We start from the raw sequence: 56,019 nt of genomic DNA, 5'->3' as shown, positions 1-56,019 counted from the left end.
CTCTCGGCGATCTCGCCGATTTCGATCTCGATGCGCCGCCCGCGCCGCCGGAAGGCGTCGATCAGCTTGAAGCGCGCTATCGCATAGACCCAAGGCAAGACCGGCGCATCCTGGCGCCAGGTATGCCGTTTCACATGAATGGCCAGCAAGGTTTCCTGCACGACATCCTCGGGGTCGACCCCGCCTTGCACGATCTTGCGCCTGACAAAGCCGCGAACGAGAGCAGCCGTCCGGTGCAGAAAGTCGGCATAGGCCTTTTCATCTCCTCCGATCGCAGCCCGCAGCAGCCGGGCGAGTTCGGCCTCGTCCATGCCGGTCACAAGAGTTCACTCCCCGATATTCGCGCCTCGGCGCTGATTTGTTACGTGGCCGGCGAAATAATGTCCAAGCCAAAGTAGGGGAGCATCACGGAGTTTGCGGCCGGCTCCATGTTCGACAGCCAATGGATCAGACTTTCTCACCAAGCACGGCATTCCTGACAAATCTCAGGCCCTTCTTAACAATGAGCTTCCTGCGCCTTTTCCCATATTCTCGCCGCAGACCCGCCAAAATCTCGGAATGCGTCTCATCGATCCTGGCAGGGCACGAAGAGTCACGTGCATGCGGCAGGGCCAAAAGGGCATCGGCGTGCATGCTGGCATAAGGCGTTGAATCATATTCATCGAAAGGGGTCGGCGGATAGCTCAGCACAGTCGGATTTGTATTGATTTCGAAGACTTGGATACGGTCATCCAGGACCGTATAGTCAATTCGGCCGTATGTTATCGATGCTTTGTCGAAAATCGGCATCAGGCTCAATCTGTGCGGATTCTCACGGACATAGGCGCGATGATCATCGAGATGCTGCTTCGGAATGCCCCGTCCCGGATCCTTTATGAACCATTCCTGCTTGGCAAAACAATGTTGGGCATAGCTGCGCCCGCCGATCCGGTAAGCGGAGTATTTTCGATAGTAACCATCGGATCCGGGCTTCGACCCGAACTCGGCGATCATCGGCCGGACAAATCTCATGCCAGGCAAGCCTGCGAGGGCATTGTCCAGTTCTCTATAATTCTGCAGCAGGCGCGGCGTCTCATAGGCTGCACCCGTCTCATCGCGTAGGAAGACGGGAAAGCGTATGTCGTCCGGCAAGGTCTCCGGCCTATAGACCCGGAAATCGTTGATGCCGTCCGCAAACAGTTTGCGCAGCAGGTCGAAACGTTGGAGGCTTTCCCGGGGATGATTGAGTTGAGCGACGTTCGGCTGCTCCTGCCTCATCTTGCGGCTGAGATCAGCGGCCATTTCGATGTCGGCGACAGTCAGCCGATCCATATCGGTCCAGATCACTGTTCCCTTGGAAAGTGTGCCTAAAAGAGCTTTGTCTTCGTAGGGAACCAGTCGAAAAACTGCTTGGAGATCTTTGCGAAAATAGAGAAGCATAGTTGCCTGGGTATAGGCGTGCCGGCTATGGCAGACATAAAAAATCATGAGGATTAGCTGCCACCCGGTGCGAAAAAGCACGACTAGCAAATAAAGGCGGCTTGTTCCATACGGGACTGCGGGGCGGAGACTTGTGATGACGAAGAATATCCGGCTGCATCTGGTTTCCGAAGATGCGGTGCCCCTGATGGCTGAACTGGAAACCGCTGCCTGGGGCCCACTCGGAGCCGGCCCGGACATCATCCGTAACCGCCTGTCGCTTGGGCACACGATGATCGCTGGCTCTGTAGGCTCCCTCATCGCCGGTGCTATTTGTTTCGTCGAAACGAGCCAGGACCCTCACGATACTACAAATTTTCCAAAGACCTTTGCAGCCTACTCCTCCATGGCAAAAAGCCAGCCGCCGCTTTCACTCTATGTCTACAATCTCGGCGTGCGCCCGGAATTCCGCGGGACCGATCTGGTGCGTCGGCTGCTTTCGGAGATGATCGCGCATGGTCGCCGGGCAGGAGCCCGTTGGGCCGTGGGTGATGGCCGATGCCCGTCCTATGCGGGCGCGCAGGATGATACTCCAGACAAGGTCGTTATGGATCAAGGGTTCCGCGAAACCATTGATGAATGGCACCGGACCGGCGTGATACCGCCAGTAAATTCCATAACCAGGGATCCGTTGTTGCGGTTCTACCACAGGACCCTGAATTGCGAATTTCTGCATCTGGCCCCCGATTTCCTGCCGGAGGACGCAAGCTCTGGAGGCTACCGGGTCATATTCGCGGTGGATGTCACCCGATGATCGGCGACGTCGATCTTTTCGATCCTTTCGTTCTTGGCGACGATCCGTTTCCGGAGTTCGCTCGCCGCCGGACGATTGGCGCAGCCGCCTGGGGCAAACCGCCCTATCCCGAGGCGGGCCAGGCGTACTATGTTTTCAGCCATGGGCTGGTTTCGAAGGCGCTGAAACATCCGTCGCTTTTGCAGGCGCCGCCCGGCGCTTATGAACTGGTTCGGCAAAAGATCACCCTTGATTTCGCGCTCGACCTCTTGACGAAATCCATGCTGCTTTCCGACCCGCCGCAGCATATGCGGCTGCGCCGTCCACTCGGCGGATTGCTGACGTCATCCTCCATTGCCGGCCTGTTTGACAGGCTCCTGGCAACTGCATTGGAGTTGACGCGGAAAGCCGCAGGCGAGCCGGAATTCGACGCTATTGGCGATCTGGCTGTCCCTCTGTCGTTCTCCGGGCTGGAGCAGATCCTCGGGCTGAACATCGAGGATCCATGGTTGATCGGCGGCGATGCGCAACGCATGGCCAGTGCATTGGAGATGAGACTTGGTGGCATCGACCCGCAGGCCAACGATGCCTGCCGGCGGCTGCAGGATTGGGTGTCGTTGGCGATAGACAATAATGGGGCAGTGCTGCCGAATGGCATGACGGCGCAAATGCTGGCGGAAGTCGACGCCGGCCGCTGGCGGCGTGAAGACGCCGTCGCCAATGTCGTGTTTCTCCTTTTTGCCGGACAGGCGACGGTCGTCGACACGTTCGGCAATGCACTGATGGCGCTGGAACGCTTTCCCGACCAGCGCAGACTGCTTGAAGACGGACGCGTGAGCTGGTTGTCCGCGGCGGAGGAACTGCTGCGCTATTGCGCCCCGGTTCACTATGCCGGGGCGCGCATCGCTGCGGAGGACTTGGAGTTCGAGGGCATCGCCATTCAGGCCGGACAGGCCATCGTCCCGGTGCTTGCCAGCGCCAATCGCGACGCTTCGGTTTTCGCCGCCGGCGACCGGCTCGATTTGCAGTCCAGCGTTCCTTCCACTCTTACCTTCGGCACCGGCTTGCATGTCTGCCTCGGCCAGCATCTCGCCCGGCTGGAACTTGCCGCCCTGCTGGAGGCCTTGTTTACCCATGCCGAGGGCTGGCGCCTTGATCTTCCAAGGGTCGCAAGACGGCAATCGGTGCTGCTTTATGGCCTGCAAACGGCTCCCTTGATATTGCCTGCCGCCGCATAGGCGCCCTGGCCGTCGGCGCAACCGTAGCCGCCCATCCCCTTCACGCAGAATTGTCAATCGGGCGCGGGGCCTTGCAGCCGGCGACCGATTGAAGCAGCCTCTCAATGTTGACTATGATATTCATGTATTGCTAGGTGCAGCCATGCCAAAACCAAGACCAGTGAGAGCGAGGACGACGCCCATGAAATCTGCCCTTTCGACCCTTGCCGGCGCCGCGCTGGCGATCGGCCTGTTCGTTGCGCCGGCGATGGCGCAGGAGGATGGCATCATCGTCTACAACGCCCAGCATGAGAGCATGGCCAAGGAATGGGCCGAAGGCTTCACCAAGGAAACCGGCATCAAGGTCACGTTGCGCAACGGCGGCGACAGCGATTTCTCCAACCAGATCGTCGCCGAAGGCGCTGCCTCGCCGGCCGATGTCTTCCTGACCGAAAATTCGCCGGCCATGGCCCTGGTCGAGGCATCAGGCCTGTTCGCGCCGGTCGATGCCGACACGCTGGCGCAGATTCCGCGGGAATACCAGCCGACCACCGGCAAATGGGTCGGCGTTGCCGCGCGCAGCACCGTCTTTGCCTACAACAAGACCAAGCTTAACGCCGACCAGTTGCCGAAATCGCTGCTCGATCTCGCCGATCCGAGCTGGAAGGGCCGCTGGGCAGCCTCGCCCTCCGGCGCCGACTTCCAGGCGATCGTCAGCGCCCTGTTGCAGCTCAAGGGCGAGCCCGCCACGGCTGACTGGCTGAAGGCGATAAAGGAGAATTTCACCGCCTACAAGGGTAACGGCACGGTGATGAAGGCGGTCAATGCCGGCGAGATCGAAGGCGGCGTGATCTATCACTATTACTATTTCGGCGATCAGGCCAAGACCGGCGAAAACAGCGGGAACGTCGAGCTGCACTATTTCAAGAACCAGGATCCGGGCGCTTTCGTCTCGATTTCCGGTGGCGGCGTGCTGGCCTCCAGCAAGCACCCGAAGGAAGCCCAGGCGTTCCTGAAATGGGTGACCGGCAAGGGCGGCCAGGACGTGCTGACGACCGGCACATCCTATGAGTACGCCGTCGGCAAGGGCGCGGAGTCCAACCCTAAGCTGGTGCCGCTGGCCGATCTGCAGGCGCCGAAGGTCGATCCGGCGACGCTGAATTCCAAGAAGGTGACCGATCTGATGACGGCAGCCGGCTTGCTTTAGCCGGCATTCGTCCTAAAAGGGCAACCGACTGCGCTCCTGCGGGAATTCGCTTTCCGCGGGGGCGCTCTGTTTTTCGAGATGGCATTCGTCCCCATGACGACCAGCATGACGACAGACTGCATTTCCGGCCGCGTTTGCGGTTCCTTCGACCGCTGCCGCCGGCAGGCGACGGCACGGCGTCCGGTCTGATGCAGTCTGCGGCCGATCTTGCCCGCCCAGGCCGGCCGGCCCGGCTTCGATCCTCATCCTGGATCTTGCTCGCCGCCGTCCTCGTCTCGCTGTTTGCGCTGCTGCCGCTTGCCTTCATCATCTGGGTCGCGGTGCAGACCGGATGGGAAACCGCATCGGCGCTGGTCTTCCGGCCGCGCGTCGGCGAGCTTCTGGTCAACACCGTGCTTTTGGTGGTGCTGGCCGTTCCGATCTCGATCGTGCTCTCGGTGGCGCTGGCCTGGCTAACCGAACGCTCGGACCTGCCTGGAGCCCGCCTCTGGGCCTGGCTCTCGGTGGCGCCGCTCGCCATTCCCGCCTTCGTGCACTCCTATGCCTGGATCACCCTGGTGCCGGGATTGCACGGCCTGTGGGCCGGCGTTCTTGTCTCGGTCATCGCCTATTTCCCGTTCCTCTATCTGCCGGTGGCGGCGGCGCTGCGCCGGCTCGACCCCGCCCTCGAAGACACCGCCGCGGCCCTCGGTCTCGGCCCGTGGCGCGTGTTCGCACGCGTTGTGCTGCCGCAGCTCAGGCTCGCCATCTGCGGCGGCTCGCTGCTGGTCGGCCTGCATTTGCTTGCCGAATACGGCCTCTACGTGTTCATCCGCTTCGACACCTTCACCACGGCGATCGTCGATCAGTTCCAGTCGACTTTCAACGGTCCCGCCGCCAATATGCTGGCCGCCGTGCTGGTGACGTGCTGTTTCGTCCTGCTTGGGCTGGAAGTGCTGGTGCGCGGCGAGGAGCGCTATGCCCGTGTCGGCTCGGGCGCCGCGCGCCAGCAGCAGCGCACACGGCTCGGCCGCGCCACGGTCCCTTGCCTGCTGCTGCCTGCCGTCACCACGCTGCTGGCGCTTGGCGTGCCGTTCATCACCATAGGCCGCTGGCTGATCGCCGGCGGCGCCGATGTCTGGCGCCTCGACGAGATCGGCCTGGCGCTCGGTCAGACCCTGTTCCTGGCGCTCGCCGGCGCCTTGCTTGCCACTGTCGCCGCGATGCCGATGGCCTGGATCTCGATCCGCGCGCCGGGACCGATGCAGCGGCTTCTCGAGGGCTGCAACTACATCGTCGGTTCGCTGCCCGGCGTCGTCGTGGCGCTGGCGCTGGTCACCATCACCGTGCGCATCGCCCTGCCGCTCTACCAGACCCTGTTCACCATCCTTGTCGCCTATGCGCTGATGTTTCTGCCGCGCGCCCTGATCAGCCTCAGGGCATCGATCGCGCAAGCGCCGGTCGAGCTTGAACGCGCTGCCGCCAGCCTCGGCCGGCCGCCGCTCAAGGCGCTGTGGTCGACGACGATCCGCCTGTCGGCGCCAGGTGCGGCGGCGGGCATGGCGCTGGTGGCGCTCGGCATCATGAATGAACTGACCGCCACGCAGATGCTGGCGCCGAACGGCACCCGCACGCTGGCGATGGCGTTCTGGTCATACAGCGGCGAGATCGACTATGCGTCGGCCGCACCTTACGCCTTCATCATGGTGGCGATATCGCTGCCGCTGACCTGGCTGCTCTATATCCAGTCGAAGCGGATGGCCGGACGATGAGCTTTCTCGAACTCACCGGTGTGCACAAGCACTACGGCCCGGTTGCCGCCCTTGCCGGCGTCGACCTCAACGTGGTGAGCGGCAGCCGCACGGCGATCGTCGGACCGTCCGGCTGCGGCAAGACGACCTTGCTCAGGCTGATCGCCGGCTTCGAGGCGCCCGATCGGGGCCGCATCGTGCTCGACGGCGAGGTGCTGGCCAATGGCGGCGCTGCCGTGCCGGCGCATCGCCGCGGCATCGGCGTGGTGGCGCAGGACGGCGCCCTGTTCCCGCATCTGACCATCGCCGACAATATCGGCTTCGGCATGGCACGCGGCGAGGACAAGCGCACCGAGCGCATCGTCGAGCTGGCCTATATCGTCGGGCTGGACAAGGCGATCCTGAAACGCCGGCCGCATGAGCTCTCCGGCGGCCAGCAGCAGCGTGTGGCGCTGGCCCGCGCCATGGCCATGAAACCAAGGCTGATGCTGCTCGACGAGCCGTTCTCCGCGCTCGACACCGGTCTTCGCGCCTCGATGCGCAAGGCGGTCGCCGAGCTTCTGGAAGCGGCCGGCATCACGACGATCCTGGTCACGCACGACCAGGCCGAGGCGTTGTCCTTTGCCAGCCAGGTGGCGGTGATGCGCGACGGCATATTTTCGCAGGTCGGCACACCACGCGAGCTCTATCTCCAGCCGAAAGACCGGATGATTGCCGAATTCCTCGGCGACGCCATCATCCTGCCGGCAAAGATATCAGGCGGCTTCGCCAGTTCGCCGCTTGGCCGCATCGCCGTCGACAGCACCGAGCGGCGCGATGTCGCCCGCATCATGCTGCGACCCGAACAGGTGCTGCTGAAACGCACGTCGCGCGAAGGCATGCCGGGAACGCCGGAGATGCTGTTCGGCGAGGTGACGGAATCCGAGTTCGCCGGCTCAATGTGCACCATCGCGGTGCGGCTCCTGAACAGTCCCGACCTGCCGGACGCCGCCGCGATCGGCAACACGCCGCTCATCCTGCGCAAACCGGGCATGGATGCGCCGGCCGTCGGCGAGATCGTGCGGCTGACGGTTTCCGGCAAGGCGCATGTGTTTGCCTGAGGCGTTCCCGGCTCAGTCAAGTCGCCGTGCTCACGCGACGCGAGTATCCAGCGTGACGATCTTGCCCGTCGCCGGCGAATAGAGCGGCCATCGCTCGAGGAAGTCGCAATTGTGCACGACGACCCGGCGCTCGGCAGCATCGATGAGGACGATCGCGTATGTGGGCGGCGCCTGCTCGACCACTTCTTCCCCGGCCAGATCGAGCATGAAGCGGGCATGCAAGCCGCGTTGCGCGGTGAACGGGATGCCGGCAACCGTGCCGGCGATGTCGCGATGGACATGGCCGAAGAAGACGTGGCCGACATTGCCGTGGCGCTCGAGCAGATCGATGAATCGCCGGGGCTGTTCGAGCCCGAGCGGGTCGAGGATGGGCAGGCCGAGTTCGACCGGCGGATGATGCAGGAAGATGTAGGCCTGCCGTCCTGCCGCTTCGGCGAGCCGTGCGTCGAGCCAGGCAAGCCGCTTGTCGCATAGCTCGCCGGTGACACGGCCTTCGGCCAGGCTGTCGAGGAACAGCAGCGATGCCTCGGGCGTCTCGAAGACCGATTGCACGAAGCCATTATCGTCGACCGCGCCTTCGGGAAAGGCCGCAACCAAACTGGCCCGCCTGTCATGATTTCCCGGCAGCAACCGGTAGGGCACTAAAAGCTTGCCCAGGGCCGATCTGAGATCGGTGTAGCTCTCGGCCGCGCCGGCCTCGGTCAGGTCGCCGGTGAAGACGCAAAGCGCGGCATCGGCGTGACGTTCATTGATGTCGTCGATGCAGCGGTCGAGCCGCCCATGCAGGTCGGCACCGTAGCGGATTTCGCCCCGCCGTCCGAGATGGACGTCCGTGACCTGGATGATTTTCATTGCACGACCTTTGTTCGACCTGACAGGAAATTTGCTTTACCGGCCGCCCGAGGCAGACGCCAGCGCGTTAGCGGATGGTGCTGCCATCAATGTGCGGGAACCGGCACGGAGGCTTTGAAGACATCGAGGCGCGCGCCCGTCTCCGACGAGAAGAAATGCATGTCATCGGGCGAGATCTTCAAACCGACCGTCGCGCCGGGCGCCGGATGGACGGTCTCGGACGTCACCACGGAAAACGCCGCGCCGTCGAGATCGACATAGATGACCCTGCCCGCGCCCAGCTCCTCGACGAGATCGACGGTGGCATTGAGCGCGCCCTGCGAGCCGGGCGCCACCAGGCGGACGGCTTCAGGCCGGATGCCCATCGCGACCTTGGCGCCGACCGGCAGGCCGACCCGCGGAATGGGCAGCCGCCGGCTGCCGCCAAGCAGCGAGAGGCCGTCGAGCTCGACGATGCCCTCGAGGATGTTCATCGCCGGCGCGCCGACGAAGGTCGCGACGAACCGGCTGGCCGGGCGCTTGTAGATTTCGCCCGGCGTGCCGACCTGCTCCACGCGGCCGCCATTCATCACCACCAGCCGGTCGGCGAGCGTCATCGCCTCGACCTGGTCGTGCGTGACGAACACCGATGTCGCGTTCAGCCGGCGGTGCAGCTTGCGGATTTCCGAGCGCATCTGCACGCGCAGCTTGGCGTCGAGGTTGGAGAGCGGTTCGTCGAACAGAAACACCTTCGGTTCGCGGATCATGGCGCGCCCCATGGCGACGCGCTGGCGCTGGCCGCCCGACAGCGCTGCAGGCTTGCGGTCGAGCATCGGCTCGAGCTCGAGGATGCGGGCCACGGCCTGGATGCGCTGCGTGCGCTCGGCCTTGGGAACACCCGCGACTTTCAGCGAATAGCCAATGTTCTGGGCGACGCTCATATGCGGGTAGAGCGCGTAGTTCTGGAACACCATGGCACAGCCGCGCTCGCGCGGTTCCAGCCGGTTGACCACGGTGCCGTCGATGGCGATCTCGCCACCGGAAATCTCTTCCAGCCCGGCGATCATCCTGAGCAGCGTGGACTTGCCGCACCCGGAAGGCCCGAGAATGACGACAAATTCGCCCGAAACGATGTCGAGGTCGACGCCGTGCACGACCGGCGACTTGCCATAGCTCTTCTTGACGTCGCGAATGGTGATGGAGGCCATCATCTGTCTCCTTGTCGGGTCACTTTTCGGTGGCGATCAGGCCGCGCACGAACCAGCGCTGCATCGCCACGACGACGATCAGCGGCGGCAGCATGACGATCAGCGTGCCGGCCATGGCGATGTTCCATTCGGGAATGCCGCCGATGTTTGGAATGAGCTGCTTGAGCTCGGTGACTGCCGTTGCGTGGGATTGATCGGTGGTGATGAGCAGCGGCCACAGATACTGGTTCCATGCCCACAGGAACATGATGGTTCCGAGCGCCGCCATGTTGGTGCGCGACAGCGGCAGCAGTATATCGATGAAGAAGCGCAACGCGCCGGCGCCGTCCATGCGCGCCGCCTCGGTCAGTTCATCCGGCACGGTGAGAAAAAACTGCCGATAGAGGAAGGTGCCAGTGGCGGTGGCGATCAACGGCAGGATGAGCCCGGTGTAGGAGTTGAGCAGCCCGAAGCTCAACGCAATCCGGACACCCGATATTTTCTCGATCAGCCAGCTCAAGCCGGTCACGTCGAGGATCGTCTGATACGGTGACAGCACGTTGGCGACGACCGCGTAGGTCGGTACGATGCGCACTTCGAGCGGCAGCATCAGCGTGATGAAGATCAGCCAGAAGATGAAGGTACGGCCGGGATAGCGGAAATAGACGATCGAGAAGGCGGTGAGCGCCGAGATGATCACTTTGCCGGCGGCGACACCGGTAGCCATGATGAAGCTGTTCAAAAGCTTGGGCCCGAGGTCAGCCGTCGTCCATGCCGTCTTGATATTGAGCCAGAAGTCGCTGCCCGGCAGCAGCGACATCGGCACGTCGTTGACGTCCTTCAAATTGTGCGACGCGGCGATCGCGACGATCGCGAAAGGCGCGACCGCCAGCACGAAGCCGATGAACAGCACGAGATGCGTGACGAAATTCAGGATCGGGGTGCGCTCCACCATGACCGCCTCACCGGTAATGCACGCGCCGCTCGATGAAGCGGAACTGGAAGATGGTGAGCACGATGATGAGCAGCATCAGGATGATGCTCTGCGCGGCGGCACCCGAATAATCGAGGCCTTTGAAGCCGTCGGAATAGATCTTGTAGACCATCAGATTGGTCGCGTTCGCCGGCCCGCCGCTGGTCATGATATCGACGATGCCGAAGGAATCCTGAAAGCTCTCGGTGATGTTGATGACGAGCAGGAAAAAGATCGTCGGCGTGATCAGCGGGAACTGGATATCCCAAAACCGTCTGATGACACCGGCGCCGTCCATGGCCGAGGCCTCGATCAACGAGCGCGGGATGGCCTGGAACGCGGCAAGGAAGAAGATGAAATTGTAGCCGATATATTTCCAGGAAAAGGCGGCGATGATGGAGGCCATGGCGTCGACGCCGTCGAGACCCGGATCCCAGAATCCCGGCCATGCCTGGTTGACGACGGCCATGAAGCCGGCTTCCGGCGCCAGGATGAAGCGGAAGGCGAGCGCCAGCGCCGGCGCCGCAATGCCATAGGGCCAGATGAGCACCACACGGTAGAAGCGCGAGCCGGTAAGCTGCCGGTCGGTCAGGGCGGCGAGCACGAGCGCGACGAACATCACGATGCCGGTGCTGATCGCGGCAAAGACAAGGCTGACGGTGATCGAGTTCCAGTAATCAGCGCTGGACAGGATCGACCGGAAATTGTCGAGCCCGACCCAGATGTTGCCGCCGCCCCAGGGCTGTTGCAGCGTCAGCGACCAATAAACCGCCTGGCCGGCCGGCCAGTAGAAGAATGTGAAGATCAGCAGGAGCTGCGGCACCGCGAACAGGATGCCGACCGTCCATTTGCTGAAGGTAACGCGTTTTTCCATCGACCCGGCTATTTTCTGGATATGAAACGGCCACCCGCCGATTGTCGGCGGGCGGCCTTATGTTAAGCCTGCTGGTCAGGGCAGCGTCTTGTTCGGATAGGTCTGCTGGAAGCGATCGAGGATGGCGTCGCCGTTCTTGACCAGCGTGTCGATGCCTTCCTGGACACTGACCTTGTTGGCGAAGATCGCCTGCATCTGCGTGCCGAACTCGGCACGGATCTGGGTGAAATTGCCGAGGCGGACACCGCGGGTGATGTCGGTCGGCTCGGAAGCAGTCAGGCTGGCAATCGCGGTTTCGCGGCCCTTGAAAGGCGCCTTGTCGTAGAAGCCGTTGGCCTTCATGTAGTCGAAGCCCGACTTCGTCACCGGAATGTAGCCGGTGTTGGTCGACCAGAACAGCGCGGTCTTGGGGTCGTGGATGAAGTTGAGGAACGCGGCTGCGCCCTTGTATTCCTCAGGCGACTTGCCGGAAAGAACCCAGAGCGAGGCGCCGCCGACGAGCGAGTTCTTGCGCTCGGTGCCGGCATAGGTTGGCAACTCGGCGACGTCCCAGTTCAAGCCTTCCTTCTTGGTCTTGCCGACCGTGCCGTGGTCGCCGACCGAGGACAGGATGACCTCGCAGGTGCCGGAAGCGAAGGACTGGACCATATCCTGGCCGAGATCCTTGGACTTGATCTTGATGAGACCTTCGTCATACCACTTCTTGAGGTCGCCGACATATTGGACGAACTTGGTCTTGTTGACTTCGAGGCGAGCGTCGAGGCCGTCATAGCCGTTGTTCTTCGTCGCGATGGGCTGGTTGTGGATGGCGGAGAACTGCTCCATCAACTGCCAGCTTTCGTTGCCGGAGATGTTGATCGCCATCGGGCAATCGTAGCCGGCATCCTTGAGCGCCTTGAGGTCGGCGCCGACGTCTTCCCAGGTCTTGGGGGCCTCGGTCTTGCCGATCTTGGCGAAGGCGTCCTTGTTCCAGTACATCAGCGCGGTCGAGGAGTTAAACGGGAACGACAGCATCTCGCCCTTCGAGGTCGCGTAGTAGCGCGCAATGCCAGGGAAATAGTCGCTGTAGTCGATCTTGTAGCCGTTCTCTTCCATCAGCTTGTCGGCAGGCTTGTATGCGCCCGAGAGCATCATGGTGGCGGTGCCGACATCATAGACCTGGACGACGGTGGGCTGCTTGCCGGCACGGAATGCCGCGATCGTATTCTGCAGCGTGGCGTCGTAGTTGCCCTGGCTGGTGCAGACGACTTCATAGTCCTTCTGCGATTCGTTGAAGTTCTTGCACAAGGTCTGGACGACGCGCTCGAGGTCGCCCGAAAGACCGAACCAGAAATCGAACTTGGTCGGCGCGGCGACCGCGGGCAGCGCCAATGAAACGCTGATTGTGCCGGCGACAAGAGCCGCCAGGCCGTGTTTGATCATCGACATGAACTCATTCCCTGTTGAGTGGCTTGGTGCAGGATCGTTGCGCAGGTCCCTGACCGTCTCATAGAGAAAGTATGTGACAGTTCGTTGTGCCTTTTTCGCACCTGTGGACAGGCAATTTCTCCGCCCGCGACGCCCCCGCGACATGAAATGAAACCGTCATGCGCGCCGTCTAAGTGAGGAGAGCGATGCCCACCAACCCTGCCGACGTTGATCGATTGAACGACCCGAATCTCCCTCCGGCCGCCTTACACCGGGAAAGCTCGCTGCAGTTGCAATTTTACTTAACCGATTGTTGAAGCGTTAAACGCTAATCAATCACACTGCCTTGTTTATCTCCAATCGATCCGGTGAAACAAGATGCTGACGGTCTACAATTGCATCGTGAACCAGCACGATCCAAGACTGGTCGCACTCGCCGCCCTCATCTGTGGAATTTCCTCCTTTTCCGCCGCGAACCTCCTCCATCATGTCGCCCGCTCGACGGATCGAAACCGGCTGACATGGCTGATGATTGCAGCCACTTCGACTGGATTCGGCATCTGGGCGACGCATTTCATTGCGATGCTTGCATTTACGCCGGGAATTCCGAACGCATACGACCCGGGGCTCTCCGTGCTTTCGCTCGCCGCCGCCGTTGTCTTGACGGCCGTCGGCATGTCGGTCGCCACCTTGCGCGGCGGCATTGACCACTATCTCGTCGGCGGCGCCATTCTCGGCGGCGGTATCGCGACCATGCATTTCGTCGGCATGCAGGCATTCGAGGTGCAAGGCCGGATCGTCTGGAATCCGCTCCTCGTCGCCATTTCGCTGCTGGCCGGAATGACGCTTGCGGCGCTGGCGATGCTCGTCGTCCTGCGCCGCCCGTCCCTGGCCGCCACGCTTGGCGGCGCGGCACTTTTGACACTGGCCATCTGCACCTTGCATTTCATCGCCATGGCCGCGGTATCGATCTTCCCGGACTCCTCGATAGAAATCTCCCAATACACGGTCCAACCCACCTCACAGGCTTTCGCAGCGGCGGCCGCCAGCCTGGTGATCCTCGTGCTTTCGGGCGCGGCGCTGTGGATCGATCTGCGCTTCCACCGCCACAAGCTCGAGGCCGACCGCATGCATGGCCTTGCCAACGCCGCAGTGGAAGGGCTGATCGTTTGCGACGGTACCCGCGTCATCAGCGCCAATGACAGCATCGCGAGGCTGACCGGCATGGCGGCCGGCGGGCTGGACGGGATGGAGCTTGGCGATCTTTTCGGTGAACGCGCCGCATCCGACATGTCCGGCTTCGGCGGACAACCTCGGGAAGCTGAATTGAGAAACCGCGATGGCACGACAATTCCGGTCGAGCTGATCGCCAGAAGCATCGACTATTGCGGCAAGCCCCACAACGTCGTCGCCGTTCGCGACATCCGCGAGCGCAAGAAGGCGGAAGAGGAGATCCTTCGCCTTGCCCATTTCGATCCGCTGACCGGGCTTGCCAATCGGCGCAGCTTTTCCAGCCGGCTCGAAGCGGAAATCGTTTCGATGAACAGGGCTGGCAAAGGCGGTTACCTGGCGCTTCTGCTGCTCGACCTTGACCGGTTCAAGGAGGTCAACGACCTTTACGGGCACGGTGCCGGCGACGCCATGCTTCAAAAGGTTGCGCACTGCGCTGCCGGCGTCCTGCGCCACGGACAGATGATTGCGCGCCTGGGTGGCGATGAATTCGCCATCATCGCGCCGAACCTGCCCGACCCGTTGGCGGCGGGCGGTATCGCCGACGCCGTGCTGGCCGCGATGCGCGAGGAAAACCGACTTTCGGCCGGTGGCGGCCTCGTGTCGGCCAGCATCGGCATCGCGCTTTTTCCGTTGGATGCCGAAGACCAGACCAGCCTGATCGGCCACGCCGATACCGCGCTCTACCGCGCCAAGACCGAGGGCAGGGACACCTACCGCTATTTCGAGGCGTCGATGGGCGCCGAGGCCCGCGACAAGCGCGTGATGGAGCACGAATTGCGCCAGGCTATCGCACGCAAGGAATTCCACCTTGTCTACCAGCCGCAGAAGGAAATCAGCAGCGGCAGGATGATCGGCTTCGAGGCCCTGGTCCGTTGGCGGCACCCCGAACGGGGCGATGTTTCCCCGTCGATATTCATCCCCGTGGCCGAAGACAGCGGGGCCATCGCCCACATCGGCGAATGGGTGCTGACGGCTGCCTGCGAAGAAGCCGCCCGCTGGGAAAATCCGCTGACAGTGGCCGTCAACGTCTCGGCGGTGCAGCTTCACAATCCGAATTTCAGCCGCAAGGTCCACGAAACCCTGCTGAAATCCGGCCTCGCACCCGGCAGGCTCGAACTCGAGATCACCGAAACGGCGCTGGTGAAGGACATGCCCCGCGCGCTGGCGACCTTGCGGCAGGTCAAGGCGCTTGGCGTGCGCGTGGCCATGGATGATTTCGGCACCGGCTATTCCTCGCTCTCCAACCTTCGCGCCTTCCACTTCGACAAGATCAAGATCGACGGCTCCTTCATCAAGTCCGTCGACAAGAACGGCCAGGTCGCGGCAATCGTGCGCGCAGTGCTGGGGCTCGGTCGCGGCCTCGGCCTGCCGGTCCTGGCGGAGGGCGTCGAGACGCTCGGCGAGCTGGAGTTCCTCGACGCCGAGGCTTGCGAGATCGGGCAAGGCTATTATCTTGGCAGGCCGGGTCCGATCGAGGCGTTCGGCGAGCTCACCGGCGTCACCACGCCCGTGGTCCGGCCAAGCACCGCCGGCCATGGCGACAGGAGCATCGCGGCTCTGAAACCGCGGTTGCGCTCAGTCTGATCGGCTGAGCGCCGCCTCGACCAGCCGCTTGGCGTCCGGGCTCGACCATTCGGCCGGGCCGTTCATATGGGCGATCAGGCAGCCCTCGCCGTCGACCAGCATGGTGACTGGAAGGCCGAGCGCCAAGCCGCGCGTCTTGAGGTCGTTGAACAGCGCCATCGTCGAATCCCGGTAGTAGCCGAGGGTTTCGACGCCGGTGTCCTTGAGGAACTTCTTCGGCTTGACATCGTCGCCGGCATCGACATTGACAGCCACGACCTGGAAGGCGTCGCCGCCCTTGTCCTTTTGCAGCGCATCGAGCGCCGGCATTTCGGCGCGGCAGGGCGCGCACCATGTCGCCCACAGATTGAGCAACACCGTCTTTCCGGCGTGGTCGGCGAGCGTCATCGGCTTGCCGTCGGGGCCATTGAAGGCGAGGTTCTTCAGCGATTGTGGCGGGTCAGCCGGCAAAAGCGCGGCGACCTGGCCGGTGGCGGCCGCGGCGACCTTCTTGGCACGGTCGGCCTTGGCGGCGCAGGCGACATCGTCCTTGCCGTCGCCGGCAGCGACTTGTGCCGGTGCGTTGTTGCCAGAACCGCTCTCGCTGACATATACCGCGACCGCGCCCGCCAGCACGCCCGCCACCAAGGCGGCGAGGATGAGGCGCGGGGCCGGGAAGAATCTATTGCCGTCTGCCATGTCTTAAAAACTGCTCCGGAGCACGGGTTATAGCGATGAGCGACAAGAAGGCCAGCAACCAGATGTGGGGCGGACGTTTTGCCTCGGGTCCGGCCGCGATCATGGAAGCGATCAACGCGTCGATCTCGTTCGACCGCAAACTCTACGCACAGGACATCAGAGGTTCGATCGCCCATAGCGAGATGCTGGCGCAAACGGGCATTATTTCGGCGGCCGATCAAGAAAAAATCGCTCACGGGCTGAACACGATCCTGACAGAGATCGAAGCCGGCACGTTCGAGTTCTCGACCCGGCTGGAAGATATCCACATGAATGTCGAGGCCCACCTTGCCGAGCTCATCGGCCCGGCAGCCGGCCGCCTGCACACCGCCCGCTCGCGCAACGATCAGGTGGCGGTCGATCTCCGGCTGTGGGTCAAGGACGAATGTTTCCGGGTCGCCGAGGCGTTGAAGGGCCTGATAGCGGCATTCCTGGAGCGGGCCGAGGAGCATGCGGCGACCGTTATGCCGGGCTTCACCCATATGCAGGCGGCGCAGCCGGTGACCTTCGGCCATCACTGCATGGCCTATGTCGAGATGTTTTCGCGTGACCTGTCGCGCGTTCGCGACGCCATCGAACGGATGGACGAAAGCCCGCTCGGCGCCGCAGCCCTCGCCGGCACCAGCTTTCCGATCGACCGGCACCTGACGACCAGGGCCCTCGGCTTCCGCGAGCCGATGCGCAATTCCCTCGACAGCGTCTCGGACCGCGATTTCGCGCTCGAATTCCTGGCAATCGCGGCGATCTGCGCCACGCATCTGTCGCGGCTGGCTGAAGAGATCATTATCTGGTCGACGCCGCAATTCGGCTTCGTCAGGCTGTCGGATTCATTCTCCACCGGCTCCTCGATCATGCCGCAGAAGAAGAACCCGGACGCCGCCGAGCTGGTGCGCGGCAAGACCGGCCGCGTCACCGGCCATCTGGTCGGCCTGCTGACGGTGATGAAGGGCATGCCCCTGACCTACGGCAAGGACATGCAGGAAGACAAGGAGTCCGTGTTCGACGCCGCCGAGACGCTTGACCTGATGCTGGCGGCGATGACCGGCATGGTGCGCGACATGACGGTAAACGCCGCGGCGATGAAAAAGGCGGCGGGCGCCGGCTATTCGACGGCCACCGATCTTGCCGACTGGCTGGTGCGCACGCTCGGCCTGCCCTTCCGCGAGGCGCATCATGTCACCGGCCGCGCCGTGGCGCTGGCCGAGGAGAAGAAGGTCGGGCTAGACAGGCTTTCGCTGGAGGATCTGCAATCCGTTCATCCTGATATCACGGCCGATATCTTCTCGGTGCTTGCCGTGCAGAATTCGGTGAAGAGCCGCACAAGCTTCGGCGGCACCGCGCCGTCGGAGGTGCGGAAGCAGATCCGCTATTGGAAAAAGCGGCTCGCCAAAGCTTGAGCCAGGGTGCAATGCGCCGAAAACTCGGCTAAAAGCGGCAGCACGCAAAAGTTTCGGACGGATGGATCGATGACCGGAAGCAGGATTTTGGTGACGTTGACGCTGCTGGCGGCGATCGCGACCGTTACGGCCTGCGGCAGGAAGGCCGGTCTCGACACGCCCTATGAGGCTGCCGTGCAGGCCCGCAAGGACGCCGAGAAGGCCAAGCAGCCCGTGCCGCCAGAGCCGGAAAAACCGGTCGAGGACAAGAAGTTCATTCTCGACCCGCTGCTCTAGAGCCGATGAGATCACCCGATCTCATCGTGCTCCAACTTCCGGAACCATTCTCGTGAACCATTTCGACTACCGCGACGGCGTGCTGCATGCCGAGGACGTGGCAATTTCGGATATCGCGGCCAGCGTCGGCACGCCTTTCTACTGCTATTCGACGGCGACGCTGACCAGGCATTTCCGCGTGTTCGCAGAGGCCTTTTCAGGGCTCGACGCGCTGGTCTGCTACGCCATGAAGGCGAATTCCAACCAGGCGGTGCTGCGGACGCTGGCCAGGCTCGGCGCCGGCGCCGACGTGGTCTCGGAAGGCGAATTGCGCCGCGCGCTGGCCGCCGGCATCCCGGCCAACAAGATCCTGTTTTCGGGCGTCGGCAAGACCGCCCGCGAAATGGACTTTGCGCTTGGTGCCGGCATCCTCTGCTTCAACGTCGAATCCGAACCCGAACTGGAGCTGCTGTCGGCCCGGGCCGCGACACTCGGTAAGGTCGCGCCGGTCTCGCTGCGCATCAATCCGGATGTCGATGCCAAGACCCACAAGAAGATCTCCACCGGCAAGGCCGAGAACAAATTCGGCATTGCCTGGCAGAAGGCGCGAAAGGTCTATGCCCGCGCGGCCGAGTTGCCCGGCATCAAGGTGACCGGCATCGACACCCATATCGGGAGCCAGATCACCGAGTTGCAGCCTTTCGACGACGCATTCGCATTGCTGGTGGAACTGGTCGGCGTGCTGCGCGCCGACGGGCACGCCATAGAACATATCGATCTCGGCGGCGGCCTCGGCATTCCCTACCGCGTCGACAACAGTCCGCCGCCGCTGCCGGATGCCTATGCCGAGATCGTCAGGAAGCACGTCACCAAGCTCGGGCTGACGGTGATGTTCGAGCCCGGTCGGCTGATCGTCGGCAATGCCGGCATCCTGGTCTCGCAGGTGATCTTCGTGAAGGAGGGCGACGCCAAAAACTTCCTCGTCGTCGATGCCGCGATGAACGATCTGATCCGGCCGACGCTCTACGATGCCTTCCACGACACCCGGCCTGTGGTGCGGCAACCGGCTTCGGCACCGCGCATGACGGTCGATGTGGTCGGCCCGGTCTGCGAGACCGGCGACTATCTCGGCCTCGACCGCGACCTACCCCGGCTGAAGTCCGGCGACCTGATCGCCATCGCCACCGCCGGCGCCTATGGCGCGGTGCAGGCCGGCACCTACAACACTCGGCTGTTGGTACCGGAAGTGCTGGTCGACGGCGACCGTTTCCATGTCGTGCGCCCGCGCCAGACCTATGACGAGCTTATCGGGCTGGATTCGATGCCTGATTGGCTAAGGTAGACGCGTCGTCCCTTATCGCCATTTAGGAAGAGGGTCGGCTCCTCGCCGATCCAATCGCAGAGCGAAGAGTTCGTAGCTGCTGCTGCGGGTTGCGGCCGCGCGCAACCCGCAGGACAGCGTCAAGCTCGATCTCGGCTTCCTTGGCGGCGCGGCGACTTGCGGCGGTGGATGCGACGCGTCTCGAGGAAATGGCGAGCGCGTCGAAATGACATGGCTGGGGTCGAAAGCACCCTTCACGACCCTGGGCGGCAACGGTCGTGCGGCGCCTCGCATCGAAAATTTCTATATATACAAAAAACTTGCAGGGGGGATGTATTTTCTGTATATACGCAAATACCAGCAGGGGCTGACGGCGATGAAGTTTGAGTGGGTAGACGAAAAGGCGAGGAAGAACATAGCCAAACATGGCGTGTCGTTCGAGCTTGCCGAGGTTTTCGATTTCGACAACGCAATGATCTTTGAAGATGCGACTGAAGATTATGGCGAGGAAAGGTTCGTGGGGATCGGCTTCATCGGCAACAAGATTCATCAGATTGTTTACACACCGCGCAACGGAAACATCCGGGTCATTTCCCTCCGGCGCGCCACCAAAGAGGAGATCAGGAGCTATGTCGAATACATCGAAACCGGCTACTAAAAGTGGCGCCCATGTCAGAGCGAAGCGGGCGCCCTCCCCCATGAGATTCGCTGGAGGCGGGTCTGAGATGGATACGAAACTATTTGATTTCGCTGTACTGGGAAGCGACGAAACCACTTTGCGTATCTTGGAAGCCAAGTTTAGTGAGCAACAAAACCCAACGGATCAAGCTGATTTGCTCAGTGAGTTGGCCGTATTGGTTTCGGCCAGGAAGGCCACGTTGATCAGCATAGGCGAGTCGTCAAAAGTAAGTTTATTGAAGCGGGCTAAGGCCGCTCTTGATAAAATGACGGTCGAGGAAGACGCCGCAATCACCGCCGCGGCTCGAACTGATCCTGACGCGCAGCCAAACCTGGTAGCAAAGCGCGGGAGACCTCGATCAGAGCACGCCAAGGTCGCAATATTGTTGAGGCTGGACCCTGACATCGTTGAGAGCTTCAAGAAAGGCGGGTCAGGCTGGCAGACGCGCATGAATGCGGCATTGCGCAAAGCTGCCGATCTCGACTGAGCATGGGCGACGGGGTAAGCGATCATTCCTCCGCCAGCGCAATCCTCGATCGGCTACAACCGGTGCTGAATTAGCGCCCTGATCTCGGCGATCCTGTCCTCGTCGCGGCGATAGAACGTCCACTGCTTGATGCGCTTGCTGCTGAGAAGACCTGCCTGGGTGAGCACGCGCATATGTTCGCTGAGCGTCGCCTGGGTGATGCCGAGCTTTTCGGCGATCAGCAGCGCGCAGACACCGTCCTCGACCAGATCGCCATCCGCTTGGCGTGGGAAATGGACACGCGGATCCTTCAGCCAATCGAGGATTTGCAACCTGCGCTCGTTGGCGATCGCCTTGAAGACATCGACCTCTTGCATTTAGCCATTTTGCTAAGTTACTAAGTAATGTCAATCCTGGGAAGCGAGAGCAAGCCATGCCAAATACGATCACGCGCGAACGCATTGCCGTCACGGAAACGCGCATCCGGCCATTCGTGCGCCACACGCCGGTGCTGCGCGTCGACATGGCCGATTTCGACCGTCCGGCTTTTGCGGTCGACCTGAAGCTCGAATGCCTCCAGCATTCCGGCTCGTTCAAGGCGCGCGGCGCGTTCACCAATCTTCTCGAGCGGCCGGTGCCAAGGGCCGGCGTCGTCGCCGCATCGGGCGGCAATCATGGTGCCGCGGTCGCCTATGCGGCCATGCGGCTCGGCCACAAGGCAACCATCTTCGTTCCGGAAGTGAGCCCGCCGGCCAAGCTGGAACGCATCCGCGGCTACGGCGCCGAGCTGATTGTCGGCGGCGCGCGCTATGCCGAGGCATTGGCCGCCAGCGAAAGCTTCGCCGAAAAGACCGGCGCGTTGCAGATCCACGCCTTCAACCAGGAGGAGACGCTGCTCGGCCAGGGCACGCTCGGCCTCGAGATCGAAACAGACCTGCCCGAGCTCGACACGCTTCTGGTCGCCGTCGGCGGCGGCGGCCTGATCGGCGGCATCGCTGCCTGGTTCGCCGGCCGAATCAGGATCATCGCCGTCGAGCCGGAAGGCGCGCCGACGCTTTACCGCGCCTTCGAGGCCGGGCAGCCGGTCGACGCGCCGGCGGAAGGCATCGCCGCCGATTCGCTGGCGCCCAAGCGCGTCGGCGAAAAGATGTTCCCGATCGCCGAGGCCTTCGTCGAACGCTCCATACTGGTCAGCGACGACGACATCATTGCAGCACAGGCCGCACTTTGGGACCGGGTGCGAATCATCTCCGAGCCGGGCGGGGCCGCGGCCTTCGCGGCGCTCCTGTCCGGCCGCTACGTGCCGTCTCCAGGCGAGCGCATTGCCGTTCTGGTCTGCGGCGCGAACGCAAATCCGGCAAAATTCTGATCATAACGGCTGCAATCCCCCTCACGTTTTAAGGAACCGCCTCGCCTTCGCCGTGTTTGTTGGTATTCTTGGTATATGAGGTTCGGGCTATCCCGCCCGATCAGGAAGGGCCGATGACGCAACGACCCACCTTGAGCAGCGATCGCAGTCTGGCCGGGCGCCTTGCCCTAAGCCGGCTGGCGACGCGGGTCTCCATGACGGTCGAGCGCGGCTGGCCATTGCTGCTGCCGCTGATCATTGTCGCCAGCCTGTTCCTCAGTGTCTCGTGGCTCGGCCTCTTCCCTCTCCTGCCCGACATGGCGCGCATCGGCCTTGTCGCGGCGTTCGGCATTGCGGCTCTTGCCGCACTCTACCCCTTGCGTTTCTTCCGGATGCCGTCGAGCGCCGAGGTCGACAGGCGCATCGAGGCCGCCAACGAACTGCTGCACAGCCCGGTGCTGGTGCAGACCGACCGGCCGAGCGGCAAGGAAAGCGGCTTTTCGCAGGCGTTGTGGCGCGAGCACCAGAAACGCATGGCCGAAAAGCTCGACAGCCTCGGCGCCGACCTGCCGCGCACGCGCGTGCCCGAGCGTGACCCCTGGGGGCTGCGCGCCGTGGCGGCGCTTCTGCTCGTCACCGCCTTTGCCTTTTCCTTCGGGCCGTCCGGCGGCCGCATGACAGACGGATTCAATGCCAATGCGGCGCGCGATGCAGTGCCGCCGCGCATCGACGCCTGGGTGACGCCGCCTGCCTATACCGGCAAGCCGCCGATCTTCCTTACGGCCGCTGTGTCCACAGCTACCAATGTCAATCAGGCGGCACCCACCTTCACCGTGCCGGAAGGCAGCGATGTGTCGCTGCGCGTCACCGGCGGTTCAGGCGAGGAAACGCTGAGCTATGCCGACGCCGGCGGCAATGCCCGCGCCATCGACCCACAGGCCGCGACAGCCAAGCCGCCGGCAAACCCGGCGCCTCCTTCCAATGTGCGCCAGTTTACCGGCAAGCTGACGGCCGACGGCACGCTGACGCTGAAATCGGCTGACGACGAACTTGGCCGTTGGGCCTTCGCGGTGATCCCCGACAAGCCGCCGCGGATCCGCTTCGTCGGCGAGCCCAAGCGTGCCGTCAATGGCGCCTTCGAACTCAACTACCAGATCGACGACGACTATGGCGCGGCCACCGCCAATGCGAGCTTCGCCTTGGCCGACCCGCAGGCGCCGACTGCGCGTCCGCTCTATGGCCCGCCCGAAATGCCGCTGTCATTGCCGCGCCGTGGCGGCAAGGCCAATGCCGCCAAGACCACGAAGGACCTCACCGAACATGTCTGGGCCGGCGGCAAAGTCAAGCTGACGCTTGTCGCCACCGACGATGCCGGACACAAGGCAACCAGCGAAACCAAGACGCTGGTGATGCCGGAGCGGCCTTTCTCCAATCCGCTGGCGCGCGCCGTGATCGAGCAGCGCCGCATGCTGGCGCTCGACGCCAATACCAAGAACCGCGTGCTCGACCTGATGGACGCGATCACGCTTCGACCCGAAGACACGTTCGACAACATGGCTCACTACCTCACCATCATGAGCGCCCGCAGCCGCCTGAAGATGGCCGACAGCGCCGACCAGTTGCGCGACGAAGTGTCTTACCTCTGGGAGATAGCGCTCGGCATCGAGGAGGGCAATCTCTCGGCCGCCGAGCGCCGGCTGCGCCAGGCGCAGCAGGCGCTGCAGGACGCCATCAAGAACGGCGCCAGCGACGCGGAAATCGACAAGGCGATGAAGGAACTGCGCGAGGCGATGAACCAGTTCCTGCAGGAATTCGCCGCGCGCGCGCAGCAGAACCCGAACGCGCCGCAGATGCAGCAGAATGGCCAGGAACTGCGCCAGAGCGACATCGAACGCATGATGGACCAGATCGAGAATCTGGCGAAATCAGGCGATCGTGACAGCGCGCAGCAACTGCTTTCGCAACTTGAGGACATGATGAACAATCTGCAGGCCGGACGCCAGCAACAGGGCGGTGGCGAGCAGGACAGCGAGATGCGCCAGCAGATGGACAAGCTCGGCGAGATCATGCGACGCCAGCAGGAAATGATGAACGACACGTTCCGCATGGACCAGATGCAGCGTGGCGAGCGTCAACGCGGCCAGAACCGCGACGAGCAGCTCGGCGAGAACGGCGAGCAGGGCCAGATGGGCGAACAGGGCAAGCCCGGCCCGGGCGATGACCGCGATCCCCTTGGACGGCAGAAGCCGATGACGCCGCAGGAATTCGCCGATGCGCTGAAGCAGTTGCAGGAAGGCCAGGGCAAGCTGCAAAGCGACCTCGACCAACTGAAGAAAGGGTTGGAAGGCATGGGTCTCGAGCCCAATGAGGGATTTGGCGAGGCCGGCAAATCCATGGGCAATGCCGAACAGTCGCTTGGCGAAGGCGACGGCGATCAGGCTGTCGGTCACCAGGGCCGGGCGCTGGAGGCGTTGCGCAAGGGCGCCAAGGACATGATGAAGCAATTGCAGGCCATGCAAGGCGACCAGGGCGGCAGCGGCGAAGGCGGCCGCCAGCAGAACGCCGACCGTGACCCGCTCGGCCGGCCGCGCGCCACCCAGGGCCCCGATTTCGGCGAATCGGTAAAGGTGCCGGACGAGATCGACGTCCAGCGCGCCCGCCAGATTCTCGAAGCGATCCGCAAGCGGCTTGGCAATGCACTCAGCCCGGATATCGAGCGCAGCTATCTGGAGCGGCTGCTGGAGCTGAAATAACCTCTGCATCGCGAACTGATCGCAAAGAAATACCGCTTCGCGCGACCCGGTCTCGAAAAGACGCCGTGGCAGACCCGCGAAGTATCGGTGGCTGACCTGACTCTACCGGTTCGTGAACGCCTCGCGCATCGCCTCTTCCATGCCGTCGATGGCCTCGCCGGAAGCATTCGGATTGCGGCGCAGCACGACGTTCGAGGCATCGATGTCGCCGAACCCGTCGGCGGCGCTCAGTTCCCGACAGCCGGCCGGTATGTTGCTGCGCGAGATCGGCGCGATCGCCAGGCCGGAGGTGACGGCGAGCCGCAGGCCGCCATTGGTGTCGCTGGTATAGGCGACGCGATAGGCGAGACCGCGCTGCTCCAGCGATTTGATGGCGAAATCCTTGCACCAGCCGGCACGGTTGTAGAGCGCGATCGGCACCGGACGCTCTTCATGCATGTGATGCAGGTCCGATGTCACCCATACGGTCGGATCCTGCATCAGCACCTCGCCGCCCGAAAGATCCTGCCATTCGAACACCACCGCCAGATCGAGCTCGCCGGTGGCGAGCGCCGCTATCTGGGCGCCGGAATGCGCGTAGCGGACGGTGACTTCGACCTGAGGATGGCGCTTGGCAAAGGCGCCGAGCGCGCGCGACAGGATGGCGTGGCCATATTCTTCCGGGATACCGATGCGCACCGGCCCGCCAAGCGGCGCCGCGGCCATCGACGCCGCGGTCTCCTCGAGCAGCGACACGATGCGCCGGGCGTTGCCGATGAGCTCGCCGCCGCGGCGCGTCAGCGCCACGCCGCGCGAGCCGCGCTCGAACAGGCTGTCGCCGACCAGGCTCTCCAGCTTCTTCATCTGCATCGAGACCGCCGATTGGGTGCGGCCGGCCTGCTCGGCCGCCTTGGTGAAATTGCCGGTGTCGGCAACCGCAACGAAGGTGCGCAACAGGTCGCTGTCCAGGGTTGGCCGCATACTATCCACCATAAGAAAATCTGATTGCAGGCATCATTCCAATTCGTTTGCAACATGTCAAACGCGAGACGATAGTCCCTCCACCCATTGGATATGCGGCCGCGAAATCGGCCGCGGACCAATCTGAAGAGTCCTCACTCATACCCGCTGCCCGAAACGGTGGCGGGTTCTTTTTACCCCAAAGCAGGCCCGGTTTTCGAGGCCGCGCGCGCAAGGAGCCTACGAAATCGCATGCGGAACCGGATCGTCCTCGGCATGGCAAGCCTTTGCCTCGGCGTGCTGGTGTTCTCGCTCCAGGATCCGCTGGTCAAGGCCGTATCGAGCACCTATCCGGTGACCGAGGTGATGGCCATTCGCTCGATCGTCGCCCTGCCGATTCTGATCTTTCTCGTCCATGCCGATGTCGGATTGCGGGCAATACTGTCGAGGCGGTTTGGCATGCTGACGACGCGCGCCTTCATCCAGTTCTCGTCCTATACGGTCTACTATCTGGCGATCGCCGCCCTGCCATTGGCTGACGCCGTGGCGCTTTACTTCATGGCGCCGCTGTTCATCATGGCGCTTGCCAGACCCTACCTTGGCGAACATGTGTCCTGGCGGACGCTGGCTACTGTCCTGGTCGGCCTGCTTGGTGTGCTGGTGATGTTGCGCCCTGGCGCCGGACTGTTCGACTGGGCGGCGCTGCTGTCACTGGCCTCGGCGGCGCTTTACGGCTTTTCGCAGCTGATGGCCCACAAGATCGGCGACACCGAATCCTCCACCGTCATGGCATTTTACCAGAACGGTGCCTATCTGGTGGGTGCCGCGGTGGTCGCCGGACTGTTCTGGCTTGCAGGGATAGACGACGCCGTGCACCCGAGCCTCGAATTCCTGGTCCGGCCATGGATCTGGCCGACGACGGCCGATTTCCTGAAGATGGGCGCCTGCGGTTTCGTCGCCTCGGCCGGGATGATCCTGTTGTCGCAGGCCTACCGGCTGGCGCCCGCCAACAGCGTCGCCACCTTCGAATATACCGGCATCATCTGGACGCCGCTGTGGGGTTTCCTGTTCTTTGCCGAGGTGCCGCGAGCGGCCACCGTCATTGGTGCGGCCCTCATCATCGGCGCCGGTCTGTTCGCGCTGAATGCCAGCCGGCGCCGGACCGGCGAACCGGCAATTGCGGCGACCTGCGATCCAGTATGAACCAAGCGCATGTCGCGCAAAAGTGCGCAGCGGTTTTGCGATAACGACATGCACAAACAAGAACTTAAAGTGCGTCGTATGAATCCGTTCAAACGCGACGCACTTTTAGTCAGGCGAAACAGGCAAGCGCCTGCTCGACACGCGCGCGGATTTCGGCCAGCGTGAACGGTTTCTGCACGACGTCGCGAATGATGCCGTTCAGTTCCTCGGCGCGCTCGCGCTGGTCGGCATAGCCGGTCATCAGCATGATCTTCATCGCCGGAAACAGCCTGGCCGCAGCCTTGGCCATCTCGATGCCGTCCATCTCCGGCATGCGGATGTCGGATAGGACGAGGTCGTAGCCGCCAGATGCGGCGCGGATCAGGGCAAGCCCCTGCGCGCCATCGGCAGCGATAGCAACATCGTGCCCGGCGCGTTCGAGCGCGCGGGCGGCGAGGGTACGGACGGACTCATCGTCCTCGACGATCAGGATCTTTGCCATGGCGCGAATATTTGGCGGGGAAAAGTTGACTTTTCCTGAACCACGAACGGCGTCGAAGACAAATCTAGGCGTCGCCCTTCACCACCCCGACGAATGGCAATTCGCGAAACGCGTGGGCGACATCCATGCCGTAGCCGACAACGAAATAGTCGGGACAGTCGAAGCCGACATAGTCGGCATTGAGCGCGGTCTGGCGACGCATGCGCTTGTCGAGCAGCACGGCGATGGCGCAGCTTCTGGCGCCACGCGACAGCATCAGGTCGCGGGTGAAAGACAGCGTCTTGCCGGATTCGAGAATGTCGTCGATCAACAGCACGTCGCGGCCGGCGACCTCATTGTCGATGTCGCGCAGCACCCTCACCTCACCGCTGCTGGTGCCGGCGCCGTAGCTGGAAATGAAGATGAACTCGACCTCGGGCGACAGGCCGACATCATGCATGGCGCGGATGAGATCGGCGGCAAAGATGAACGAGCCTTTCAGCACCGAAATCACCAGAAGATCCTGGTAATCGTGCCCGGCAATCTCCTTGGCAAGTTCCAGATTGCGGCGGGCGATCGCCGACGCCGAAAACAGGACTTCGATGTCCTTGCCGCGCACGATTGGCATTCCTTGCTTTCCCCAAATGACCGCCTGGGATGTGTATTCAGGCGGGCCAGCATCACCTGAATATCAACACACCCTAACTGGCGAAAGTGACCGAGACGGTTTTCACGCCGTTTCTAGGCACGTCGAGCCTGCTGGAAAAGCCAAATCTTTCGCCGGGCGCCAGCGGACGATTGGATATCCCCAGCGTGTAGCGGGTGGTGCGCCCGTCATTGCTGGTGACCCGGATTTCCAGCGGCGGCAATTGTGCAACCTTCGTCCCGTCATTGGTCGCCTCGGCATTGACAAGCAACACCGGATCGGGACCGGACGCATCGACACGGGAGGTGACGCCAGAAATGCTGAGTGCGACGCTGGCCGGCTGTTCAACAGCCCAGAAGGGCGCATGGCGCACCAGTGCGTGGCCACCCGAGACCCAGAAGGCCGCAAAGGCGGCGCCGAGGCCGGCGATCCAGAAGATCGGCCCGCCGCGCGATGCCAGCGGCCGCTCCGCGGCGGCTTCGGCCTTGCGCAGCATATCCATGCCTTCGATCGATGGCGTATCAATTACGCGCGAGAGCGGCGGTGACGGATCGATGCCTGGGGCAGCGCGCGGCAGGATCTCATAGTCGGCTTCGACAATGTCATCGGCTGGACCACGCATGACGCGCTCCGGCACGACGGCCATATCCGTCATGATTTCGCCGGAAACCGGGCGCGCGGTTCGATCCTCAGCCATCATGGCCCAGCACTACACCACTTGTTCGCTCTTCGTTTCTTTTGCGTAAACGGAAATGGTTAACGCTTCCCCATCGGAACCTCTGTGACAAACCGAAAAGCATCGAAAATTAACCAAGGGTTAACCATGCCGGCCGATGGTCTTTCCCAGGAAAAGGCTGGCGTTTCGCCACCGCAAGTTTCAGGTCGTCGAACGTGATCCGCTTCGAAAATGTCGGCCTCCGCTATGGCATGGGTCCGGAAATCCTCCGCGACATTTCCCTGCACATACCGGAGCGTTCCTTCCAGTTCCTGAGCGGGCCTTCGGGCGCCGGCAAGACGACGCTGCTGCGGCTTTTGTTCATGTCGCTCAAGCCGACGCGCGGGCTGATTACCATCTTCGGCAAGGACCGCTCGCGCATCTCGCGTGCCGAACTGCCGCATCTGCGGCGGCGCATCGGCGTGGTGTTCCAGGATTTTCGCCTGCTCGACCACATGACGACCTACGAGAATGTCGCCTTGCCGCTGCGCGTGCGCGGGCGCGAGGAGATGAGCTACCGCACCGACGTCACCGAATTGCTGAAATGGGTCGGCCTTGGCGAACGCATGCATGTGCTGCCGCCGGTGCTGTCGGGCGGCGAGAAGCAGCGCGCCGCGATCGCCAGGGCGCTGATCGAGCAGCCCGAGATCCTGCTGGCCGACGAGCCGACCGGCAATGTCGATCCGCCGCTGGCGCGACGCCTGCTCAGGCTGTTCATCGAACTCAACCGGCTGGGCACCGCGGTGGTGATCGCAACGCACGACCTCGGCCTGATGGAACAGGTCGACGCACGGCGCATGATCCTGGCCGGCGGAAGGCTGGATATCTATGACTGACCTTCCCGCCGAACATCTCCGGGATCAGGGCATCGAAGAGGCCGGGATCAAACCCCGCGCCCAGCGCAAGATGGCGCCGATCGTGCCGGCGCAGAATATCGCCGGCCGGGCGCTGGTGCTGGTCATCGCCATCATGACGTTCCTGTCCTGCCTGACCTTCGGCGCGGTGACGCTGGTGCGCGACACCGCCTCGGTCTGGGAGAACCAGATCTCGCGCGAGGCGACGATCCAGGTCAAGCCGGTCGACGGTCTCGACATGGAGGCAGCCCTTGCCCAAGCCTCCGGGATCGCCGGTGAATTTCCGGGCGTCAAGGCCACAAGGATCATCGACCGCGACGCCACGGCCCGCCTGCTGGAGCCGTGGCTGGGCTCGGGCCTGAACATCGACGAACTGCCGGTGCCGCGTCTGATCATCGTCACCATCGACGAGAACAGCCCGCCCGACTTCGCCGCCATGCGCGCGGCGATCACGCCGAAGCTGCCGAGTGCGTCCCTCGACGATCATCGCACCTGGGTCGATCGTCTGGTCGCCATGGCTCGCACCACGGTGACCATCGGCATCGCCGTGCTGGTGCTGATGCTGTCGGCAACCGTGCTGACCGTGGTGTTCGCGACGCGCGGCGCCATGGCCGGCAATGGCCACATCATCGAGGTGCTGCATTTCGTCGGCGCCGAGGCGCGCTTCATCGCCCGCGAATTCCGCCAGCATTTCCTGGTCACCGGCATGAAGGGCGCGGCCGCCGGCGGTGCGGCGGCAATACTCGTCTTCATCGTCTTCTCCTGGTGGTCGTCGCGCAACATGGCGACGCCGCAGGCCGATCAGGCGACTGCCCTGTTCGGCAATTTCGCCATTGGTTCGGCAGGCTATTTCGGCGTCGCCCTCATGGTGCTGATCATCGGCGCCCTGACGGCGGCAACCTCCCATGTCACCGTCGTTGCCTATCTCAGCGACATCGATGTTCGCCAGCCGGACGCCGGCTAATGCGTGCCTCCCAAAAAGTGGAAACCGGTTTGAGCCGACGACATGCACAAAAGGGATCGATCACGGATGAAAACCTACCGTAACGCAAAGTGCGCCTGCGACCTACCAAAGGCCGCAATTCGGGGTTAACCATGACATGATGGACGCGAGGGACTCGATCGATACGGCTGGACGCATGCCGGTGCTGGTCATGCCTGCGCACGGGTTTGGCAAGCTGGGCCGGCTAAGTTCCGTCATCCGTGTCTGCGCGTTTTCCCTGCTCGGGCTGATGGCGGTTTTTGTCGGCGGCTTTGCTCTCTTTGCCAATACCGTCAGCCATCTGACGACGCCTGCCAATCCCGCAAAGGCCGATGCCATCATCGTCCTGACCGGCGGCCAGTCGCGTCTCGACGCGGCGATGGGGCTGCTTGCGTCCGGCAAGGGCGAGCGGCTGCTGATCAGCGGCGTGCATCCATCCGCCAGCCGCCGCCAGCTTCAAGCCGCGACCGGCGGCGACAAGAAACTGTTTTCCTGCTGCGTCGACATCGACCGCGCCGCGCTCGACACGATCGGCAATGCCGAGGAAAGCGCCAAATGGGTGGAAGACCACGCCTACGGCACCGTGATCCTCGTCACCAACAACTATCACATGCCGCGCAGCCTGCTGGAAATGGGCCGGCTGCTGCACAACGCCAAGCTTGAGCCCTACCCGGTGGTCAACGCCAATCTCGACAATGGCGGCTGGCTGACCAAGCCCCGGGCATTGCGCGTGCTGTTCACCGAATACAACAAGTATCTGCTGGCGCTGGCACGTGGCATCGTGCCGTTCAAGCCGACGCCTGACGGCATCGCGCTGGCTGAGGCGGGCAACTGAGCCGCAGCCAGACCTAAGCTCCGCGCAAACGCGCGATCTCCTGTTCGAGCCATTCGATACGTTTGTCCCGCTCGGCCAGCGCCGCGGCCACGTCGGCCGCTTCGAAACGTTGCGGGATGTGCTGCGGGCAATTGGCGTCCCAGGCCGAGACCGTGAAAAGGACGATCTGCTCGGGGCGCGCCTTGTAACCTTCCGGCATCAGCTTCGCCATCAGTTCCGCGTCGTCCTCGACCACGCGCGCCCTGCCCCAGATCTTGATGCGCTGCCGGTGCGCATAGTCGATCAGGAACAGGAAAGCGTGCGAATTGTCGGCCAGATTGCCCTGCGTGATGAACTGCCTGTTGCCGGCGAAATCCGTGAATCCGATCGTCCGCTCGTCGAGCACCTTGAGGAAGCCGGCTGGCCCGCCGCGATGTTGGATGTAGGGCTGGCCCTCGCTATTGGCCGTAGAGAGAAAGACACTGGTCTGTGCCTCGATGAAGGCGGCGAGATCGGGCGTGATATCAGCTTGCCAGCCGCCGCGCTCCTCGACACGGGCATAGGCGTCGCGGGAGCCTTTGCGAGCCTGGATCGCCTTGACGGTCGGCGTAAAGGCGACGTCGCTGGTGAAAGCATGGGCGTTCATGGAAGTCTCCTTTGGGCAGTTCTAGATAAAGCCTTCCATCTTCCGGATGAAGATGGCATATTTGCAATCTATCCTTCCATTTTTCGGAAGAACCATGGATCGCTTCGAAGCCATGTCGCTTTTCGTCGCCGCCGCGGAGACCGGCAGCCTTTCGGCCGCGGGGCGCCATTTCGGCATTCCGCTCGCAACGGTCAGCCGCAAGGTCTCTGACCTGGAGCGGCATCTGAAGACGCGTCTCCTGAACCGCTCGACGCGGCGGCTGACGCTAACCGATTCCGGCCACGTCTATCTGGCTGCCTGCCGCCGCATTCTGGGTGAGATCGGCGAGGCCGAGCGTGCCGCCGCCGGCGAATACAGCACCCCGACCGGCGAGCTGATCGTCACCGCGCCGATCGTCTTTGGCCGCCTGCACGTGTTGCCGATCGTCACCGGCTTCCTCGCAGCCTATCCCGACGTGGACATCCGCCTGACGCTTGCGGACCGGATACCCAGTTGATCGAGGAGCACATCGATCTCGCCATCCGCATTGGCGAGCTTGCCAACTCGAGCCTGGTCGCCATCCGCGTTGGCTCGATCCGTCGCGTTGTTTGCGCGAGCCCGGCCTATCTGGCCGAACACGGCACCCCGAAGACCCCGAACGACCTTGCCGCGCACAGCTGCATCGCCTTCGAGGGGCTGACCTCTCCCGCCACATGGACTTTTGCCGCGGGCAAGACCGAACGCGCTGTCCGGATCCGCTCCCGGCTCAGGGTCAACACGGCGGAAGCGGCGATCGATGCCGCGGTTGCCGGCGTCGGGATGACGAGGGTGCTTTCCTATCAGATCGCCGCCGCGGTGCGCTCGGGCACGCTCTGCCCGGTACTGGAGGCATTCGAGCCGCAGCCATGGCCGGTGAACCTCGTGCATGCCAGCCAGGGCCTGCTGCCGGTGAAACTGCGCGCCTTCCTCGATTTCGCCGCGCCACGCCTCAGGGAGCGCCTGGCACAGGCGACGTGGTAGGCTTGACGCAGGTGGTAGACTGGGAGAAGGATCTGACTGCGGCTCATTGCCGGCCGGACCGATCTCCGCCCATCGCGCCGTTTCCTTTTTGCCCGCGCTTGGTGTAACCAACGCACACCTCCTCACCGGGCACTTCCCACATGCTCTATATCCGCTCGCTGGCGTTCAACCTCGTCTTCTACGTCAATTTGATCGTCCAGATGATCCTCTGGACGCCCTACTATTTTCTGTCGCCGCGCCACCACGCCTGGTTCGTACCGAAATTCTGGTCGCGCACCAGCATGTGGCTCTACGACAAGATCGCCGGCACCGGAAACGACATCACCGGGCTGGAAAACCTGCCCGAGGGCTCCTTCATCCTGGCGCCCAAGCATCAGTCCTTCTGGGACGCGATCGCCTTCTTCCCCTTCCTCAAGGACCCGCTCTACATCCTCAAGCGCGAACTCACCTGGATCCCGTTCTTCGGCTGGTACATCATGAAGATGCGGATGATCCCGGTCGACCGCGGCAGCCGCTCGAAAGCGCTGAAAGCGGTGGTCGCTGCCACCAGGCAAGAGCTGGCGCGCAACCCCCGCCAGCTGATCATCTATCCCGAGGGCACACGCCGGGCGCCGGGCGACGAACCAGCCTACAAATACGGCATCGTCGAGCTCTACGCGCAGCTTGGCGTTCCTGTGGTGCCGGTCGCCCATGTCGCGGGTCTCTACTGGCCGCGCCGGAAATTCATGCGCTATCCCGGTACGATCAAGGCCCGCTTCCTGCCGCCGATCCCGCCGGGACTGGACAAGGAGGAATTCATGGAACGGCTGATCGGCGAGACGGAAGCCGCTTGCGACCAGTTGCTCGTCGAGGCCTCACGCTCGCCAAACCCGCCGCCCATGCCGCCGACGGCGGTGAAGCGGTTGCAAGAACTTGGCGCGGCAGCGAAGACCTGAATTAAGCCTGCCCCTACGCGCTCGCTTTGTCGAGCTCCGCCATATCGTCCGGACCGAGCTTCAATGATGCCGCGCGCGCCAGGCTGTCCACCTGGTCGAGCGTCGTGGCGCTGGCGATTGGGGCGGTGACGCCGGGTTGCGCGATCACCCAGGCAAGTGCCACTTCCGCCTGCTTGGCCGAATGGCGCGCCGACACTGCGTCGAGTGCCGCCAGGATGCGCATGCCGCGCGCGTTGAGATAGTCTTTCACACCACCGCCACGCGCGCTTTTGCCAAGATCGGCCTCGCTGCGGTATTTGCCGCTCAGGAACCCCTTGGCGAGGCTGAAATAGGTGATGACCCCGATATCCTCGGCCGCGCACAGATCATGCAGCGGCCCATCGAAGGACGACCGATCGTAGAGATTGTATTCGGGCTGCAGCACCGCATAGCGCGGCAAGCCGCGCAGGCTCGCCACGTCGAGCGCGGCGCGCAACTGGCCGGCATCGAGGTTGGAGGCGCCGGCGTAGCGGATCTTGCCCTTGGCCAGCAGCTTCTGGTAGGCGCCGAGCGTTTCCTCGTAAGGCGTGGCCGGGTCCGGCCAGTGCGACAGATAGAGATCGATGACATCGGTCTGCAGCCGCTTCAACGACGCATCTATGGCTTTTTCGATATAGGCGGCGGAAAGGTCCTTCCTGCCCTGCCCCATATCCGATCCGACCTTGGTGATCACCACGACCTTGTCGCGATTGCCGCGGCTCTTCATCCATTTGCCGATGATGGTTTCGGATTCGCCGCCCTTGTTGCCGGCAATCCAGCGCGAATAGGAATCGGCGGTGTCGATGGCGTTGAGGCCGGCGTCGACGAACCGGTCGAGCAGGTCGAAGGAGGTTTTCTCGTCGGCGGTCCAGCCGAAGACGTTGCCGCCCAGAACCAGCGGCGCGATGGACAGGTCGGTTCGACCGAGACGACGTTTCTGCAAGACTGATCTCCGTGAGGATGGGAAGGATCGGGCGAGAAGCGCCCGACGGGCTTAACCTATGTCGCGCCACGACGACGTCAAAGGCTAGGCCGTCCTTTACACCCCACCAGCACTTCACAAAGGCGCGACCTGTCGCGCGACCTCCTCCAGCCAATGGTCACGGATCCCCAGCGCCTCGAGATGCTCCAGCGTGCTCGAGACATAGTCCTCGTTCTTTCCCGACCGGCCGACGGCGCCGCGAACGACGCTCGCGGCGTCCGCTTCATCGAGTGCGCCGGCATATTGCTCATGGTCGCGGTCGACAATATAGGCGATCGCGTCGACCGTCTTGCCCGTGCCTGTATCACTGTCGTCGAGACGGACGCGCAGCAGGCGCTCGAGATAGACACTGGTGACCAGCTCGCGCTCGCGCAGATAGGCGATGGCCTCGTCGCGCAGATCGCCGGGAACACGGAAAGCCAGTCCGACGCAGGAGCCGCCACGGTCGAGGCCGAGCACCAGACCGGGCCGTTCGCGTGTGCCGCGATGCACGAAGGAATAGACGCAGAGCGACCTGCGGTAGCCGTGGAGACGTGCACGCCGCGTCTCGACATGCGCAAATCCCGGCCGCCAGATCAGCGAACCGTAGCCAAAAACCCAAAAATCGCCCATATCGCCAAGCCTGACTGCAGCACCGCACCGGAATCGGTGTTTTTCTATCGTCTCCGTCTATCTCTGTTGCCGGAAACGATAGCCTGCAACACGCGTTAACGAGAGCCGCAGCATGACGTCAAGTGAAGAGCGCCCGCCGGATTTTCGCCGCCGCCTCTTCTGGCTTGCCGCCTTCCTCGCCGTGCTGTTCGGCATCTACAGCGCCGGCTGGTTCTACCTGGCCGACAAGGTCAGGAGCGAAACCGACAAAGCCGTGGCCGAGCTCAACGGCAATGGCATCGAGGCTGACTGCGCCAATCTCACGGTCAGCGGCTATCCGCTGAGCTTCGCCATTTCCTGTGACAATCTGGCGTATCAGGACGACACTAGGAACGTCGCCGTTTCGAGCGGCAGCCTCAACGCCGTCACGCGGATCACGCGGATCCTGTCGCCTTTTGCCGAATTGCGCGGGCCGCTCAGGACCACCTTCCCGGGAATGGCGCCGTTGTGGATCGACTGGGATAATCTGCAGGCAAGCGTGAAACTGTCCTGGCCCCTGCCGCGGCGCGTTTCGCTGGCGGCCGAGGGCCTGTCCGGCCAGACCGATCCGGCCGACGGCACGGACCCGGTCGAACTGTTCAGCGCCGGGACGGCGGCCGGGCAACTCAGTCCGAATGGCCAGGACATCGGCTATGTCGGGAGTTTTACCGATCTTGAGATCGACCCGGACGCGATCGATGGGCGCGTGCTACCGCCGCTCGACGGCAGCGGCGACGTGACCCTGAAAAACGGTGTGGCGCTGATCAAGACGCAGGCCAGGAGCCTGCGCGGCCAGGCGGTCGATATCACCAAGCTCGATCTGTCGTCGGGAACCGCGCGCATCACCATTTCCGGACCGGTATCGGTCAGTGCCGACGGCCTGATCGACGCCAACCTCATGATCAAGCTGAACGATCCGAAAGCCGTGGCAGCAATTCTCGGCGCGGCCATTCCCGAACAGAAGAGGCAGATTGAAACCGGCTTTGCCGGACTGGCCCTGCTCGGCAACGAACCGTCAATGCCGCTCAAGATTGTCAAGGGCAAGGCCTCGCTCGGGTTCATCCCGCTGGGCAAGATCAAGCCGGTCGATTGAACCTATCCCTTGGCGGGATGCTCGACCGCCTGCCGTCCGAAATCCGGCGCGTCGATGTCCTGGCCGGCCTCGATGATCGAGCGGCGCACGGCTCGGGTGCGGGTGAACAGGTCGAACAGCTTTTCGCCGTCACCCCAGCGGATCGCGCGCTGCAGCGAGGCGAGATCCTCCGAGAACCGTGCCAGCATTTCGAGGATCGCGTCCTTGTTGTGCAGGCAGACGTCCCGCCACATGGTAGGGTCGGAAGCGGCAAGGCGGGTGAAATCGCGAAAGCCGGAGGCCGAGTATTTGATGACTTCGGACTTGGTCACCGACTGCAGATCGTCGGCGGTGCCGACGATGTTGTAGGCGATGATGTGCGGCAGATGCGAGACGATGGCGAGCGTCATGTCGTGATGCTGCGGATCCATGGTGTCGATGTTGGAGCCGCAGCAGCGCCAGAATTCCGAAAGCTTTTCCAGGGCCGCCGGATCGGTGCCAGGCAGCGGCGTGAAGATGCACCAGCGGTTCTCGAACAGCTCGGCGAAGCCGGCGTCCGGTCCCGACTTTTCAGTGCCGGCCAGCGGGTGGCCGGGGATGAAATGCACGCCATCGGGCACATGCGGCTCGATCTGGGCGATGACCGATGCCTTGGTCGAACCGACATCGGTGAGGATGGCGCCCTTTTTCAGTGCCGGAGCGATTTCCTCGGCGACTTCGCCCGAGGAGCCGACCGGCACCGAAACGATGACCAGATCGGCGTCGCGCACCGCTTCCCTGGCGTCCATGGTGTAGGAGGAGCCGAGGCCGAGCTCCCTTGCCCGAGCCAGCGTCGTTTCGCTGCGCGTCGAGATGGCGACATGACGGGCGAGACCCTCGCGGCGGATGACGCGGGCCAGCGACGAGCCGATCAGGCCGATGCCGACCAGCGCGATCTTTTCGAACATCGGTGATGTCATTGCTTCAGCTTTTCAGAAACGTCGTGAGTGCGGCGACAACGCCGCGATTGGCCTCTTCGGTGCCGATGGACATGCGCAGCGCATTCGGGAAGCCGTAGCCGGAAACGCGCCGCAATATGTAGCCGCGCTGGGTGAGATAATCGTCCGCGGCGGCCGCCGAATGCTTGTTGTCCTCGGGAAAGTGGATCAGCACGAAATTGCCGACGCTTGGCGTCACCCGCAGCCCGAGCTTTGTCAGTTCCTCGCTCAACCAGGCCAGCCAGGTCTCGTTATGCGCGACGCTGCGCTCGACATGGGCGCGGTCGCGGATCGCGGCAATGCCGGCCTCGATCGCCGTCGCGTTGACGTTGAAGGGGCCGCGAACGCGGTTGATCGCGTCGACGATGTGCATAGGGCCATACATCCAGCCGATCCGCGCGCCGCCAAGCCCGAGCTTGGAGAAGGTGCGGGTCATCACCACGTTCTCGGCACCGCTCACAAGCTCGATGCCGGCTTCATAATCGTTGCGGCGCACATATTCGGCGTAGGCCGCATCCAGCACCAGAAGCACGTTTTTTGGCAGCCCGGCATGCAGCCGGCGAACCTCCTGGAACGGCATGTAGGTGCCGGTCGGGTTGTTGGGATTGGCAAGAAAAATGATCCGGGTAGCCAGCGTCACGGCGGCGAGGATCGCATCGACGTCGGCGCGCTCCTCGGTCTCCTTGACCGACACGGGCGTCGCGCCCGCCGACTGGATGTAGATCTTGTAGATCGAGAAGGCGTGTTCGGTGATGACAGCTTCGTCGCCGGGCGCGAGATAGGTCTGCGCGAGCAGGCCCAGGATCTCGTCGGAACCATTGGAACAGATGATGTTAGCCGCATTCAGGCCATGCACCTCGGCGATCGCCTCGCGCAGGCGCCTGGCGGTGCCGTCGGGATAGACGTCGAGCTTGCTAGCCACTTCGCGCGCCGCCTCTATCGCCTTCGGCGAAGGGCCGAGCGGATTTTCGTTCGACGACAATTTGTGAACTTTCGCCACGCCGGCGGGCGCTGTGCTCTTGCCCGGCACATAGGCTTCGATGTCCATGATGCCCGCGCGGGGCGTCGGCCGTGCCTTGTCCGGTATCTGGTTCATGTCACAAATCCGTCGAGATGCTTCCCCCGGGAAGCCGCAGCGGAAATACAAGCCATGGCCCGGAATGTCGAGAGGTGGCAAATCATGGGTGGCCGTTGACGCCGGCGCGCGCCGGTCTTAGAAGAGAGCGAAATTCCGTGGTGATTTGGCCGGTCGGCTTGCAGCCACGTTAAACAACTCGCTAAAGGGCCGTTTGCATCCTGTAACCGGCTTTGCGATGGCGTTGCCGGTTTTTTGTTGTCCGCAGCCGGCCGGACGACCGCATCGGCGTGAGATCGCAAGCGATCCTCGCAGCTCGATACGAGTGTAAGAGGATGTGATGGCCGCTCTGCGCGCTCGAAAAACCAACAACGAGGCCGACCAGCCGTCGAGCCCGGTGCTGCGTTTCGGCGCCGACAAGCCGCTCAAGCTCGACGCCGGCACGCTGCTGTCGCCGTTTCAGATCGCCTACCAGACCTATGGCACCCTCAACGACGCCCACTCCAACGCCATCCTCGTCTGCCATGCGCTGACCGGCGACCAGCATGTCGCCAGCACCAATCCGGTGACCGGCAAGCCCGGCTGGTGGGAGGTGCTGATCGGCCCCGGCAGGATCATCGACACCAACCGCTTCTTCGTCATCTGCTGCAACGTCATCGGCGGCTGCCTCGGCTCCACCGGTCCCGCCTCGATCAATCCCGCCACCGGCAAACCCTACGGGCTCGACCTGCCGGTTATCACCATCCGCGACATGGTGCGGGCGCAGCTCATGCTGATCGACCATTTCGGCATCGAAAAACTGTTCTGCGTGCTCGGCGGCTCGATGGGCGGCATGCAGGTGCTGCAATGGGCATCGAGCTATCCGGAACGCGTCTTCTCGGCGCTGCCGATCGCCACCGGTGCCCGTCATTCCTCGCAGAACATCGCCTTCCACGAGGTCGGCAGGCAAGCCGTCATGGCCGACCCGGACTGGCATGGCGGCAAATATTTCGAGCATGGCAAGCGGCCTGAAAAGGGGCTGGCGGTGGCGCGCATGGCCGCTCACATCACCTATCTGTCGGAGGTCGCCCTGCACCGGAAATTCGGCCGCAATTTGCAGGATCGTGAAGCGCTCACCTTCGGTTTCGACGCCGATTTCCAGATCGAAAGCTATCTGCGTCATCAGGGCATGACATTCGTCGACCGTTTCGACGCCAATTCCTATCTCTACATGACCCGCTCGATGGACTATTTCGACCTTGCCGCCGACCATGGCGGACGGCTGGCCGACGCCTTCGCCGGCACCAAGACCCGCTTCTGCCTGGTGTCCTTCACCAGCGACTGGCTGTTCCCGACCGAGGAAAGCCGCTCGGTCGTCCATGCACTGAACGCGGCCGGCGCCTCGGTCTCCTTCGTCGAAATCGAGACCGACCGCGGTCACGACGCCTTCCTGCTCGACGAGCCGGAACTGTTCGCCGCCATCAACGGCTTCATCGCCTCAGCCGCGCGCGCCAGGGGGCTCAGCCTATGACCCCGCAAATTTGCAAACTTTCGAGACCGCATCATGCGCCAGGCATCAGCGCATGACCCCGAAAAGTTGCAGACTTTTCGGATCGCGATCATGCGCCAGGAAAAAGGCCCAACCATGAGCGTCAATCGCGCCCAGCGCGTCGACCTCGAAGTCGTCGCCGGTCTCATCCCGCCGCAGTCGCGGGTGCTGGACGTCGGCTCCGGCGACGGCCTGCTGCTTGAATTGCTGCAGGAGACCAAGCAGGTCGACGGACGCGGGCTGGAATTGTCGCAGCGCGGCGTTAACGAATGCGTGGCGCGCGGTCTCTCCGTCATCCAGGGCGACGCCGACACGGATCTCGAATTCTATCCCGACAAGGGGTTTGATTTCGTCGTCCTGTCGCAGACCCTGCAGGCGACCCGCAACCCCAAGCTGGTGCTCGACGAACTGCTCAGGATCGGCAACCGCGCCATCGTCTCCTTCCCCAATTTCGGCCACTGGCGGGTGCGCCTTTCGCTGTTCGTCCAAGGGCGGATGCCGGTGAACGACGACCTGCCCTACTCCTGGTACGACACGCCCAACATCCATTTCTGCACCATTCGCGACTTCGTCAATCTGTGCGACGAGCTCGGCGCCACCGTCGAAAAGGCGACGGCGCTCGACGGCAACGGCCAGAAGATCGGCCTCTCCATGCCGTGGTGGTTCTGGAATTTCTTCGGCCAGCAAGCGGTGTTCCTGCTGAAGCGATAAATATCGCGCTCGGCGATACGCCCTATTCCAAGACATCCGCTATTCCAGGACGTCCGTTGCCTTGTGCGGATGTTCGACGCCATCGGCGAACACCACGTCGGCCTGAGAATTGTCCGTGCGCAAGGCCATTATCGCCTGGTAGGCCGGCGAATTATACCAGCCGCGCACATGCTCCCTGTCGGGGAATTCGATGATGATGAGGTGGCCCGGCCACTTGTTCTCGATCACATCGACATCGCCGCCATGGACCAGAAAACGGCCGCCGAAGGGCTCCAGCGTGGCGTCGATCCTCTGCAGATATTCGACGATCCCGGGCCCCATTGTGGCCGGGCGCATATGGGCAACGGCGCAAGCGGTCATGGCGAAACTCCCTTATCGATCGAAGCCGAAACAACAGGCTTCATGCAGGGCAGTTTGCCGACGCGCCGGACGCTGGTCGATTACCTCCAAGGTCTTGGAATGTGCCTCGGAGGTCATGAAATGCACCTCCGAGGTCAGGGAATACATATCGGCCAAGGGTGCTGCCGTTGAGCGCCGAGTTGTAAATTCGTCACATCGGATCGACCACCGTTCACTTTGGCGTGACACCGGTGCTTCTTTTTTGTACGGTCCCACCGAACGCGACCTGGGACGGGCATGGAAGGCGAATTTCAAATCCATTCGGTTGTCGTGGAACGCGCCGGGGCAACATGCCCGAGACGATGAACCCCGCTCCGCTTATCACAGTGATAACGCCGACCCACAACCGGCGGAGCAAGGTTCTGCGCGCGGTCGAGAGCGTGCTTGCGCAGAAACTTACCCGCTTCGAGCACATTGTCGTCGACGACGGCTCGACCGACGGCACCGAAGCCGCGCTGGCTGCGATCCGCGATCCCCGTCTCATCTATGTCGGCGCGAAATGGCGAGGCGCCAATGCCGCCCGCAATGCCGGCATCGAGCGCGCGCGGGCGCCGGTTGTCACCTTCCTTGATTCCGACGACGTCTACTTGCCAAACCGGCTGGAGCGGGCGCTGGCGTGGTTCGAGGAGAACCCAACGCTCGAAATCCTGATCAGTTCGTTCGTGTCCATGAAGGGTGGCCGCAGCACCAATTGCATCAACCGCGATGCGTTCCTGAACCGGGACACGCTGGAAAGGGCATTGGTGGCGCAGACGATCTTCATCGCCGGATCGGCGATCACGGCCCGGCGCGAGGCCTTGCTGGCGATCGGCGGCTATGACAGCGACATAGCGCGGATGCAGGATCGCGAATTGCTGTTACGCCTGGCCCGCCGCAGTGGCGCGCAACTGTCCGAAGACGTCGACTGGAAAAAATACAATTCGGAGAATTCGATCTCCGGCCAGCGCGACGGCTATGTCGAAGCCTATGCGAACCTGATCTGCAAGCACCCCTATATCATCGATCGCTATCCCGACATTCCGCCCTACATGATCGCACGCCAGATTATCGCCGACACGATGAAGGGCAGGATCTCGCAGGCATTTGCCGGCTATCTGGCCAACCGCTCGTCGAAGGCGCTCGGCTACTCCTTGCCGCAATTGTTGCGCGGCTATGTCGGCGGCCGGCGCTGGCGGCGCGATCTCTACCACGAGTTCCGCACCAAATACGGCGCGCGGCCGGCTTAGCATACCCTCGGGCTCGAACCGGGCGCGCAGCAGTCTTGGGTACGACATGCTGGAACAAAAGACCTCATCAGGCTGGCTTATCGGTCGAGCTCCGGAAAAAACGGATCGGAGAAAAACCGCCGGTCGCGCTCGCCCTGCAGGCAGTCGATCGGCGCTGCCGCATCGATCCGGACCGGCCGGGCCCAAGGGCCTGCAATGCCGCTGACCTCGAGGATCAGCTTGCGGCGTATGGCGGTCGTGAATTCGGAAGCCGCGTAGATCGGCAACACGAAGGAGCCGGCTCCGCCGGTCACGCATTCGGCATAGTACCGGTCGAGATGGCTGAAGGTGGGCGACAGGCTGATCAGGATCGGCAGGCCGTTGATGACGATGCCCTTCGCCACCGCGGTGTCGCGTGTCTTGGTGACGGGCAGCCCGATATTGTTCGGGCCATCGCCTGAAATGTCGATGACGCTGCGCGTCGCGTCGAAAGCGGCTTCATCCAACAGCTCCGTGCCGAAGGCGAGCGCGCCGGAAATCGAGGTGCCGCGAAAGCTCCTGAACGGGCGGGCCTCGATCCTGTCGGCGAAAGCATTGGCGCTCTCCGTGCCATCGATGACCTGCCAGGCAATCACCGCATCGTCGCGGACGGTGCCGGCCCATTCGAAATAGGCCAGCGCAATGCGGCCGGTGGTGCCCGAGCGCACCGCCTTGATGAAGTCGGGGTGGCGCAGCGCCTCGACATAGCCGGCGCGCTGCAGGGCGAACTCGTTCTCATCCATCGACTGCGAAATGTCGACCGCCAGCACCAGCTCGACGTCCACGGCAATACCATTGGCGGGTGCGGCCAGAGGTCCGGCCAGAGGTGCGGCAAGAGGCGCTGCCTGGGCGCAAGCAAGGCAGGCAAGCAGGCTGAGCGCGTCGAGCATGGTCTGAAGCCTCGCAGGCTTTGCAACGATGCCGACAATTTTCCCTGCGATCGCGGCGAAATGAAGCTGGTTGGATGAAACCGGTTACTTCTTCTTCCGGCTGACGGCAACGGCCGGCGGCGGTTCGATCGCCCCGGCCCTGACGCGGGCCGGCTTGAGCGCTGGTCGGCCGGCATCCTTCACGATCGTCAGTGAACGCGGAAAGAACTGGTTGTTGTGCTGGCCGCGGCCGATGTTGAGGATGGCAGCACCGGCGAGACGCGTTTCCAGCATCGACAGCACGCGTTTCAGCGTCGCGCCGTCGAATGTATCCAGCGCCTCGTCGATGATCACCCATTTCGGCCGCCGCAAGGCGAGCCTGGCAAAGGCCAGCAGGCGCTGCTCGTCATCGCTGAGCTCATGCTCCCAGCGCGCTGAGCGGTCGAGCGAGGACGACAGGCGCTCGAGACCGACCTCGGCAAGCACGGCCGAAATCTCGACATCATCGACCTTGGTGGCGCCGTCCATGTGATTGAGCACCTCACGCAGCGTACCGAGCGGGAAATAGGGGGTGCGCGGAACGAAGGCGGGTACTTCCTTGGCCGGCATGCCGATCCGCCCGCTTCCCCACGGCCACAGGCCGGCGATGGCGCGAAAGAACAGCGTCTTGCCGGCGCGCGGATCGCCGGTGATCATGACGCGCTCGCCGGCGCTGATTTCGACATGCGGCTCGGCAAGCCTGGTGCATCCGTCGGGCGAGGCTACTTCGAGCTTCTCGAAAGTCAGGCGGCCATCGGGGTTTTCGCCAAACACGATGCGTTTTTCCGTGTCATGGAGCGCATCCGTTTCGCCAAGCGCGATACGGAAGTCGGCGACGCGCATCAGCGTGGCGCGCCAGTCGGCGATGGCGCCGATATTGTTGATGAACCAGCGCAGCGACGCGTTGACCTGGTTGAAGGCGCCGACAGCCATCATCAGCCCACCGAAGCTGATATCGCCGGCGAAATAGACCGGCGAAGCAACCAGGATCGGCGCGACGACGGTGATCCAGCCATAGGTATCGGTAACCCAGGACAGGTTGATCTGGGCAGTATAGATCCGCCGCATGGTGCCTAGCACCGTGCCGAGGTCGAGCTCGAGCTGGCGTTTCGCATCGGCCTCGCCATGGGCGAGCGCGATGGCGTCGACATTCTCGTTGACGCGGACCACCGAGGAGCGCAGCTCCGCCTCGCGTGAATAGCGATCGCTGTTGAAGCGGATGAGCGGTCGTCCGACCAGCCAGCTCAGCCAGGAGGCGATGCCGGCATAAAGGATCGCCGCCCAGACCATGTAGCCGGGAATCGCCAGCGACTGGCCGCCGATATGGAAGACGAAGCCCGAAGACAGCGTCCACAACACCCCGATGAAGGATGCGAGCAGGATGAAGGATTGCAGCAGCCCGACGCCGAGGTCCGTGGAAAGGTCGGAGAGATGCCCAACATCCTGCTGTATGCGCTGATCGGGATTGACGCCGATGGCGCCGGCATGGGTAAGCCGGAAGGCGCGCGCCGGCCGCATCCATTCGCCGATCAGGTCGAGCGTCAGCGCCTCGCGCAGCTTCAGCCGGATCATCTGGTTGAGCCTGGTCTGACCGACATTGAGCACCAGCAGCGTGCCGGCTATTGCCGCAAAGACGAGAAGCTGATCCAGGAAGCCCTGCATGTCGCGCCGCGCCAGCGCATCGTAGAAAGGCTGGTTCCAGCGATTGAGCAGAACCTGCCCGATCGAGGTCGCCACGATGACGGCGACGATGCCGATAGAGAGCCAGAGCAGATATTTGCGGACCGGCGAGGCCGCCAGCGCCAGCCTGATCGTCGCGAGCTGGTCTCGCAGGCTGCTGGCCTCGACCGACGCGCGGGCCATGTCATCCGGATGATCAGCCATGAGTGAGACCCCTGCGTTCGAAAGCGGCATTGAATCCGGTCACGGGCATTGGCTGCCCGCGCCTTCAACCGGGCTGCAAACCCGCTTTCGACAGATAGTTAGGAAAAAACGCAAGCCCGATCACGAACGCGTCACCCTTTTGGGTGAAGACGCTCTATCGGCGGCCTGCGGCAGCCGGCCGAGCCTGGTGGCGCCATGCGGCGAGAAAACCGGCACGAAGACGCGGCGCGAGGCGCGCTGGGCGACCGGCACGCCCTGATAGAGCCGCTTTTGCGCCTCGACCACGATGACGCCGGAAAAGATCGGCCAGAACCGCCGGCCGGCGCGCTCCAGCACATTGTGGAACTGCATCATGAAGCGCCGCCGCGATGGCGGGAAGAACAGGGCGTCGGACCAGGCCGCGGGCGTGAAATTCGTCTCGCGCAGCAATTCGGTAAGCTGGCCGCGCGAGAAGGGCCGGCCATTGCCGAACGGCGTGTGCTCGAAACGGGCCCAGACGCCGCGCCTGTTGGGCACGACGATGACGACGCGGCCGGCCGGCGACAGCACCCGCCAGATCTCGTTCAGCGTCTCGCGCGGGTTCTCGGCATGTTCGAGCGAATGGACCAGCAGCATGCGGTCGATGCAGGAATCGACCAGCGGCAGTTCCTCGTCGAAGACCAGCGCCGTAGCGGTCGGCCCCGTAACCGGCCAGACCACCGCACCCTGCGTCGCCGGCATGAAGGCAAAGACACGCTCGGCATCGCTGCCGAACCGCTCCAGCCACGGCAGGGTGTAACCGAGACCGACCAGGCGCTCGTTGGGCACGGCGGCCCATATCGAGGACAGCGCCATGGTGATCGAGCGCTCGGCGAGCCGACCGAGCGTGGTCGAGTAAAAGGAACGGAGATCGACGATGTCGGAATGCATGCGCCGGACGGTAGCTTCGATGCCGTCCAAGTTCAACAAAGGCGGATGACATCCGCGGGCAAGCGCCCTATGTCTGCGACGATTACCGCATCGGCCCGAAATCGGCTTCGATTCCGGAAAGCACGATGCAGCAGATAAAAAGTGTCAGAGCGTCCTGACGCACGGCGCTCTAATGGAGAGATGCGATGCCGGTTGAGATCGAACAATTCATGTGCCGCAGCGATAATTTCGGCGTGCTCGTGCATGACCCAAAAAGCGGCCAGACCGCGATCATCGACGCGCCCGAGGAGGCGCCGATCCTGGCCGCGATCGAGCGCACCGGCTGGACGCCGACGATGATCCTGACCACCCACCACCATGCCGACCATGTCGAAGCCAATCTGGCGCTGAAGGAGCGCTTCAAGCTGCGCATTATCGGGCCGAAGGCCGAAGAGACAAAGATCCCCGGCATCGACAAGACCGTCGGCCAGGGCTCGGTCATCCGTCTCGGCGACGAAAAGATCGAGGTCATCGAGACGCCCGGCCACACGGCGGGTCATGTCTCCTATCATCTGCCGGCATCGAAAGTGGCGTTCACCGCCGACACGCTGTTTGCGCTGGGCTGCGGCCGGCTGTTCGAATGCAAGCCGCCGGTGATGTATGAATCGCTGAAGAAGCTGGCCGCACTTCCGGCCGAGACGGTCATCTATTGCGGCCATGAATACACGCTTTCCAACGCCCGATTCGCGCTGACGGTCGACCCGACCAATTCGGCGCTGAAGGAACGCGCGGCGAAGATCGAGGCGCTGCGCGCCGACGACAATCCGACGCTACCGACCACGATCGGCGAGGAACTGTCGACCAATCCGTTCCTGCGCTGGCACGACCCGGCAATCCGCAAGCATCTCGGCATGGAGAAAGCCACCGACGCCGACGTGTTCGCTGAGATCCGCAAGCGCAAGGACAATTTCTAGCGCATCGGACCCAAAAGTGGAGACCGGTTTTGGGAAAAATCCGATGCTCAAACATGAAGCCGTGCTAGCCTGCAACGCATGACCAGCGCCGCCGAAATCATCGCCACGCTCGGCCTGAGGCCACATCCGGAAGGCGGCTGGTATGCCGAGACCTTTCGCGATGGCGCGGAAGGGTCGCGCGGCCATTCGACAGCGATCTATTTCCTTCTGGAAGAGGAACAACTATCGGCCTGGCACCGGGTCAAGGACGCGGCCGAGGTCTGGCATTTCTATGCCGGCGCCCCGCTGGCGCTGTCGATGCATCAGGAGGACGGTCCGGTGATAGAACAGGTGCTGGGCACGGCTCTTGCCGCCGGCGAACGGCCGCAAATCGTCGTACCCGCCGGCTGGTGGCAGTCGGCGCGCAGCCTCGGCGAGTGGACGCTGGTCGGCTGCACAGTGGCGCCAGGCTTCGATTTCGCCGCCTTCGAGCTGGCCGAACCGGGCTGGGAGCCGGGCACGCGCTAGGGTGTATCGAGTTTCAGCAGAACACCCAGGGTGATCGCCAACTGGGCGACGTAGTACAGCACCCAGACCGCATGGCGCATCCACACACGGTGCGGCGAGATGGCGGGCGCCAGGAATTTTTCCGCGGCAAGCAGCCCGTCGGACGCCACGAATAAAATCGCGCCGCCGATGATCCAAAGGCTGTTCAGGGTGAGCGCCGAAATGCCCATGGCGAGAATTGCCGCGATATAGACGCCGACCGGAAGGCGTAAGGCGGGGCCGACACGGCGCCAGAGCGCAAGAAGCATGGCGAGCGCGAACACCGCCATCGCCACGGCAACCGCCCCGCGCCACGGTTCGGCCGAGAGCAGACCGATCCCACCGCCGGAGCGCAGGAAGAGTACGACATAGAGCACATGCGCGGCGAGAAAACTGGCGAGCCCGCCGAGAAAGGCCTTTTCGCCGTCACGCGACAGGAAGGCATCGCCGACAGCGCTGAGCGCCAGCGCCGCGACGAGCAGCCATCGACCGCCCTGCAGCGATGCCAGCACGGCAAGCATCGCCACAGCCAGCGTCTTGGCGGCCGAGCGCGCCAGCGTCGGCCGCATGTCTGATGTGAAAGCGTAGATCACCGCCGCCGCAACGGAAAACACCAGCGTCGCATTGGCGTTGGCGTCGATACCGCCGGGAAACGGCATCATGCCCCTGCCCCGTCGGTTGCCCGCTTGCGGAAGAGCAGCGACTTCGCCGCCAGCGCCGCGCCACCGGTGATGAGCACGCAGGCAGCGAGAATGCGCAGCGACGGCTCGGCGAAGCCAGCTGATATCAGCACCAGCGTCGACAGCAGCGGCGCGGCATAGCTCGCCGCGCCCAGCACCTGGATGTTGCCGCGCTTGACGCCGATGTCCCAGGCATAGAAGGCAGCCCCGACAGGCATCAGCCCCAGGCCGAGCACAGCCAGCCATTGGCCGGCGCCATCAGGCCACACCGTCTCTTCGAGCACGAGATGGCAGACGAACGACAGCGCTGCCGTCGCTGCGCAGAACCAGGTGACGATGCTGGTTGGCACCGAGGGGAAGCGCCGCGACAACAGCGAATAGGACGACCACAGCACCGCGCAGACGCCGGCCATCGCATAGCCGAAGGCATAGCGCGCGTCGAAGGCGAGGCCGCCACCCTTGGTGACGATCAGGAAAGTGCCGGCAAGGCCGAGCAGCGCGCCGGCGACATGGTTCCATGCCAGCCGCTCGCCCGGCATCAGCGCCGATCCGAGCACGATCAGCAGCGGCCACAGATAGGCAATCAGGCTCGCTTCCACCGCCGGCGCGTTGCGCAATGCGGTGAAGTAGAAGAAGTGGTAGCCGAACAGGCCGGCGATGCCGATCACCCAGACTTTGCGTGGTATTTTGGCTTGGCGCGGTATCTTGCTGTCCTTGTCGGTGGCCGGCATGAACAGCCGCGCGACGAGCCCGACGCCGGTGCCGATCGTAAAGGTGATCGCAGACAGCAGGAAGGGCGGCACAGCGCCCGAAGCGTCCGTAAGCAGCGCCAGCAGCGCCCACATGGCGACCGCCGAGAAGCCGATCAGTGTTGCGCGCGCCATGCTCATCTCCAAAGGCGGACGACACGCGCCCGTATTATGACTTTTCAGAAGTTTGCGAGTTTCGATATATCGCGCCTAAGCTAACTTCGAAATGAACCGATTCTAGCGGATTGGTGCGAAGCGCCGGTCGCAGTCTTATATGGTGACTAGGAAACGTCCGATTAGCTTTTCGCAACCTCTAAGGCCATATGCTATGAGTGCCCGAGCTGACCATTCTTCTAAGGCAGCTCTGTTCCTTGAGGACAACAAACGAGAAGCGATGGATAGTGTTCGATGGCACGACAAGGCAACAATCCAAAGCGGCGAGTCGAGGAGCCAAGAGGTCTCACACAAGAGCGAATCGATTTTCTGACTCAGGCCGCCACGTATGTTGGAAGTGGGCATCATAAGCGTTACCCCCTCGACTATGGGTTCGAACGCACAAATCCGGTTCCGACAAAATCGTTATGTGATATGTCAGGACCGGTATATCTCAACGAGGCAAGAGAACTTTTTTACAAGGGTATCCGAGCCAGGATGATCAGTAGTCATGGCGAACCGTTTCCAAAATACATATGGTCAGTTGACACCAATGGTATCGTATATGAAGCCAAAAGCGATCCAAGTACACCTGGTCTATACCATGGATATCCGATAGAGAGTGAGCGACCTGTTCGGGAATACATACTAAAAGAGTGGAAGCGGCGATGCCCGTGAACTGGCGTATCGAGGTTGAGTGGGAAGCATTGCAAAGCGCGCCAGCAGAGGAACAGGCTTGCTTTGGTGCAATCGGTATCAGTGTCAATAATCTTTGGCTAACCGAAGGTCACGACTATCTGGCGAATCGTCTACGAGCTAAACCCTATCTCTCGGGCTATCATCTTGCAGAGTGGTTTGCTTGGAATTGGTGGAGGCTCCGGTGGGAGCCTCGCGCGTTGTCCCGCGAATGGGGCCAGACTCACTGCATGTCGTCCATCGGACAAGGCTATATATGGCCAAACATAACAATATTCTCCGATGGTGAGCGCACAACGCTTGTTTCGGCACCAACGGCTGAGCGCGCCGAGATACCCTTCCGGTACATCTCCGGCTACGCTGCGGTTCTTCCGGCTGGTCAGTTCGAAGCGGGCCTCGATGAGTTCTTCTCCCAAATACTGCATCGTCTCGAAGCCCAAGGGGTGAGTGGAACAAACTTCCACTCCATTTTCGAGAGTCTTGAGGAGGAGAGGTCGTCGCCTCAACTTTCAACCCGAAGAAAATTCGAAGCACTACTCGGCGAAGATCCGGATGAAGCCGATCCCATTATACTCACACAACTGCTTGCCGATGCCGAGGAAGCTAGCGCTGACTCCATTCAGGAGGTCGCCGCCACCCGTGCGCAGACAGGTGCTACACCAGCGCTAAAGGATCTAATAGCGTTGGCTCAGATGAAAGGCTTCGACGCCTCTTCGCGGGACGCTGTACGGCTTCGCGACCACGCAGGGCTTACTCCCTCCGAGAGTGTGCCAGCTTGGCTTCTTGGTGCGCGCGCTGCGCGTGCGCTTCGTGATCAGGAGCGGCTGAATGGTCATCCGATTTCCGATATAGAACTCGCAGCGCTCGCGGGAACGACTCCTAATGCCCTCGTGCCCGCTCAAGACAGACTAGCCGACTTCTCGTTCATGGTTGACAGTCAGAAGGAAACCAGCCGTCTCATACTGCGTTCGAAATGGCATGAAGGAAGGCGCTTTGAACTTGCTCGCCTGCTTGGCGATAGGTTGCTAGCCCCCAGGTCAAACCGTTTATTTCCTGCCACTCGCGCCTACACATATCGGCAAAAGATGCAGCGGGCTTTCGCCGCTGAACTCCTGAGTCCGTTCGATGAAGTTGAAACTATCCTACAAGGCGATTACTCGTCCGAAGGGCAGCGCGACGCGGCAGAGCATTTTGATGTATCGCCACTTATGATCCGCACTCTTCTGGTTAACCATCATCGGATTCCATCAGAAGAGCTTAGCGACGATTTTGATGCGGTCTCAACTGTAGCTTAAAATCAATTTTATACGCGATTTTAGCATCGAACCGTTAGTCGACGGCTTCGAAACGCCCCGCGCTGACGGTGAGAGTGCCGATTTGCGTTGTGACCGTGGCGTGGATCGGCGCATATACGCCGGTTTGGCCGAGCGGTGCAAACGTCACCATGATGACGCTGCGATTCTTCAGGTAATTCAGGGCTTTGCGGTTCTTGCGGTAACCCGCCACCGGCTCGAAGCCCATCCTGCAGGTGACGGTATCGCCCTTGTAGCCCCGCACCGAGGTCGAGCCTTTCGAATCGTAGGTCAGCACCAGATTGGCGCGCATCTCGCCGTCGTAGAGTTTCACCGTGCGACCGCAGACCTTGTCGAGGCTGTCGGCATGGATGACGGTGGCGGCCATCGGATCGAGCACCGATGACAGATCGCTGGCCGCCAGCGGTATCCAGTTCTTGGGATTGCGCTTCTTCGGCTCCGGCACGATCTTGGTCGAGGTGACGGCGCCATTGGCAAACTGGATATCGATCATCGACGCCTTTTTGCCCGATTTGTAGTCGGCGCGGAACGCCTGCGGCTGCAACTGCTTGCCCGAAATCTTGCCCTTTGACGAGATCGTGCCCTGCGTATCGTCGAACAGCGTGGCGAGGCCGGCGCTGGAGACGCTGCCGTCGATCGAATAGGTATCGCCTTCGTAACTGCTGGAGAATGTCGCCTTCGCCACCGAAAGGCCAAGGAACGACACCGTATATTCGCCCTTGAAGGATTGCGGCGCGGCAGCGGATGTCGCGGTCGGCAGCGCAACGAGAAGCAAGGCGAAAACAGCATGTGACGCACGAAGCATGGCGGGAATCGGTCCTCGGTTTTCGACCGGAGGTGGCGGCTCCGGCCTGGCATGTCCCTGTGTGACCGCTTATAGGCTGAATTCCGGCCATTATGTGGACGACGCTATCACGCGCCCATGGCAGGCTGAGCTTGACGCACGGGCGAAATGCAACTATGGAACGCCAACTTTTCCATAAGGCCGCCTGACCGAAACCGCGCGCCACCCGGCGCGGGTTGAATGTTTGGCCAGACCGAGAACTGAAGGTTAGAACCATGTCCCGCACCTGCGAACTCACTGCCAAGGCAGTCATGTCCGGCAACAATGTGAGCCACGCCAACAACAAGACCAAGCGTCGCTTCCTGCCGAACCTCGTCAATGTGACGCTGATCTCGGAGGCGCTGAACCAGAATGTGCGCCTGCGCATTTCGGCCAACGCGCTGCGTTCGGTCGAGCATCGCGGCGGCCTCGACGCCTTTCTGGCCAAGGCCGACGCCAAGGAGCTGTCGCAGCGCGCCCGCCTGCTGAAGAAGCAGATCGCCAAAAAGCTGGCCGAACAGCCGGCCGCTTAAGCATTTCTTCGGGCGACCGCCTCTAAAACAACAAGGGCATGCGATCCGGCTTTTGGATAGCGTGCCGCTGGTTCCATTACCCAGGATAAAAAAATGACTTCCTTCTCGCGATACCTGCCCTTTGTGGCCGCCATGGCGCTTGTCGTCGTGGCGTCGAACATCCTCGTGCAGTTCCCGATGCAAGGTGCGATCGGCGGCCTGTCGCTGGGCGACATCCTGACCTGGGGCGCCTTCACCTATCCCTTCTCCTTCCTGGTCACCGACCTTGCCAACCGCCGCTATGGCCCGGCCGTGGCGCGCAGGATCGTCTTTGTCGGCTTCATGACGGCGGTGGTCTGTTCGATCCTTGTTCCGCCCTTCCTGTTTCGCCATGGCCTGATCGAATTCGAGACGGCCGCCGACCGGCTGGCGCGCATCGCGGCGGCTTCGGGAGCAGCGTTCCTGATCGCGCAACTGCTCGACGTGACCGTGTTCAACCGGTTGCGCCGGCAGAGCTGGTGGCGCGCGCCGATCGTCGGCACGCTGGTCGGCTCGGTCTTCGACACGGTCGTCTTCTTCACCGTCGCCTTTTCGGCCGCCTTCGCCTTCGCCGGCCCGAACGATGGCTTCGCGCTCGAAACGGCACCCTTGTTGGGCGCGCTGCCGATCGAGACCATGCGCTGGATATCCTGGGCGCTCGGCGATCTCAGCGTGAAGCTGATCATCGCGGTGGTGGCGCTGATCCCCTACCGGCTGCTTGCCGCCCGCTGGAGCCAGCCGGCGATCGCGGTCTAGAGCCAGGTGGCCCTGGCTACGCCAACCAACCCGTGGCTGGCTGTTCTTATCGACATCCAGTCCTCTTGGTTTCCAATATGGCAACCAGTCGTGACGGACGCATCCCAACTCAAAGAGGGCGAGAATGCGAAAACTATCTCATGACGCTCTTTTGGGCGGACCGGTCACTGGGGCGTGTTGTAGATCGTGCCCATCTGACAGGTACGCCGGCACCCTCCGGCGTAAATGCTGGCCGATACCACGCAGGCTTTCCTTGCATCCTCCTCAGCCTTCGCTGAACATTTTCGCTTTGCAACCTCGTAGTCCTGGTCACATTTTGTGCATTGAACAGGCTCCGGACCGGGGCCAGCCCCATCCGGGACCCGAGGGCTATCCGCGACCGCCGTTCGTACGCACAGAAAACAGAAAATGGCCGTTGCCAAAGAATACCCACACCTCCCTCTGCCCTTGCCCGCCATCGTAAACTCCTCTGCTTCTAAATCTACGTGCGCTCCAGCGCTGGGGCCTAAATTTTCGTATTCTCTAATTTAGCAACATTGCACCTACAAAGGAAGCTTGGTATATTCAAGGCATTCTCTTTCCTGCCGAAATTCGTCGATGCCGGATTGCTTTTCCTGTCCGACTAGACCCTCGTATTTGCAGTAATAGAGTGACAAGCTGTGCGGACTGGCCAGGCGAGGGAAATCGATCGACCAAAGTTGCAGTTGAAATTGTCTGACGGGTAACGAAAGGACAAATACAATGTTGCTCAGAGTAGCTGTTCTACTAGCTTTTACCTTTTGTGGCACATCGATTGCCGACGCCCTAGAGTGTACCAAGCCAGACGGATCCAAGTTTTTGTGCTGGTGCACTGACAAAGATGGTCAAGAGCAGCACGCTGCAAAATGCGCTGAGGGCAGTGGCGAAGGGACCGCTCAGTAACCCGAGGCTTTACTTGACCCGAGTTCTACTGAGGCTGGCAACGGGCGATCCGTGTGGCAACGGTGGCGACTTTTTTGCTGACAGCCTTTTGGCTCTGCACAACCGGCCAAACTGTGGCCAAAATCAGGAAGGGAGCATCGCAATGGGGCGTCTGTCAAATTTGGGCTGTTCGCTTATCCTTTCAGCTTGCATTTCTCTGGGACTTACGACCTTGGCGCGGTCGGCGTGCGATGCCAATACTGATGTTGCGAGCGATTGCCTCGACAATGTGACTGAGGCGGCGAAAGACGTTGTCGGTGCGGGTGATGATGCAACAAAATCCGAGAGCGTTGGCGAAGCGGTTGGAAACTGCATCAAATGTGCTGCCGAGTCGTTGTCCGACAAAGTTCAACAGTTGGGGGCGGAGCAAACTCAACAGGAGTGATAGTGATGTTGGCCGTCCGCGCCTTGTCTGCATCAAGGGGCTGCATGGCGTCCCGTTCCCAACAACTCGTTCTCAGTGGCTCAAAAATGGCCCGTCGACTTCAAGCGCGCCGGAAAGCGTACGGCTTGTCTGCTGTCCCGACATCAACGAGATCTGACCCGACCCATAGCACATTTGAGCGCCCACTGCGCAGGCGAGTAGACGGGATAAGGGCAACGGTTTTGAAAGATGTAACGTTGTCCCTCTGCGGCGCAATTCGACGACTCATCGGCTTGAGATGCAAGCTTCCTTGCGCCGCCTAAGCCGCAAGAAAAATTGTAATGGCCGTCTTTGTTATGGGTCTCCGAAGTGACATCAATGCATCACCACCTACCAGCAACTGAAACTTGATTCATAGTCAAGGGAGTCTGGTTCCCCGGAGCCATATCCGACGTGAAGGAGCGCTGTGATTAGGAAATGACAGTCGTAAGACTGTCCTCTGTATTTGAGTTTGTACGAGCTGCTCACCTGATCGTTTGCGCCTAATGACGAAAGCGTTTTCTCCGACACCCCGGTTTCGGTGACCTTCGGTGGTGCATCGAAGTCGCAATTGTCGCGCTCACGTGCACATGCCTCTAATTGTTTGGCAGTGACCGCGAGAAAGGGAGCAGCGGGCCCAAACGGCTGCTGCCTTCCACAATTTAGCTCGGTGGCCGTCATGCGAGAGCATGTCATGGCGGAAACAAGAGTCTTGAACAGGTAATGGTCCGCCAGGGTGCCAGACGTTTCCGGTCTCAAATCCTCGGTAATCAACGCCAGGTCGCGCCTAGTGCCTTTCTCGGGCAAAACGATTTCAAGGCAGTTGCCGTTTTCATCCGTTATCAACCAAGGGTGGGTGACAAATGTGTCCACTTCAAACGATTGGCTTGGCCCTACTGTGCCATATGATTTGCGAGCACCGCTGTAGTCTAGCCAGTATAAGCTAATCGACATGCTACTGCGGTTCCGAAATTCGACTACAACCTTCCGCTTGTAGGAGGTTGAGCGAAGCGACCCCTCTTCGGAACACGAAACTGGTGACGCAGAAAAACTCGGCGCGTTGCCGAGCACGTGCAGCAAAACCAAGGCGCCCAAAAGCGCCTTCGTGGTGCATTGGGCCAACCTGATCATGAGACCTCGCATCTGGTCTTACAAAGGAGTGTCCTTCTCGCCAAGATGGCAATATGCGCCATCGCTAATATGATAACAATCCCTCCCACGCAGAAAGCCCTGGCCTCAAGCGACAGCCCTCTCGCCCCGCAGGCAGCGGCATTCTGGCCCGGCACCGAAGGGCATGAAGCGGCCGGGCGACGCAATGGATCAAGCCGGGGTTGATCGGCCGCGTGAAGCACCTTCGAGGCGAAGAAGACCCTACGGCATGCCTCGCTGCGGGATTTCCGGGAAGAGTGAGCAGTGGCTATGTCACAGTGAGTTTTCTTACGTAGCGTAAGGTATTA

At 62.4% G+C, this 56,019-nt stretch carries 53 protein-coding genes, 1 pseudogene and 1 riboswitch (1 of these 55 only partly in view); of the genes and pseudogenes, 29 read left to right on the top strand and 25 right to left on the bottom strand.

Annotated elements, in window-relative coordinates:
- Together MESS4_RS07530 and MESS4_RS07525 are read right to left on the bottom strand one after the other, a co-directional pair.
- Positions 1 to 320, bottom strand: the 5' portion of a protein-coding gene (locus MESS4_RS07530; protein ID WP_006328473.1) for a sigma-70 family RNA polymerase sigma factor. 217 nt of this gene lie to the left of the window's left edge; 320 of the gene's 537 nt are visible here — the first part of the coding sequence; the start codon lies at positions 318 to 320; its stop codon lies off the left edge, out of view.
- 127 nt (positions 321 to 447) lie between these two features.
- On the bottom strand, positions 448 to 1,467 hold the full coding sequence (locus tag MESS4_RS07525) for a hypothetical protein (RefSeq protein WP_157385526.1): 1,020 nt from the start codon (positions 1,465 to 1,467) through the stop codon (positions 448 to 450).
- 88 nt (positions 1,468 to 1,555) lie between these two features.
- Here MESS4_RS07525 and MESS4_RS33330 point away from each other — a divergent pair, with 88 nt between their 5' ends.
- The 5 genes from MESS4_RS33330 (at position 1,556) to MESS4_RS07500 (ending at position 7,445) form a co-directional block, all read left to right on the top strand.
- Complete coding sequence (locus tag MESS4_RS33330; protein ID WP_006328471.1) at positions 1,556 to 2,212, top strand: GNAT family N-acetyltransferase; 657 nt, start codon at positions 1,556 to 1,558, stop codon at positions 2,210 to 2,212.
- Entirely contained in the window at positions 2,209 to 3,429 is a 1,221-nt protein-coding gene (locus MESS4_RS07515) for a cytochrome P450 (RefSeq protein ID WP_006328469.1), read from the top strand. Before MESS4_RS33330 ends, MESS4_RS07515 begins: the two co-directional genes overlap by 4 nt.
- A 181-nt stretch (positions 3,430 to 3,610) precedes the next feature.
- On the top strand, positions 3,611 to 4,615 hold the full coding sequence (locus tag MESS4_RS07510; RefSeq protein ID WP_006328466.1) for an iron ABC transporter substrate-binding protein: 1,005 nt from the start codon (positions 3,611 to 3,613) through the stop codon (positions 4,613 to 4,615).
- A gap of 188 nt (positions 4,616 to 4,803) precedes the next feature.
- Positions 4,804 to 6,366 carry an iron ABC transporter permease gene (locus tag MESS4_RS07505; RefSeq protein WP_036240858.1) on the top strand — a complete coding sequence of 521 codons (1,563 nt, stop codon included), beginning with the start codon at positions 4,804 to 4,806 and terminating at the stop codon, positions 6,364 to 6,366.
- Positions 6,363 to 7,445, top strand: coding sequence for an ABC transporter ATP-binding protein (locus MESS4_RS07500; RefSeq protein WP_006328464.1), 1,083 nt, complete (start codon positions 6,363 to 6,365; stop codon positions 7,443 to 7,445). The genes MESS4_RS07505 and MESS4_RS07500 overlap by 4 nt, the downstream gene beginning before the upstream one ends.
- Before the next feature lie 30 nt (positions 7,446 to 7,475).
- Here the strand turns inward: MESS4_RS07500 and MESS4_RS07495 are convergent, their stop codons facing one another.
- The 5 genes from MESS4_RS07495 to MESS4_RS07475 form a co-directional block, all read right to left on the bottom strand.
- A complete protein-coding gene (locus MESS4_RS07495; RefSeq protein ID WP_006328463.1) occupies positions 7,476 to 8,297 on the bottom strand; it encodes a phosphodiesterase in 822 nt (273 codons plus the stop codon).
- 86 nt (positions 8,298 to 8,383) lie between these two features.
- Complete coding sequence (locus MESS4_RS07490; RefSeq protein WP_006328462.1) at positions 8,384 to 9,484, bottom strand: sn-glycerol-3-phosphate import ATP-binding protein UgpC; 1,101 nt, start codon at positions 9,482 to 9,484, stop codon at positions 8,384 to 8,386.
- 19 nt (positions 9,485 to 9,503) lie between these two features.
- Positions 9,504 to 10,418: an ABC transporter permease subunit gene (locus MESS4_RS07485; protein ID WP_006328461.1), complete on the bottom strand. Its 915-nt coding sequence runs from the start codon at positions 10,416 to 10,418 to the stop codon at positions 9,504 to 9,506.
- A gap of 7 nt (positions 10,419 to 10,425) precedes the next feature.
- On the bottom strand, positions 10,426 to 11,310 hold the full coding sequence (locus MESS4_RS07480; RefSeq protein ID WP_006328459.1) for a sugar ABC transporter permease: 885 nt from the start codon (positions 11,308 to 11,310) through the stop codon (positions 10,426 to 10,428).
- 75 nt (positions 11,311 to 11,385) lie between these two features.
- Complete coding sequence (locus MESS4_RS07475; RefSeq protein ID WP_006328458.1) at positions 11,386 to 12,738, bottom strand: extracellular solute-binding protein; 1,353 nt, start codon at positions 12,736 to 12,738, stop codon at positions 11,386 to 11,388.
- 357 nt (positions 12,739 to 13,095) lie between these two features.
- Between MESS4_RS07475 and MESS4_RS07470 the strand changes: the two genes are divergently transcribed.
- Entirely contained in the window at positions 13,096 to 15,534 is a 2,439-nt protein-coding gene (locus MESS4_RS07470) for an EAL domain-containing protein (protein ID WP_006328457.1), read from the top strand.
- Here MESS4_RS07470 and MESS4_RS07465 read toward each other — a convergent pair.
- Positions 15,526 to 16,212, bottom strand: a complete 687-nt coding sequence (locus MESS4_RS07465; protein ID WP_006328456.1) for a TlpA disulfide reductase family protein — start codon at positions 16,210 to 16,212, stop codon at positions 15,526 to 15,528. The two genes, MESS4_RS07470 and MESS4_RS07465, sit on opposite strands and share 9 nt — an antisense overlap.
- 35 nt (positions 16,213 to 16,247) lie before the next feature.
- Here MESS4_RS07465 and argH point away from each other — a divergent pair, with 35 nt between their 5' ends.
- The 5 genes from argH (at position 16,248) to MESS4_RS34345 (ending at position 20,390) form a co-directional block, all read left to right on the top strand.
- Positions 16,248 to 17,648, top strand: a complete 1,401-nt coding sequence (gene argH / locus MESS4_RS07460) for an argininosuccinate lyase (RefSeq protein WP_006328454.1) — start codon at positions 16,248 to 16,250, stop codon at positions 17,646 to 17,648.
- A 69-nt stretch (positions 17,649 to 17,717) separates the two neighbouring features.
- Positions 17,718 to 17,924, top strand: coding sequence for a hypothetical protein (locus MESS4_RS07455; RefSeq protein ID WP_036240848.1), 207 nt, complete (start codon positions 17,718 to 17,720; stop codon positions 17,922 to 17,924).
- A 52-nt stretch (positions 17,925 to 17,976) separates the two neighbouring features.
- A complete protein-coding gene (gene lysA, locus MESS4_RS07450) occupies positions 17,977 to 19,245 on the top strand; it encodes a diaminopimelate decarboxylase (protein ID WP_006328452.1) in 1,269 nt (422 codons plus the stop codon).
- A gap of 205 nt (positions 19,246 to 19,450) precedes the next feature.
- Complete coding sequence (locus tag MESS4_RS07445) at positions 19,451 to 19,882, top strand: BrnT family toxin (RefSeq protein ID WP_006328451.1); 432 nt, start codon at positions 19,451 to 19,453, stop codon at positions 19,880 to 19,882.
- A 67-nt stretch (positions 19,883 to 19,949) separates the two neighbouring features.
- On the top strand, positions 19,950 to 20,390 hold the full coding sequence (locus tag MESS4_RS34345) for a BrnA antitoxin family protein (protein ID WP_244441069.1): 441 nt from the start codon (positions 19,950 to 19,952) through the stop codon (positions 20,388 to 20,390).
- Positions 20,391 to 20,443: 53 nt separating this feature from the next.
- Here the strand turns inward: MESS4_RS34345 and MESS4_RS07435 are convergent, their stop codons facing one another.
- Complete coding sequence (locus MESS4_RS07435; protein WP_006328449.1) at positions 20,444 to 20,746, bottom strand: metalloregulator ArsR/SmtB family transcription factor; 303 nt, start codon at positions 20,744 to 20,746, stop codon at positions 20,444 to 20,446.
- 56 nt (positions 20,747 to 20,802) lie between these two features.
- Here MESS4_RS07435 and MESS4_RS07430 point away from each other — a divergent pair, with 56 nt between their 5' ends.
- Positions 20,803 to 21,738 carry a threonine/serine dehydratase gene (locus MESS4_RS07430; protein ID WP_006328448.1) on the top strand — a complete coding sequence of 312 codons (936 nt, stop codon included), beginning with the start codon at positions 20,803 to 20,805 and terminating at the stop codon, positions 21,736 to 21,738.
- Positions 21,739 to 21,851: 113 nt separating this feature from the next.
- Positions 21,852 to 24,470, top strand: a complete 2,619-nt coding sequence (locus tag MESS4_RS07425; protein ID WP_006328447.1) for a TIGR02302 family protein — start codon at positions 21,852 to 21,854, stop codon at positions 24,468 to 24,470.
- A 102-nt stretch (positions 24,471 to 24,572) separates the two neighbouring features.
- On the opposite strand, the gene MESS4_RS07420 is transcribed toward MESS4_RS07425, so the two are convergent.
- Entirely contained in the window at positions 24,573 to 25,430 is an 858-nt protein-coding gene (locus MESS4_RS07420; RefSeq protein WP_006328445.1) for a LysR substrate-binding domain-containing protein, read from the bottom strand.
- Positions 25,431 to 25,661: 231 nt separating this feature from the next.
- On the opposite strand from MESS4_RS07420, the gene MESS4_RS07415 reads away from it, so the two are divergent.
- Positions 25,662 to 26,612, top strand: a complete 951-nt coding sequence (locus MESS4_RS07415; protein WP_006328443.1) for a DMT family transporter — start codon at positions 25,662 to 25,664, stop codon at positions 26,610 to 26,612.
- A gap of 109 nt (positions 26,613 to 26,721) precedes the next feature.
- On the opposite strand, the gene MESS4_RS07410 is transcribed toward MESS4_RS07415, so the two are convergent.
- The 3 genes from MESS4_RS07410 to MESS4_RS07400 all read right to left on the bottom strand — a co-directional run bounded on the left by MESS4_RS07410 (position 26,722) and on the right by MESS4_RS07400 (position 28,418).
- On the bottom strand, positions 26,722 to 27,093 hold the full coding sequence (locus tag MESS4_RS07410) for a response regulator (protein ID WP_006328442.1): 372 nt from the start codon (positions 27,091 to 27,093) through the stop codon (positions 26,722 to 26,724).
- A gap of 64 nt (positions 27,094 to 27,157) precedes the next feature.
- A complete protein-coding gene (hpt, locus tag MESS4_RS07405) occupies positions 27,158 to 27,700 on the bottom strand; it encodes a hypoxanthine phosphoribosyltransferase (protein ID WP_006328441.1) in 543 nt (180 codons plus the stop codon).
- A gap of 73 nt (positions 27,701 to 27,773) precedes the next feature.
- Complete coding sequence (locus MESS4_RS07400) at positions 27,774 to 28,418, bottom strand: hypothetical protein (protein WP_006328440.1); 645 nt, start codon at positions 28,416 to 28,418, stop codon at positions 27,774 to 27,776.
- A gap of 191 nt (positions 28,419 to 28,609) precedes the next feature.
- On the opposite strand from MESS4_RS07400, the gene ftsE reads away from it, so the two are divergent.
- From ftsE to MESS4_RS07385, 3 genes are all read left to right on the top strand, one after another.
- The gene (gene ftsE / locus MESS4_RS07395) at positions 28,610 to 29,269 is read left to right on the top strand and encodes a cell division ATP-binding protein FtsE (RefSeq protein ID WP_006328438.1); all 660 of its coding nucleotides are present in this window, start codon (positions 28,610 to 28,612) and stop codon (positions 29,267 to 29,269) included.
- Positions 29,262 to 30,251, top strand: coding sequence for an ABC transporter permease (locus MESS4_RS07390; RefSeq protein WP_006328437.1), 990 nt, complete (start codon positions 29,262 to 29,264; stop codon positions 30,249 to 30,251). Before ftsE ends, MESS4_RS07390 begins: the two co-directional genes overlap by 8 nt.
- 136 nt (positions 30,252 to 30,387) lie before the next feature.
- The gene (locus MESS4_RS07385; RefSeq protein ID WP_006328436.1) at positions 30,388 to 31,104 is read left to right on the top strand and encodes a YdcF family protein; all 717 of its coding nucleotides are present in this window, start codon (positions 30,388 to 30,390) and stop codon (positions 31,102 to 31,104) included.
- A 13-nt stretch (positions 31,105 to 31,117) separates the two neighbouring features.
- On the opposite strand, the gene MESS4_RS07380 is transcribed toward MESS4_RS07385, so the two are convergent.
- A complete protein-coding gene (locus MESS4_RS07380) occupies positions 31,118 to 31,729 on the bottom strand; it encodes a pyridoxamine 5'-phosphate oxidase family protein (RefSeq protein ID WP_006328435.1) in 612 nt (203 codons plus the stop codon).
- A 94-nt stretch (positions 31,730 to 31,823) separates the two neighbouring features.
- On the opposite strand from MESS4_RS07380, the pseudogene MESS4_RS07375 reads away from it, so the two are divergent.
- Positions 31,824 to 32,728: pseudogene (locus MESS4_RS07375) on the top strand (LysR family transcriptional regulator).
- A 140-nt stretch (positions 32,729 to 32,868) separates the two neighbouring features.
- A complete protein-coding gene (locus tag MESS4_RS07370; protein WP_006328434.1) occupies positions 32,869 to 33,663 on the top strand; it encodes a 1-acyl-sn-glycerol-3-phosphate acyltransferase in 795 nt (264 codons plus the stop codon).
- 13 nt (positions 33,664 to 33,676) lie between these two features.
- Here MESS4_RS07370 and MESS4_RS07365 read toward each other — a convergent pair whose 3' ends face one another.
- Together MESS4_RS07365 and MESS4_RS07360 are read right to left on the bottom strand one after the other, a co-directional pair.
- Entirely contained in the window at positions 33,677 to 34,624 is a 948-nt protein-coding gene (locus MESS4_RS07365) for an aldo/keto reductase (protein WP_006328433.1), read from the bottom strand.
- A gap of 114 nt (positions 34,625 to 34,738) precedes the next feature.
- Positions 34,739 to 35,275 carry a gamma-glutamylcyclotransferase gene (locus MESS4_RS07360; RefSeq protein ID WP_006328432.1) on the bottom strand — a complete coding sequence of 179 codons (537 nt, stop codon included), beginning with the start codon at positions 35,273 to 35,275 and terminating at the stop codon, positions 34,739 to 34,741.
- 112 nt (positions 35,276 to 35,387) lie between these two features.
- Between MESS4_RS07360 and MESS4_RS07355 the strand changes: the two genes are divergently transcribed.
- Positions 35,388 to 36,386, top strand: coding sequence for a DUF2125 domain-containing protein (locus MESS4_RS07355; RefSeq protein ID WP_006328431.1), 999 nt, complete (start codon positions 35,388 to 35,390; stop codon positions 36,384 to 36,386).
- Positions 36,387 to 36,388: 2 nt separating this feature from the next.
- On the opposite strand, the gene MESS4_RS07350 is transcribed toward MESS4_RS07355, so the two are convergent.
- Entirely contained in the window at positions 36,389 to 37,324 is a 936-nt protein-coding gene (locus MESS4_RS07350; protein ID WP_198292734.1) for a prephenate/arogenate dehydrogenase family protein, read from the bottom strand.
- 4 nt (positions 37,325 to 37,328) lie between these two features.
- Positions 37,329 to 38,438, bottom strand: coding sequence for a histidinol-phosphate transaminase (hisC, locus tag MESS4_RS07345; protein WP_006328428.1), 1,110 nt, complete (start codon positions 38,436 to 38,438; stop codon positions 37,329 to 37,331).
- 127 nt (positions 38,439 to 38,565) lie between these two features.
- Positions 38,566 to 38,643: riboswitch (SAM riboswitch) on the top strand.
- Between the two features lie 114 nt (positions 38,644 to 38,757).
- Between hisC and MESS4_RS07340 the strand changes: the two genes are divergently transcribed.
- Positions 38,758 to 39,927: a homoserine O-acetyltransferase gene (locus MESS4_RS07340; RefSeq protein ID WP_006328427.1), complete on the top strand. Its 1,170-nt coding sequence runs from the start codon at positions 38,758 to 38,760 to the stop codon at positions 39,925 to 39,927.
- 114 nt (positions 39,928 to 40,041) lie between these two features.
- Positions 40,042 to 40,656 carry a methionine biosynthesis protein MetW gene (metW, locus tag MESS4_RS07335; RefSeq protein WP_006328426.1) on the top strand — a complete coding sequence of 205 codons (615 nt, stop codon included), beginning with the start codon at positions 40,042 to 40,044 and terminating at the stop codon, positions 40,654 to 40,656.
- Between the two features lie 39 nt (positions 40,657 to 40,695).
- On the opposite strand, the gene MESS4_RS07330 is transcribed toward metW, so the two are convergent.
- The gene (locus MESS4_RS07330; RefSeq protein ID WP_006328425.1) at positions 40,696 to 41,016 is read right to left on the bottom strand and encodes a DUF1330 domain-containing protein; all 321 of its coding nucleotides are present in this window, start codon (positions 41,014 to 41,016) and stop codon (positions 40,696 to 40,698) included.
- 341 nt (positions 41,017 to 41,357) lie between these two features.
- Here MESS4_RS07330 and MESS4_RS07325 point away from each other — a divergent pair, with 341 nt between their 5' ends.
- Positions 41,358 to 42,281 carry a glycosyltransferase family A protein gene (locus tag MESS4_RS07325; protein WP_244441067.1) on the top strand — a complete coding sequence of 308 codons (924 nt, stop codon included), beginning with the start codon at positions 41,358 to 41,360 and terminating at the stop codon, positions 42,279 to 42,281.
- Between the two features lie 77 nt (positions 42,282 to 42,358).
- Here MESS4_RS07325 and MESS4_RS07320 read toward each other — a convergent pair whose 3' ends face one another.
- The 3 genes from MESS4_RS07320 to MESS4_RS07310 form a co-directional block, all read right to left on the bottom strand.
- Positions 42,359 to 43,189 (bottom strand): DUF1194 domain-containing protein, encoded by an 831-nt coding sequence (locus MESS4_RS07320; RefSeq protein WP_006328423.1) that lies wholly within the window; start codon positions 43,187 to 43,189, stop codon positions 42,359 to 42,361.
- Between the two features lie 84 nt (positions 43,190 to 43,273).
- Positions 43,274 to 45,091, bottom strand: coding sequence for an ABC transporter ATP-binding protein/permease (locus MESS4_RS07315; protein WP_006328422.1), 1,818 nt, complete (start codon positions 45,089 to 45,091; stop codon positions 43,274 to 43,276).
- A 120-nt stretch (positions 45,092 to 45,211) separates the two neighbouring features.
- The gene (locus MESS4_RS07310) at positions 45,212 to 46,000 is read right to left on the bottom strand and encodes a class I SAM-dependent methyltransferase (RefSeq protein WP_036240852.1); all 789 of its coding nucleotides are present in this window, start codon (positions 45,998 to 46,000) and stop codon (positions 45,212 to 45,214) included.
- Between the two features lie 185 nt (positions 46,001 to 46,185).
- Here MESS4_RS07310 and gloB point away from each other — a divergent pair, with 185 nt between their 5' ends.
- Positions 46,186 to 46,953 (top strand): hydroxyacylglutathione hydrolase, encoded by a 768-nt coding sequence (gene gloB, locus MESS4_RS07305; RefSeq protein WP_006328419.1) that lies wholly within the window; start codon positions 46,186 to 46,188, stop codon positions 46,951 to 46,953.
- A 78-nt stretch (positions 46,954 to 47,031) separates the two neighbouring features.
- Positions 47,032 to 47,460, top strand: a complete 429-nt coding sequence (locus MESS4_RS07300; protein WP_006328418.1) for a cupin domain-containing protein — start codon at positions 47,032 to 47,034, stop codon at positions 47,458 to 47,460.
- On the opposite strand, the gene MESS4_RS07295 is transcribed toward MESS4_RS07300, so the two are convergent.
- Both MESS4_RS07295 and MESS4_RS07290 read right to left on the bottom strand, forming a co-directional pair.
- A complete protein-coding gene (locus MESS4_RS07295; protein WP_006328416.1) occupies positions 47,457 to 48,140 on the bottom strand; it encodes a lysoplasmalogenase family protein in 684 nt (227 codons plus the stop codon). The genes MESS4_RS07300 and MESS4_RS07295 overlap by 4 nt on opposite strands.
- Positions 48,137 to 49,042, bottom strand: coding sequence for an EamA family transporter (locus MESS4_RS07290; RefSeq protein WP_006328415.1), 906 nt, complete (start codon positions 49,040 to 49,042; stop codon positions 48,137 to 48,139). The genes MESS4_RS07295 and MESS4_RS07290 overlap by 4 nt, the downstream gene beginning before the upstream one ends.
- A gap of 686 nt (positions 49,043 to 49,728) precedes the next feature.
- On the opposite strand from MESS4_RS07290, the gene MESS4_RS07285 reads away from it, so the two are divergent.
- Positions 49,729 to 51,051, top strand: a complete 1,323-nt coding sequence (locus tag MESS4_RS07285) for a hypothetical protein (RefSeq protein WP_006328413.1) — start codon at positions 49,729 to 49,731, stop codon at positions 51,049 to 51,051.
- 34 nt (positions 51,052 to 51,085) lie between these two features.
- Here MESS4_RS07285 and MESS4_RS07280 read toward each other — a convergent pair whose 3' ends face one another.
- Positions 51,086 to 51,874 carry a DUF3108 domain-containing protein gene (locus tag MESS4_RS07280; protein ID WP_006328412.1) on the bottom strand — a complete coding sequence of 263 codons (789 nt, stop codon included), beginning with the start codon at positions 51,872 to 51,874 and terminating at the stop codon, positions 51,086 to 51,088.
- Between the two features lie 254 nt (positions 51,875 to 52,128).
- On the opposite strand from MESS4_RS07280, the gene rpmB reads away from it, so the two are divergent.
- The 3 genes from rpmB (at position 52,129) to MESS4_RS07265 (ending at position 54,544) form a co-directional block, all read left to right on the top strand.
- Positions 52,129 to 52,425: a 50S ribosomal protein L28 gene (gene rpmB / locus MESS4_RS07275; protein WP_006328411.1), complete on the top strand. Its 297-nt coding sequence runs from the start codon at positions 52,129 to 52,131 to the stop codon at positions 52,423 to 52,425.
- Positions 52,426 to 52,518: 93 nt separating this feature from the next.
- Positions 52,519 to 53,199, top strand: a complete 681-nt coding sequence (locus MESS4_RS07270) for a queuosine precursor transporter (RefSeq protein WP_006328410.1) — start codon at positions 52,519 to 52,521, stop codon at positions 53,197 to 53,199.
- An 859-nt stretch (positions 53,200 to 54,058) separates the two neighbouring features.
- On the top strand, positions 54,059 to 54,544 hold the full coding sequence (locus MESS4_RS07265) for a hypothetical protein (RefSeq protein WP_006328407.1): 486 nt from the start codon (positions 54,059 to 54,061) through the stop codon (positions 54,542 to 54,544).
- The last annotated feature ends 1,475 nt before the right edge of the window (positions 54,545 to 56,019 follow it).

Source organism: Mesorhizobium sp. STM 4661 (assembly GCF_000359125.1).
In the GTDB taxonomy this organism is placed as follows: Bacteria; Pseudomonadota; Alphaproteobacteria; order Rhizobiales; family Rhizobiaceae; genus Mesorhizobium.
Note: the sequence above shows the minus strand (reverse complement) of the source record. Positions and strands in the feature narration are given on the sequence as shown.

Bases quoted from the DNA above. Each gene is read 5' to 3' on its own strand.
- MESS4_RS07350 (WP_198292734.1), bottom strand. From the start codon at position 37,324: ATGACATCACCGATGTTCGAAAAGATCGCGCTGGTCGGCATCGGCCTG.
- MESS4_RS07355 (WP_006328431.1), top strand. From the start codon at position 35,388: ATGACGTCAAGTGAAGAGCGCCCGCCGGATTTTCGCCGCCGCCTCTTC.
- MESS4_RS07435 (WP_006328449.1), bottom strand. From the start codon at position 20,746: ATGCAAGAGGTCGATGTCTTCAAGGCGATCGCCAACGAGCGCAGGTTG.
- MESS4_RS07470 (WP_006328457.1), top strand. From the start codon at position 13,096: ATGCTGACGGTCTACAATTGCATCGTGAACCAGCACGATCCAAGACTG.
- MESS4_RS07265 (WP_006328407.1), top strand. From the start codon at position 54,059: ATGGTCAAGAGCAGCACGCTGCAAAATGCGCTGAGGGCAGTGGCGAAG.
- MESS4_RS07525 (WP_157385526.1), bottom strand. From the start codon at position 1,467: ATGATTTTTTATGTCTGCCATAGCCGGCACGCCTATACCCAGGCAACT.
- MESS4_RS33330 (WP_006328471.1), top strand. From the start codon at position 1,556: ATGACGAAGAATATCCGGCTGCATCTGGTTTCCGAAGATGCGGTGCCC.
- MESS4_RS07300 (WP_006328418.1), top strand. From the start codon at position 47,032: ATGACCAGCGCCGCCGAAATCATCGCCACGCTCGGCCTGAGGCCACAT.
- MESS4_RS07340 (WP_006328427.1), top strand. From the start codon at position 38,758: ATGGCCGCTCTGCGCGCTCGAAAAACCAACAACGAGGCCGACCAGCCG.
- rpmB (WP_006328411.1), top strand. From the start codon at position 52,129: ATGTCCCGCACCTGCGAACTCACTGCCAAGGCAGTCATGTCCGGCAAC.
- MESS4_RS07455 (WP_036240848.1), top strand. From the start codon at position 17,718: ATGACCGGAAGCAGGATTTTGGTGACGTTGACGCTGCTGGCGGCGATC.
- MESS4_RS07485 (WP_006328461.1), bottom strand. From the start codon at position 10,418: ATGGTGGAGCGCACCCCGATCCTGAATTTCGTCACGCATCTCGTGCTG.
- MESS4_RS07310 (WP_036240852.1), bottom strand. From the start codon at position 46,000: ATGCATTCCGACATCGTCGATCTCCGTTCCTTTTACTCGACCACGCTC.
- MESS4_RS07315 (WP_006328422.1), bottom strand. From the start codon at position 45,091: ATGGCTGATCATCCGGATGACATGGCCCGCGCGTCGGTCGAGGCCAGC.
- MESS4_RS07495 (WP_006328463.1), bottom strand. From the start codon at position 8,297: ATGAAAATCATCCAGGTCACGGACGTCCATCTCGGACGGCGGGGCGAA.
- MESS4_RS07475 (WP_006328458.1), bottom strand. From the start codon at position 12,738: ATGTCGATGATCAAACACGGCCTGGCGGCTCTTGTCGCCGGCACAATC.
- metW (WP_006328426.1), top strand. From the start codon at position 40,042: ATGAGCGTCAATCGCGCCCAGCGCGTCGACCTCGAAGTCGTCGCCGGT.
- MESS4_RS07280 (WP_006328412.1), bottom strand. From the start codon at position 51,874: ATGCTTCGTGCGTCACATGCTGTTTTCGCCTTGCTTCTCGTTGCGCTG.
- MESS4_RS07390 (WP_006328437.1), top strand. From the start codon at position 29,262: ATGACTGACCTTCCCGCCGAACATCTCCGGGATCAGGGCATCGAAGAG.
- MESS4_RS07295 (WP_006328416.1), bottom strand. From the start codon at position 48,140: ATGATGCCGTTTCCCGGCGGTATCGACGCCAACGCCAATGCGACGCTG.
- MESS4_RS07480 (WP_006328459.1), bottom strand. From the start codon at position 11,310: ATGGAAAAACGCGTTACCTTCAGCAAATGGACGGTCGGCATCCTGTTC.
- MESS4_RS07500 (WP_006328464.1), top strand. From the start codon at position 6,363: ATGAGCTTTCTCGAACTCACCGGTGTGCACAAGCACTACGGCCCGGTT.
- MESS4_RS07445 (WP_006328451.1), top strand. From the start codon at position 19,451: ATGACATGGCTGGGGTCGAAAGCACCCTTCACGACCCTGGGCGGCAAC.
- MESS4_RS07415 (WP_006328443.1), top strand. From the start codon at position 25,662: ATGCGGAACCGGATCGTCCTCGGCATGGCAAGCCTTTGCCTCGGCGTG.
- hpt (WP_006328441.1), bottom strand. From the start codon at position 27,700: ATGCCAATCGTGCGCGGCAAGGACATCGAAGTCCTGTTTTCGGCGTCG.
- hisC (WP_006328428.1), bottom strand. From the start codon at position 38,438: ATGAACCAGATACCGGACAAGGCACGGCCGACGCCCCGCGCGGGCATC.
- MESS4_RS07490 (WP_006328462.1), bottom strand. From the start codon at position 9,484: ATGGCCTCCATCACCATTCGCGACGTCAAGAAGAGCTATGGCAAGTCG.
- MESS4_RS07290 (WP_006328415.1), bottom strand. From the start codon at position 49,042: ATGGCGCGCGCAACACTGATCGGCTTCTCGGCGGTCGCCATGTGGGCG.
- MESS4_RS07320 (WP_006328423.1), bottom strand. From the start codon at position 43,189: ATGCTCGACGCGCTCAGCCTGCTTGCCTGCCTTGCTTGCGCCCAGGCA.
- MESS4_RS07270 (WP_006328410.1), top strand. From the start codon at position 52,519: ATGACTTCCTTCTCGCGATACCTGCCCTTTGTGGCCGCCATGGCGCTT.
- MESS4_RS07515 (WP_006328469.1), top strand. From the start codon at position 2,209: ATGATCGGCGACGTCGATCTTTTCGATCCTTTCGTTCTTGGCGACGAT.
- MESS4_RS07380 (WP_006328435.1), bottom strand. From the start codon at position 31,729: ATGAACGCCCATGCTTTCACCAGCGACGTCGCCTTTACGCCGACCGTC.
- MESS4_RS07370 (WP_006328434.1), top strand. From the start codon at position 32,869: ATGCTCTATATCCGCTCGCTGGCGTTCAACCTCGTCTTCTACGTCAAT.
- MESS4_RS07360 (WP_006328432.1), bottom strand. From the start codon at position 35,275: ATGGGCGATTTTTGGGTTTTTGGCTACGGTTCGCTGATCTGGCGGCCG.
- MESS4_RS07425 (WP_006328447.1), top strand. From the start codon at position 21,852: ATGACGCAACGACCCACCTTGAGCAGCGATCGCAGTCTGGCCGGGCGC.
- MESS4_RS07420 (WP_006328445.1), bottom strand. From the start codon at position 25,430: ATGCGGCCAACCCTGGACAGCGACCTGTTGCGCACCTTCGTTGCGGTT.
- MESS4_RS07330 (WP_006328425.1), bottom strand. From the start codon at position 41,016: ATGACCGCTTGCGCCGTTGCCCATATGCGCCCGGCCACAATGGGGCCC.
- argH (WP_006328454.1), top strand. From the start codon at position 16,248: ATGAGCGACAAGAAGGCCAGCAACCAGATGTGGGGCGGACGTTTTGCC.
- MESS4_RS07285 (WP_006328413.1), top strand. From the start codon at position 49,729: ATGCCCGTGAACTGGCGTATCGAGGTTGAGTGGGAAGCATTGCAAAGC.
- MESS4_RS07400 (WP_006328440.1), bottom strand. From the start codon at position 28,418: ATGATGGCTGAGGATCGAACCGCGCGCCCGGTTTCCGGCGAAATCATG.
- MESS4_RS07465 (WP_006328456.1), bottom strand. From the start codon at position 16,212: ATGGCAGACGGCAATAGATTCTTCCCGGCCCCGCGCCTCATCCTCGCC.
- MESS4_RS07325 (WP_244441067.1), top strand. From the start codon at position 41,358: ATGAACCCCGCTCCGCTTATCACAGTGATAACGCCGACCCACAACCGG.
- MESS4_RS07510 (WP_006328466.1), top strand. From the start codon at position 3,611: ATGAAATCTGCCCTTTCGACCCTTGCCGGCGCCGCGCTGGCGATCGGC.
- MESS4_RS34345 (WP_244441069.1), top strand. From the start codon at position 19,950: ATGGATACGAAACTATTTGATTTCGCTGTACTGGGAAGCGACGAAACC.
- gloB (WP_006328419.1), top strand. From the start codon at position 46,186: ATGCCGGTTGAGATCGAACAATTCATGTGCCGCAGCGATAATTTCGGC.
- MESS4_RS07505 (WP_036240858.1), top strand. From the start codon at position 4,804: ATGCAGTCTGCGGCCGATCTTGCCCGCCCAGGCCGGCCGGCCCGGCTT.
- MESS4_RS07410 (WP_006328442.1), bottom strand. From the start codon at position 27,093: ATGGCAAAGATCCTGATCGTCGAGGACGATGAGTCCGTCCGTACCCTC.
- MESS4_RS07385 (WP_006328436.1), top strand. From the start codon at position 30,388: ATGATGGACGCGAGGGACTCGATCGATACGGCTGGACGCATGCCGGTG.
- MESS4_RS07430 (WP_006328448.1), top strand. From the start codon at position 20,803: ATGCCAAATACGATCACGCGCGAACGCATTGCCGTCACGGAAACGCGC.